We start from the raw sequence: 45,984 nt of genomic DNA, 5'->3' as shown, positions 1-45,984 counted from the left end.
TACATACCGAAATACTTCTTCACTCACGCGGCGTCGCTGCATCAGAGTTTCCTCCATTGTGCAATATCCCCCACTGCTGCCTCCCGTAGGAGTTTGGGCCGTGTCTCAGTCCCAATGTGGCCGTCCGCCCTCTCAGGCCGGCTACAGATCGTCGCTTTGGTGGGCCGTTACCCCGCCAACTGGCTAATCTGACGCGGGCCCATCTCATACCACCGGAGTTTTTCACACTGTGTCATGCGACACTGTGCGCTTATGCGGTATTAACAGTCGTTTCCAGCTGTTATCCCCCAGTATGAGGCAGGTTGCCCACGCGTTACTCACCCGTCCGCCACTAAGAATATACAATCATCTGCCGAAGCTTCTGAAGCGTATATTCTCCGTTCGACTTGCATGTGTTAGGCACGCCGCCAGCGTTCATCCTGAGCCAGGATCGAACTCTCACGTTTAAAAGTTTGATCAGGCTAGAACTAAGCTTGGCTTTTGTTCTGTCCGTTATTTACTAAATCTTTGTTCTGAATAAATTCTCTTGAAATTTTTCAGGGTTGCATTACTGTTTATTTGTCAAGGTGCAGGAACTTGAAATCCGCTCCAGTGCTGCATTTGCAGTGCCTTGTGTTTCGCGGCTGCATCAGCAACGAATATAAATATATCACTGAGGTCCATAAGTGTCAACAACAATTTTCAATTTTTTTCAAAAAATTTATATTCGTATATCAATGCACCAGAAAGCGTTTGTTATTTCAGAACATATCCATGTATCTCAATATATTCTATCTTGTCTGGAACGCCATAATCACCGGTTATTTTAATGCTTGTTATTATAAGCTCACCACCAGTATCAAGTGGAACATTATTGGAAATCAGCTCAGTTTTCTTACTATAGTCTGTGTTTCCGGCCTTATCAAGTTTTAAAAGCTTTGAAGTAAGATCGCTGATATCTGCAGTTCCTAACAGTTTTCCATCTTTACTTTTTATCTCTAATGCATCAACCTCATCATCATAGAATTCACTATCTATGACATTAATCTCTTTATATCCCTCCACAATAATCTCGTTTAGATCCCTGCTTGCGTAGATATAAATATAATCCGACTCAGAATCATCCTCTTCTCCACTAGTCAAATCAGCAATCTGTTCCTGGGTATAATTCTTACTAAGATACTTAAGTCCCATATATCCACTTTCACTGTTTATAGTCTTATATGCTTCATATGCAGCCTTTTTCCCTAATTGATCGCCATTTGCAGCAGCTGCAAAGTACTTTTCCATCCGGCTTTTTTGAGACATAAGAATTACACTCTTATAATTAGTAACCGGAAACACAAGAACCAGGTATGTCATTGCTATGATCAAAAATATAAGACTAAATGTAATTTCTTTTGCCACAATATAGCTGACAATATACATGGCAAAATAAATAACTTCAAAAATAATCATAGCAAGGCCAAAATACCTTGATCTTGTAAAGCCATAATCTGTCACTCTCATATACAGGCACATTATCTGTAAGATGATAAATGGTATGAACAAAAATGGCATGAGCTTAATTGGCTTTAACATTTTTTCCTGGCAACATCCAGCAGCCATGGTCCATATCATAAGTCCGCAGCAAAACAAGGCTGTGAGAATTGAAAAGACCTGATTTTTCGGGAACTGCCATGTAAATACAATTTTGAATATATATAGGTAGATGATCAAAAAAGCAATCGCAAGAAGTCCTGTAAATATATAGCTCAAGACCACCTTTGAAAACTTTGAAAAGTCACCCTCGGTTTTAGAAATACCCATAAGTGCGCACGGGTAAGCAACAAGGCCCATTATCATTATTTCGCATCTCATAATAAGGTCGATAGATGATGTATCAACAATAAGCGTATCAAAAATTAAAAGCACCATCAAAACGCCCAATGCTATGATTCCATATATTAAAAGAGCTTTCATGAGGCCACAGAATGCTTTTGCCACATAAGTTTCAAAACACTCACCAGTTTTTTTATAGATAAAATAAACAGCAAATCCCATTGTTGTTACCAGATAGCATACAAAAACCTCAAAGGCTATTTCAGAAAACACGGCAGAATTTTCCAGCTTTTCCTGCAATCCAGCTTCAAATATCGTATTGACAGAAGAATAAAAAAACGAGACTATAGTCGTCAAAACAATAATGACTGCATAAAGAATAGTTTTTTTCTTTTCGGAATAATCCGGATAATGATAAATCGTCTCGCACAAAAGAATTCCTGGTGTAATTCCGTAAAAAAGCGTTTCCAAAAAAGGAATAACTGTTTTTAAAATATACGAATGGTTTATTCCATCTCCACGTATAGTCCAGAATACAGTTGCTAACAAAAATACTGAAATTGAAAACAAGTATTCCTTTATTACATCCACAAACTTTGCCTTGATTTTCTCAACCCACAAAATATTCATACACTCTCCTCAAAAGCTCAAATACCTTCTCTTTTTTCTTTATCTATAGTAATTTCACAGTCCATAACACCTTTTATCAAAGAATATCTTTTTAAATAGTCAATTATAAACGTATCAGATAACGCATAATCATATGGAACAACCACATCAAACTTAAGCGTCTTTTTATCTCCTTCACAATGGGTAATCCTAAAATCATGAAAAGAAAGTTTGGGATCAAGCTGAGAAAGTGCCTGACTTATTTTTTTCTTAAGCTCATCCGTTTCAGCATCCCCTTCGACAACCGGGTCCATATGTATAACTGCTATGCAATGGTACTTCTGATGAAGTTCATTTTCTATTGAATCTATCATGTCATGTACTGATATCAGATCCCTGTCAGATGGAACTTCCACATGCAAAGACATAAATATTCTTGTTGGTCCATAATTATGAATAGTTATGTCGTGAACCCCCAGCACTCCATCATATGAATTAACCGTTTCAGACACATCTCTTAAAAACTCTTTACTAGGCGGTTCACCAAGAAGGGGATTTATAGTGTCTTTTGCTGCATCCCATCCTGATTTAATAATAAGAACTGCAACTAAAACACCTGCAAATCCATCAATATTAAATTTGAAAAAGAAATTGATCAAAGCAGAAATAAAAACTATAGAAGTAGTTACCACATCTGAAATACTGTCGACAGCAACAGATTTTAAAGTAGCACTTCCAATCAGCTTAGAAGCTGAAAGATTGCTCTGAAACATAATGAGCTTTATAAGAATTGAGATAATAAGAATTACAGCGATATAATAATTAAAATCAACTTCACCAGGATTAAGGATCCTGTTCAAAGATTGTTGAAAAAGTTCCACACCGGTAAGTATTATAAGCAAAGACACTATAAGTCCTGCAATATATTCAAGTCTGCCATGGCCAAAAGGATGCTCTGCGTCAGCTTCCTGCCCGGAAAGCTTAAAGCCAATCAAAGTCACTATGGAAGAAGCGGCATCAGAAAGATTATTAAATGCATCGCCCAGGATTGAAATCGATCCACTGATAATTCCTGCCATAAGCTTTATGATAAAAAGAAAAATATTAAAGGCAATGCCCATGGCACCACTAATGATGCCATAGCGTTGCCTTACGCCCGGATCCTGAACCTGATCATAATTTTCAATTAGTCTTTTTGCTAAAAAACAAATCATATCTCATCAGAGAAATACACTGTGATAAGTAGAGTCCCCTCTTCTACAGTTATCTCTGCCTCCTCATCGATGATAAATTCATTGCTTACTCCAAGAGGGAAGTCATTAGTAAGTGTCCCTCTCTCCAAATTATACATCAGTCCTTTGATTGTAACACCTTTTGAGATGTCAGAAAGCGAAAACACTGATATATAGCCGCTATTGCCCCTATGGAATTTTACTGTTTCATTATGCGCCACCAAAAGCATCTTATCATGTTCCATGATATAGCCCTTAGCGCCATGTTTTCTTATAAAGTTTAGTGTCTGTATATTTGCGATCGTATGATCAACTCTTTTTCCGCCCAGAGCACCATATAAAAAGAATTTGCGATAGCCCTTCTCAAGTCCTATCTTAACTGCCATTATAGTGTCAGTGTCGTCTTTTTTTACATTAAGGCGCACAATCCTGTCAGGGTCATTTTCTTCTATTTCCATGAGATCTCTGATCGCCATTTCCCCCTGCTCGGAAAGGGAATCAAAATCACCGACAATAAGGTCTGGTAAAACACCCACATTCCTTGCATGCAGAAATCCTGCATCACATGCAATACAAAAATCTCCTTCTTCAAGATCAACCTCAACGGGATAAAAGTCTCCTGCTGAAATGATCACACATTTTCCATCTTTTATCTCACTTTTCATGCTTTTATCCTGGATTCGATAGTGTCTATATCCATAACCCACTCATTGGCACCGCCCCAGTCACCTACAATAGTTTCATCGATAGTGCCGTCTTCATAGGTAATAGTAGTATCTAATCTGTAATTCATCTTGGCAACCTTAGTTGAATTGCCGGAAGTAATATAGCTGTACAAATAGGTGACTGAATACTGAGTATGTGGATACAGATTATCATCTATAGCTGCAGGCTCATAAGAGATTGAAGCCCTCTGCACTCCGTCATCTTCAAAAAAGTTAGCCCAAAGAGTTATAACTCCTGAAGTTGATGGGTTCTCATCAAAATTAAAGAAGTGATAGCTCCATTTATCTTCTTTACAATTAAGTACTATACCCTCTCTGCTGATAGGCACATACGTCGTATTTTCAAGTGGAGTTTCCTGCTTGTTAAGGAATACATCCCTGAGTGAAATGTACTCATCGGAAACAACAAAATTACGCAGTTCATCTACATTTCCAACATCAAGTTGCTCAAAAATCCCTGAAAATACAGAAAGCACCTCTTGAGAATTATCCAGGCACTCTGTAAAACTATCAATCTCATCTGATGTTCCAAGCACCGATGTGACATCAGATATAAGAGTTTTATATTTCAGAACATCTTCCAAATTCAGTGAAAAAGAGCTGATGTTAGGAGTCACAAAAGATAAAATAACCTTCTTAAGTTCATCACTTGGCGCATTCTGATACACAGAAAGCATAGCCCTTATCATCTCTTCGTACTCAGAATAGCTTGAATTATCAGATCTGAACAAAGAATCTGCATCTTCTCCATAGCTTGATTCAAAGCATCTTTCTGATGCGGCGTCAAGAATCTTAAGTGCCTCTTCACTATTATTGTCATCAACAAGCACTGATAAAATGGCTTTTACTGTACCAAGATCTGCTTTTTCCTCATTCATGGCTGTAACAGATTCATTAAGAATAATTATATGATAATTATCCAAAAGAGCTTCGTTATTAGTGTTTTCCCAGCCTGAATAAAGAGTATCCTTGGCACTTTGTGAATCATCTATACTAAGATAAGCGCCTGCAAGATTGGCATATGCCTTAACAGATTTTGAATCGATATCAATAGCCTTAGTGTAGGACTCAATTGCCGCTTCATAATCTGCATTTTCTGTATATTTATCCCCTGCTGCTATTGCCTTGTTTACCTTTACAAATGGGAGATGCAAGTAAATGAAATATCCTCCTACCAGCAAAAGAGCTGTAGAAGCCGCTACAATAGCGATTTTCTTCATGTCTAATCTTTTTCTGCGACGTTTTTTATATTTATAGCCGGACAGATTACCGGCTTTACTTCTCTTGTAACTCAATTTAGTTCCTTCTCTTTCAAAAATTAAAAATTTATAAACTAAAAACAAGCAATAGTATAACATGAAAAATAATATATCTAAAGACAGCATTTATAACAAAATACTTTGACTAAAATATTGCAAAAATAATACAAAGATTTGAAATTCATAGACGCAATTATTTAATGCATTTAAAATAGAAGTATCGGGCAATAAACAAATAGTAAAACTATTGAAATAAAGAAAGGAATAAAAAAATGAAAATTGCACTTATCAATGAAAACAGCCAGGCTGCAAAGAATGAAATGATCTACAATTCATTAAAAAAAGTTGCTGACAAGCATGGTTTTGAAGTATTCAACTACGGAATGTACTCAGCTGAAGACAAAGCACAGCTGACATATGTTCAGAATGGTATCCTTGCATGTGTACTCCTTAACTCAGGTGCCGTTGACTATGTAGTAACAGGATGTGGAACAGGTGAAGGCGCTATGCTTGCATGCAACAGCTTCCCGGGAGTTATATGCGGACATGTAACCGATCCACTTGATGCATACACATTCGCACAGATCAATGATGGAAATGCCATCTCAATTAACTTTGCACTTAAGTCAGGTTGGGGCGCTGAGCTTAACCTTGAATACATCTTTGAGAAGCTTTTCTGCGAAGAAAGCGGTCAGGGATATCCTAGAGAAAGAGCTGTTCCAGAGCAGCGCAACAAGAGAATTCTTGATGAAGTAAAGAAGGTTACTTATGTTCAGGATGTGCCTTCCATCCTCAAGAATCTTGACCAAGAACTTGTAAAGGGCGCTCTTTCAGGTGAGCACTTCCTTGAGTACTTCGATGCAAACGCAAAAGACGAAAGCATCAAAGCAGCTGTTCACGAAATCCTCGGAAAGTAATTAGGGAATGGCTACGCGGAAGGTTTTGGAGTAAGGACGCAAATTCAAGTAAATAAAAGCCCTGATGAGCGATTTATCTTTCGCTCATCAGGGCTTTTATCAACTAAATTTGCTGTTCATCGCGATAACATCTTTGTTTCATAATACAATAACTGCAATAGAATTGGACACAGACTCATAAATACTGTCTATAGAAACTTTATTTGAAACCAGTGCAACTTTCTGTGGCTGCTCGATGCTGTTGCAGTCATCAACATTGCCTTTCATGGTATATAGTTGCAATTCTGGAATCATTCCATTAACTAAAGGCTTTCCATCAACCAATATCTTTGAAAGATCAATATCAACATCTTTTGCTCCGGCGTTGATTATCTTTACATATACGTGTTTATCATCCTTTGATGCAGTCACATATACTCTATCCTTCTCGAGGTCGTCAAAGTCTACATCTATAAGCTCTGTTCCTGTGAAGTTTGAATATATTTTCTGAACATAATAGCTTGGTGTTCCATAGGATGCACTAGCATCAAACCATATAAGATCCGGCTGCCACTGGGTATATCCAAGTCTGGCAAAAAGAGGTGCATATGAAGCCATAAGTACTACATCAGCGTTCTTTTCAAGTCCAGTCATGAATGCTGCTTCTGCAAGAGCTGCTCCAAAGCTGTTTCTCTTTTCAGGAGCCCTGTCAGGATTTATATGGCATGCGTATTCTCCGGCAAATACCTTTCTGTGCCTGTCATAATAATCGTACATATGAACATTATCATAGAGCCAGTTATCTGACACATAATAGTGCTCATCAACAGCGTAGCTGTAATCTGACTTTGCTTTCATTTTAGGTGAGAAGTTATCCCATGCCTCTCTATAGTGGTCAGATGTAACATCAGGACCTGCACTTCCGCAGCACTTTATCTCAGGGTATTTCTCATGAATAGCCTTTTCAAAGACATCGTACCTGTGGAAGAAGTCTATTTTCTTAGTTTCCCACTGTTCATTACCAATTCCAATAAACTTAAGGTTAAAGCTCTCCTCATGTCCCATCTGCGCCCTTAAAGCGCCCCACTTTGTGGTGGTGTCACCGTTTGCAAACTCAATAAGATCAAGAGCATCATTAACATATTCCATAAATTCAGGAGCAGAGCTGTCAATCAGCTGATCTGACTGATACTGACAGGCAAGACCAACATTCATTACAGGAAGTGGCTCGCAGCCAAGGTATTCACATAAAAGAAAATACTCATAAAATCCAATTCCAAGAGTCTGGTTATAATATGGGAAGTCGCCAAGATCTCTGTTTCCCTTATCATCATCATTTCCATGTACTGCCCATCTATTCCAGTTGGCTTTTCTTTCTTCAGATGGACCAACAGTCAGCTTCCACTGATATCTGTTTGAGAGTTCATTGCCCTCTACTACGCAGCCGCCGGGGAATCGCATAAATCCGGGCTTTAAGTCTTTTAAAAGTTCACACAGGTCTTTCCTGAAAAGTCCGAGAACTGCATCTTCAGGATACATTCTGAACTGATCAAATAAAACTTCTCCTTTTTCCTTGATAAGAACAACAAAAAGACCTCTTTCAATATCCTTTTTAGCTGTTATCTTTGTTTCATATTTTTTCCAATTATCTCCGGAAATAGTAATCTCCTCTGAGTGACACAGCTTTTTTCCGCCCTGTGAAAAGATATTTACAGTCACTGTCTTATTTTCTTTTACTTTTGCATAAAAGCTTACATTAGCGGACTTACCTGCTTCAAGGTAAATTCCATCATATGCCTTGTTTGAAAAACCTGCATTTTCTTCATTTGTCTTAACTACAAGGTAATGTGGATTAACCTCATTAAGTGACTCATTATCTGATACACTTATCTCTGACTTTCCAACAAACGGATACGCATTCCATCCATAGAGATAAGCCCCTTTCTGATAATAATTGCATTTATGGCCATGAGCCTCCAAAAATTCAAAACTGCGGTTTTCAAGCATTTCTGCGTGAAGTCCCCCATCAAGGCCATAATTTATATCCTCAAAAAACAGCCCAAACATTCCCTTGCTAATTGTCTTTCCCATACAAGCATTCCTCTCTATATCTATTTATTATATTTTATGCATAAAAAACTACATCAAAATCTTATTTTCTTATTTTAGCCGATATCATAGCAATTCCGTACAGCATAGGTAAGGAATAAGCAAAAGATAAAGCATAACGCCATTGAAAAGCGATTGGTGTTGAAGCAAGCAATGTAATCCAGCACAAAACTGCAGGCAAGCCCACTATTCCTATTTTTCTTCCATGTATTCTCATTAATGCAGCAACAAGCACCAAAATAACCCACGCCATAACCCCAGCACCAAAAAAGTAGCTTGAAGAACTATATATGTTCTCTATAAAGCCTTGTAAATCCGAGGACAAAACAGATTTAGGCACTATTCTTTCAGACTCCATCCAGTCATAATACATTTTCTGATCTGCAAATGCGCCAATATATGTATAACGCATTTTCAAAGTATTATTTGAAAACGACCAAAACCCATATGTAGTTCTTAAATATGCATCAACATATATCCCAAAATTATTTAAAAGAAGTTCTCCCCACACCTTTATAAACTGCAATTTGTTAGCATTCAAAAACTCACTATCCAGCTCAATTTCACCGTACTTTATAGGGTCTACATTATAGGGATCATAATTCTTTTTTATTTCTTCAACAGGAAGCATTTTGTCAATAAACGCATACTGCTCTTCATTTATCCTGCCATCATTACATACAGTTGCTGCAATCTGCTGTATAGGTATTCCTACAGCCTCTCTGAATTTATATGGTGCATGCGAAACTGTTTGAACTGCTTTTGTCATAACAAGAAGCAAAGCAACGAACAAAGCATATATAGCCACTTTTTTCCAATAACTTTTGTAAGAAATCATCAAGTAAAGCACCATCATAACGCAGATGATTGATCCATTACTTCTAAAGAAAAACAAAATCGAACAAGCACACAATTTGGCTATAAAGTATTTTTCACACAGCTTTTGTCCTTTGCTTTCCCAAAGTTCATACATAATAGGAATTATAAGTAAAGAACCCAGAGCAAATGGCACATCCTTGATCAGGGTAACCATATAAAGATTCAATATTGGACATAGTGCAAAAAAAGCGCAGATAATTAACAGCGGAATTTTATGTAATCCTTTTCTTTTAAGCCAGGTAACACAAACACTATATGAAAAAGAAACTGCAACAACCTGAAAAACGGCCAATATAATAAAAACTTCATTGTCCGCTCCGCCAAAAAACTTTACAATTTTCTCAAGTCCTCGCAATAAAGCGATATACATCCAGGGATGTTGTCCTGAAACTCCCATTCCCCCACGGATCATTACAATAGTGTCATTTGATAGAGTGGCCGGAAAATAGATTATTTGCGTCAAAATGCCAATCACTATATAAATCAAAAAGCATCTGATGCAAAAAGCCTTATCATTGATTTTTAAAGCACTACCTCCACTTTGATTATTTATCAATTTACTATTAACTAAGACCAATGCAGCAAATATACATAATCCAATAAGCAACAGAATAAAATTAAAATCTGCTCCACCGTCAGGCTTAAAGACACTTGTCAAAGCAACAGCAACAGCAAATAAAAAACCCAATATCATCATTGGAACATTAAAAACTTCTTTCATCTGAACCCCTCTTTTGTTTGCATTTTACATATACTTATATAGCACCTTTATAATTTCTTTCCCATTTCATATATAGACTCAAAAATAGCATCAGGCTTAACATCAGAATTATCGACGTCCGAAAGCTGGCATTCCCCTGTAAGAACCAGTATTCCTTTGGCTCCGTTTTTTACTCCCGTGGCTACATCAGTATAGAGTCTGTCGCCTACAAAAGCTATTTTTTCTCTAGAAACACCTGTTGCATCAACTATCATATCAACAGTTTCTTTGAATGGCTTACCGACAAATCTTGGCTCACATCCTGTTGAAAGCTCAATAGCCTTACAGATGGCTCCGCAATCAGGAATAAAGCCATTTGGCATAGGACAATTGATATCCAAATGAGTAGCCAGAAAAAGAGCTCCCTCCCTAATATAAGTACAGGCATTAGAGAGTTTTCTGAAATCCAGTGTTTTATCAAAACCAACCACCACAATATCCGGTCTTTTATCAAGATTATCAGGTTCAAGAGCATCCTCATTGTCGCGATTAAAAAGCTCGATCCCTGCTTCTAAAAAGCTTTCTTCCAGTGGCTTTGTTCCAAGCAGATATATGCTCTTACCGTAATAGTTGCTTTTCAAGAATCTTATCATCACATCACCGGATGTCATGATCTGATCTTTTTTTATAAAGCAATTCATACCGGCAAGTTTCTCTATGTATTTGTCTGAATTTGTAGATGAATTATTGGTAAAAAACATATATCTTTTACCGGCATTCTTTACCGCTTCTAAAAAATCCAAAGCTCCATCTATAATATTATTCCCCAGGTAAAATGTCCCATCCATATCAAGGACAAAAAGCTCTATATCTTTTAATATATCAGTCTCGTTCATATTATTCTCTCAGTTTTCACGCTGTTACTGTTAAGTTTCAATCATATATAGCACTGCGCGTATTCTTTATTTAGACATTCTCATTATTAACGTGTTTCTCATATAAAAGAACTATATCCCCTGCTCTTATCACAAGGCTTCCCTTTGGGATGATGGCCCTGCCACGTCTGCGGATCATAAAGATATAGCTCTGTCTGGAAATATCTATGTCTCTTATAGCCATCCCATTCCATGAATGTCCTTCATTTATAGTTATTTCTTTTAGCTCAATTGGCTGAATATCCTTGCTCTTCTCGGCACACATAACAATAATGTCACCGGTTTTCAATACTGTAGAGCCACGTGGAATCAGCGTTTCCTTCCCTCTTTGAATAGCAACTATCATTGCATCTCTTGGGATTCCAATTTCCATGATCTTCTTACCAGACCATTTATCATTTTCAGAAAGTCTGACCCTTATAAAATGGATATTTTCCTCTTCTGCAAATTCTCCCACAGTCTTTAGTCTCTGGTACTGCTCGACAAATCCTGCAGAAATAATACCTGTAGGAATAGCAACCATTCCAACGCCAAGGAAACTGATTATTATTCCAAGAATCTTACCCATTATTGTAACCGGGTAAATATCACCATATCCTACAGTAAGAAGTGTTGACGCAGACCACCAGATACCTGAAAATGCATTTTGAAAAACATCCGGCTGCGCTTCATGTTCTACACTATACATGCAAAGGCTTGATGCCATCATCAATATCAAGATGATAAAAACAGATGCAAGAAGCTGCTGGCTCTTTGAAACGATGATCTCGGTAATTACATTGAGCTGATCATAATAAGAATTTATCCTGAAAAGTCTAAGTATCCTTGCAACTCTAAAGAGCCTGAACACTGTCCCTCCAGCAGGGAAAAACACCGGCAAATAATACGGAAGGAATGATAAAAGATCTATTATACCTGCCATTGAAAAAATGTATCTGAGTGCCGCCTTAGGCTCTGATAGTTTTGGGTATAGTTCAGCTGATGATATAAGACGCAGCAAATAATCTACTGCAAAGAAAAAAGTTGTAACTGCTTCAATAGCAAGGAGGAGCCCTTTATAGTGCTCCTCCATATAATCAAATGTTATTGCAAATGCAGCAAAAAGATTGAGAACAAGTGCTACGATACTTAAAAAATCGTAAAACCTGTTTATGGGTTCATCAATTACTCCAGTGCTGACCATATTAAAAATCTTAGCTCTAACACGGTTTACTTTCACCTTTGTAACCATTTCCCCAACCCCCTTTTACTTTCTGCGCTTACCAAAGCTCTCCATTACAAAATCGCTTACATCCTGTAAATAGTCAATACTTCTCTTCTTGTTTTCAGCTTTGATATGCTTCTTTTCAGACTTTGATACATTCATAGTATTGCTGTCTTCTCCAACATACCATGCTTTTGTAGACTCCTCACCTTTTATATTGAGACGTCCAACATTTTCAAACTCCGCATTTCCCCTGGCAGAGCGTTTTCTCTCAGGTCTTTCTGCTCTTGAAGCCTGAGCTTTATCAGAAGTCTTTTTTCTATCCTTTTTGATGCTCTCCACAAGAGCCTCATCTAAAGATGATTTAACAGTTGCTTCATCCTTGGACTTATTTCTTCTCTTCGGTTTTTCAAAAAGATAGTCATCCTTAGAGGAGGCTTTTTTCTTATCAAACTTTCTCTCTGATGACTGGGACTTTCTGCCCCTTCTATCATCTTTGCCGGACTTAAACTTGCGTCCGTCATGACTCTCTCGGCCATCACGGCTCATCCTGCCATCACGTCCATCACGCCTTCCACGACCGAAACCGCCTTTTCCTCTTTCCTTATCCCTGTCGCCGCGTCTGTGTCCAAAATCAAATACAAGGTCTTCAATATCTGCTCCCATCTTGAGCTTCATAAATCCTGCTGCAAGCTGCTCTGCAGTATACTCACCTTCCTCAACCTTCTGATTAACAAACTCAAGTGCAGATGAAATATCACCGTTTTCAATAATATCAATAACTTCAGCAAATACCTTCTGAGACTTAACTCTTGTAATCTCTTTTGCTGACGGTACTTTTCTTTCCTCAATCTTTGTATGACAAACCTTCTCGATTTCTCTGAGTTTGTACATCTCTCTTCCGCCGACAAGAGTAAATGACTGACCACTTCTTCCGGCACGACCTGTACGTCCGATTCTGTGTACGTAGTACTCTATATCTTCAGGAATATCAAAGTTAAATACAGCTTCTACACCGCTTACATCAATTCCTCTTGCCGCAACATCAGTTGCTATAAGGATATTGATTCTTCCACTTCTAAATAAGTTCATTACGGTGTCGCGCTGGTTCTGTGAAAGATCACCATGAAGTCCATCAGCCTGATATCCCTTACCCTTAAGGCTTTCAGCGAGCTGATCAACCATTCTTTTTGTGTTACAGAAAATAAGTGATCTTGATGGATTGTAATAATCCATAAGTCTTACAAGAACTTCTTCTTTTGACTTTTGAGGAACTCTGTAGTAGCTCTGTTCTATGGCTGCAACAGTGATCTCCTTTGGAGTCATTTTTATATACTCAGCATCTTCTTTCTGATACTTCTTAGTAATCTGAAGTATTGCCTCCGGCATAGTAGCAGAGAAAAGAGCTGTCTGTCTCTCTTCAGGCATACCCTGAAGGATAGTCTCGATATCATCCCTGAATCCCATATCAAGCATCTCATCAGCTTCATCAAGGACAAGAACCTTTACATCCTTCATTTTCATTGTATGTCTGCGCATGTGATCCATTACTCGTCCCGGAGTTCCAACTACTATCTGAACTCCTGCAGATAAAGCCTTTATCTGTCTTGAGATATCCTGTCCACCATAGACGGCAAGGACCTTTATGCCAAACATATACTTAGCAAAATCTCTTATATCATCAGCAGCCTGCATAGCAAGCTCTCTTGTAGGACACAGTACAACGGCCTGTAAATGCTTATTTGTAGGATCAACCTGCTGCAAAAGCGGAATACCAAATGCGGCAGTTTTACCGGTTCCTGTCTGTGCCTGTCCAATAATATCTTTTCCCTCAAGCATTACAGGTATTGCAGCCTTCTGGATTGGTGACATATACTCAAAACCCATTTCAGAAACTGCTCTCAATATTTTTTCATCAAGACCTGAATCCTCGTATCTTACCTTTTCCTCCTCGACATTAACAGTATTTTTTTCTAAATCTTTACTCATTAAAACTCCTATTTCTACAAATACAAAAACTAACTTAATATATCAAATTGTGAATGCATATACGGATTGCTCCGCTTCGCTCACGCAATCCTACAAATTCATATGACTTTGAATCCCTATATGCATTCACATCTCTCCGCTCATGACATCCTTGTTTTTTACAAGGTAATCAACGAGTGATATGATCGTAAGGGCCAAAGCCACCCACATAATAACTGTTGTAAGTACATGCATTACAGGATGATCAATATTGGCAATCATAAGTATTACCATTATCATCTGGAATGTTGTCTTAAATTTGCCCCAGTAGCTTGCAGCTATAACTCTTCCATTGTCAGCTGCAATGAGTCTGAAACCGCTGATAACAAACTCTCTGGCAATAATTATGATAACTATCCATGAAGGGATACGGCCAAGTTCAATAAGGCCTATCATTGCACTACAAACAAGAAGTTTGTCTGCAAGTGGATCCATGAACTTACCAAAATCTGTGATCAGATTGTATTTGCGGGCAATCTTACCATCAAGCATATCTGTAAGGCTTGCGATAATAAATATGGCAAGTGCTGTCCATTTAAAAGCGTCATTAGATGGATCAAACAATAAAAAGAATACAAAAAATGGAATCAATATAACTCTCGCAACGGTCAACTTATTCGGTAAATTCATATGTTTCTGCTTCCTCCCCAACTAAATCATATTCATTAGAACCTGTTATAAGAACCTTTAATATTGCTCCGGACATAAGATCTTTTTGAACACCGGAAACAAATACGTATCCGTCAATATCCGGTGCATCTTTATATGTCCTTCCCACATATGTAAATCCATCAAGGCTGCTGGCCTCTTCGTCAACGATTTTTCCTTCTATGATAACGTCAACAGTCTTACCAACCATGGAATCAGCGCCTTCAAAGGCTATCTTCTGCTGAAGCTTCATGAGCTTATTTCTGCGGGTTGTCTTAACTCTCTCTGAGACCTGATCAGGCATAGTAGCTGCAGGTGTATCCTCTTCCTGGGAGTATGTAAATACACCAAGTCTGTCAAATCTAAGATCTTCCACAAGCTTCATAGTCTCATTGTGGTCTTTTGCAGTTTCTCCAGGGAATCCGCTGATAAGAGTTGTTCTAAGACAAATATCAGGAATTTCTTCCCTCAGGTGCTTTACAAGTTCTCTTATCTCCGCATTATTTGTTCTTCTTCCCATTCTTTTAAGGATAGAATCAGAACCGGACTGAATTGGAAGATCGAGATAATGACATATCTTTGGTTCATTTTTGATAGTCTGGATCAGTTCTTCATTTATTTCCTCAGGATAGCAATAAAGAACTCTTACCCATTTAATACCGTCTATCTCACAAATCTTATGTAAAAGCTCAGGAAGTTTCTTCTCTCCATAGATATCTGTTCCGTACAGGGTAGTCTCCTGCGCAACTACCAAAAGCTCAGAGACGCCTGCCTCTGCCAGACTTCTGGCATCCTTGAGGATATCCTCCATCGGAATACTTCTGTAAGATCCTCTAATCGATGGAATAATACAGTAGGTGCAGCGCTTATCACAGCCTTCTGCAATTTTGAGGTAATTGTAAACACCTCCGGTGGTCATAACTCTCTTGTAACCACCTCTCTGAAGTTTGTTAACATCATCAAAATAATTTTTGTGAGAGAAAAGCTCATTTCTCTTTAGGGTTTCATCAAGAGCCTGAACAATCTTATCAATCGATGATATACCAAGTATCTCATCCACTTCAGGAATTTCTTTCTGAATTTCCTCCTTATACCTCTGTCCAAGACATCCGGTAACGATCAAAGCCTTATACTTTCCGCTTTTCCTATATTCAGCCATTTCAAGGATAGTGTTGATACTTTCCTCTTTCGCATCACCAATAAAGCAGCAGGTGTTAACAACTGCTGCTTCGGCTTCATCGGTGTCATCTGTAAAGTCATAACCATGACTTTCGAGCATACCGAGCATTACCTCGGTATCAACTCTGTTTTTGTCACAACCAAGTGACACAAATAATATCTTCATATCTTTTTAAAATTACTCTTCTGTGCTTTCTGTCTCTTCTGCTTCTTCAGCTGATTCCTCAAGCTTAGCCTTCTCTTCATCTGTAAGGATTCTGAGAGTATCCTGATTCATCTCCTCAACAGCGATAGAAAGAGGTTTCTGCTTGTCCTTTACCTTAACCATTGGCTCATCACCAGCAATGATCTGTCTTGCTCTTTTTGATGTTGCCATAACGATTGAATATCTTGAGCTGATAACTGGCTCTTCGCCTTCCTCAACTCCCTTGTTTACTACATTCATTAAATCTACATATGAAGGATGTATCATAATGTTCCTTTCTGCGTGGTACGCAACACATAATATTTGTTTATTTAACAAAGCTTTTTAAAGCTCTGATCTTAACTAATTAAAACTTATTCAGCTGATCTCTCATCTCATTGATAAAATCGGCATTCCTGTCAGGAGTGTTGTGAGCTGAACTGATGATCTCATGAACCTTTTCAACACATTCATCAAGGTCATCATTAACTACGATGTAGTCATATTTTTCAATTCCAACAGCTTCTTCTTTTGCTCTTGCAAGGCGTTTTGCTATAACTTCATCAGTTTCTGTTCCCCTTCCGCGAAGTCTCTTTTCAAGAACCTGCGCTGACGGTGGCATCACAAAAAGCAATACTGCATCTTTATACTGCTCTTTTATCTGAAGAGCTCCCTGTATCTCTATTTCAAGGATAACATCAATTCCCTGAGATAGCTTTTCTTCAACGTATTTCCTTGGAGTGCCATAATAGTTATTTACATATTTGGCGTGCTCAATAAGGCCGTCTTCAGCAATAAGCTTTTCAAACTCTTCAGTAGTAATGAAGAAATACTCTCTGCCATTTTCCTCACCCTCTCTTGGGTTTCTGGTTGTAGCTGAGATAGAAAGAGCATACTGATCATACCTTTTCGTCAGCTCTTTCATGATGGTTCCCTTTCCTGCTCCTGAGAACCCTGAAACAACAATAATAATTCCTTTACGTTTCATCCTGACTATTCTCACTCTCCGATATAGCTCTGTTACATATGGTTTCCGGCAAAAGAGCTGATAATACAAGCATACCATTTTCCATAACAAGTACTGCCTTGGTCTTACGCCCCTGGGTAGCATCAACGCTTTTTCCCTCTTCACGGGCTTTCTGAACCATGCGCTTAACCGGCGCAGCATCAGGACTAACAATGCTTATTATTTTGTCTGCATTAACAATATTGCCAAATCCAATGTGAATGAGTTTATTCAATGTTTTGTATCTGCTCCCTTACTTTTTCAATATCAGTCTTAAGAGCAATTCCTCTGTCTGAGATCTTAAGATCTGTAGACTTTGAAAGAATTGTATTGGCTTCCCTGTTCATCTCCTGTGCAAGGAAATCAAGCTTTCTGCCAATGCCATCCTTGTCATCACCCTTTAAAAGGGTATCTTTTGTAGCTCCGATATGGCTGCGAAGTCTTGTGATCTCTTCATCTACGCAAATCTTATCAGCGTAAATAGTAACTTCCATCGCAAGTCTGTTTTCATCAACCTGCTTGTCCTCAAGAAGATCCTGAATCTTCTCACGAAGCTTGTCCTTGTACTCCTTGATGATCTCTGGTGAACGCTCAGCAATATACTCCACATTCTCCATCATTCCATCAAGTTTCTCTGTGAGATCCTTACATAAGAACTCGCCTTCTCGAGCTCTTGACTCCATAAACTGCTTGCCGGCACCGGCAAGAGCTTTCATGAGGCCGCTTAATACTTCCTCTTCATTAAGCTCTTCCTCTTCCATTGTAAAAACTTCCGGGAATCTGGAAAGAACAGAGATCCTTACATCATTATCAAGGCCAAAATCACCTGCCATCTCATTCAGGTAGGAATAATACTCCTGTGCTATAGCCTTGTTGTATTTTACCTTTGTCTCTGACTCTGAAAAATCCTCATAACTAATGAAAACGTCAACTTTACCACGTTTCATATAGTTCTTAAGTTCGCTGCGGATTGCAGCCTCAAATGCATTAAACTTTTTTGGCATCTTGATATTAATATCAAGATAGCGGTTATTTACCGACTTAAGCTCTACAATGTACTTGCGATTTCCTTCTGTAATCTCACTTCTGCCAAAACCTGTCATGCTGCAGACCATTATCATATCCCCCTTATTTGGGCATAGTTATACAAAAGTTATTATAATATATCGCAAAATATCGGTCAATGTCAATCAGTTCTTAAAACTGTGAACCGGTGCCGGTATTCTGCCGCCTCTGTTTACAAAATTGTCACAAGAGAACTGGTTTACAGGCATTATAGGTGCATAACCCAAAAGTCCACCAAATTCTACTGTTTCACCAACGCCTTTTCCAATTACAGGAATAAGACGTACAGCTGTAGTCTTCTGATTAATCATTCCGATTGCCATTTCATCTGCAATGATTCCGGAGATTGTTGTATCCTTTGTATCTCCCGGAACCGCGATCATATCAAGACCTACTGAGCAGACACAGGTCATAGCTTCAAGCTTTTCAAGGGTAAGTGCTCCCGCTTCTACAGCATTTATCATACCCTGGTCTTCACTTACAGGGATAAATGCTCCGGAGAGGCCACCTACGTATGAAGATGCCATTACTCCGCCTTTTTTAACCTGGTCATTTAAAAGAGCAAGTGCTGCTGTTGTTCCCGGTGCCCCTGCGTGCTCAACGCCGATCTCATGAAGGATGTCGGCAACACTATCGCCAATAGCAGGTGTTGGTGCAAGAGAAAGGTCGATGATTCCAAATGGAACTCCAAGTCTCTTAGATGCTTCTTGAGCTACAAGCTGGCCTACTCTTGTTACTTTAAATGCAGTCTTTTTGATAGTCTCGCAGAGAACTTCAAAGTTCTCACCCCTAACTTTTTCAAGGGCTGTCTTTACAACGCCAGGTCCTGAAACGCCAACATTAATTATCTTGTCAGCTTCAGTAACCCCGTGGAATGCACCTGCCATAAATGGATTGTCATCAGGAGCATTACAGAAAATTACCAGCTTGGCACATCCAAGAGAATCCTTTTCCTTTGTAGCCTCAGCTGTCTTTTTTACTATTGTTCCCATAAGACGAACAGCATCCATATTGATACCTGTCTTTGTTGAACCAACATTTATAGATGAGCATACAACATCAGTTGAAGCAAGTGCCTCCGGTATCGACTCAATAAGAAGCCTGTCTGCTTCTGTCATTCCTTTACTTACAAGTGCAGAATAACCACCAATAAAGTTAACTCCTACGGTCTTTGCAACCTTATCAAGAGTCTTGGCAATCTTCACAAAGTCAGAAGGCTCTTTACATGCTGCTCCGCCAACCAGTGCTATAGGCGTTATTGATATTCTTTTGTTTACAATAGGGATTCCATATTCACGAGAAATCTGATCGCCGGTCTTAACAAGATCCTTGGCAGTCTCATAGATTTTGTTATAGATATTATCACAAAGCTTGTCCAAATCTGATGTAATGCAGTCCAAAAGACTGATACCAAGAGTAATGGTCCTCACATCAAGATTTTCTTTTTCTATCATTTCGTTGGTCTCAATGACCTCATTTACATTTATCATTTTGTCACCTTTCATCATAGGGAAGTTACACATCTAATTAAATAAGCAAGCGCTTAAATTCTGTGCATTGAGTCAAAAATTTCTTCTTTCTGACATTTGATAACTACACCTATTTCTTTTCCAAGGCTTTCAAGGTCATCAGCCACCTGATTAAATTCCTTATTTGTTGCTGACATATCAACTATCATCATCATGTTAAAGAATCCACTGACAATTGTCTGTGAAATATCCAGAATGTTGATACCTGACTCTGCAAGGTAAGTACAAACTTTAGCTATAATACCTACTGTATCCTTGCCAACTACTGTAATGATTGTTTTTTTCATGATCTCCTCCTTATTGTACACGGCACTGCCTGCGTTTATATCACGTCTTGCAGCACCGGTTAACATTCAAATCATCAAAACTCAAGAACTGTTGAAATAGCACTTCTATCCGCAACCATAATAGGAAAACCGTCATTAAATTTTAAACTGTCATTCATCTGAAGTTCCACCCGAACTGCTTCATAAGCAAGTTCCGGAAGATTATTCTCTTTTGAAAGGTGTCCAAGAAATACTCCCTGGAGTTTATTATTGATGAGCTTACTAAGAAGCTCACCGCTTTTTTCATTGCACAGATGTCCCTTGTCTCCAAGTATTCTTGCTTTCAACTGATAGGGGTAAGGTCCTGTCTGAAGCATTCTTATGTCGTGATTGGCTTCAAGTAAAAGTGAATCACAGTCAGACAAACGATCAACTGTATAGTCATCATAACATCCAAGGTCTGTGGCCACTCCGATCTTCTTATCTCCGATGACTATTGTATAGCCACAAGGTTCATTGGCATCATGGGATATCGTCATTGGATTGATCTTCATATCGCCCACAAGGACTTCTTTATCTGCCATTACCTGCACAAACCTTGAATTAATCATTTCAGCTTTTTTATCGCTTGCTTTAATTCCTTGTATTGTACCACCTGTAGCATAGATAGGTATATCAAATTTCTTTAAAATTGTGTGAAGTGCTGCGATGTGATCAGTGTGCTCATGTGTGACAAAAATGGCACTTATATCTGAAAGTGTAAGATCAAGTGATCTTAACCCCTCTTCAATTCTCTTTTTACTAACTCCTGCATCAATTAATATGTGAGTGTTATCAGAACCAATATATGTACAGTTTCCGCTACTCCCACTGGCAATACTTGTAAATCTCATAAAATCCCCGTTTCACTGCATAATCTCTCAATATATTATTCTATTTTTTCTTTTACGTAAAGATATAAAAAAGTCCTGACTCTTATCAGGACTCCTTAGTTGTTCACTTTTCCATTAAATGTCTGATGAACATATATAAATAAGAAAATGTAACAGAAAATAAAGTAACAAACCAAAAACGGCCGGGTTCTTTAAAATCAGTAAAGCTAAGAACAATAAAAACAAAATACATGTGATTATAGTAAATATATGAACTCAGCTTTCTAAGACGGAGCTTAGGAATTAAAACACCACCCTCCATATTTAAAAAAATAGAAAATGCAAAAAAAGTCAGAATAACGAGAGCTATTCTCCAAAAAAACTCACTCATAAAAACGCATATCAGAAAACAGATCAATAAAGCAAGTGCACATAAAGATTTTCGAGGAATCTTAAAATGATCAATCTCCATCCCGATCATAATATAAACAAGACCGCAAAACATGCGTCCCTCGCCCAACAGCATTTTATATATATGATAAAAAGAACCAATTCCCGGAATAATATCTTCCAAATCCGGCTTTACATTAAAAAACGTGCCTATAACATACAGTGTCAGCGCTATGATCCATATATTTTTCTTTTTTATTCCCCATTTATACAAAATATACAGAAAAGCTAAACTATACGAAACGCAGAGTAAATACCACAACTGCCATGACCAACCATGATTTCCAAAAACAACAAGCCCCCTTATAAAAAAAATAATACTCTTAACCAATCCCCTTCCTTCAATCACATATCTGTATATTGTAAGTGGAAGGTAACAAAGTGTCAGTAAAAGGTATATCTTGCAAAAAGAAATTGATTTTTTTATCAACAGCTCTATACCATCGTCTTTTAGTCGCTCACCAATAAAAAAGCCGGTGCATATAAAAAAGAATGGTACAGCCAAAGAACTCAGTATACTCCACACCTTATAAATATATGTTCCTTCATATGCAGCAAAAGGAACAGTATGAATGGAAATAACAAGTATAGCCGCAATTATTTTCCCAAGATCAAGTCCATAGTAATTCTTTTTCATCAAGTCAACCCATTATGCCTATGAGGTCCTATTTCCAATAGACCTCAATTTTGTCCCCTTCCTTTATACTCTGTAGATAATCAGGCGTTCCGCCATTTAAAATCGTGACTACAGATCTGCCCTGCGGTTTTGAAAGATCAAAATCAATTGCATCAAAAACATCTACAAATACATAGTCTGCTTTACCATGAAGTGTTACAGGGTCATTGTTAACTACAACATGAAGGTCATGAGCAAGGATATTCTTTACAGGTTCAGGCTCTTCTTTCTCATAAGCCTCGGTATCCGGAAAGGCATCAAATGAAAGCTGTCCGTTGGCGTCCTCGACAATCTTGGCCGCTTCCTCTTCGTTTTCGATAGCCTCTTCATTTTCCTGTCTGATAGCAACCTCTTCAGCAGTAGGATAGTCCTTGTAATAATCCATTATCATGTCGTCCTGGGACTTGAACTCCACCTTGAAGTTCTCATAGACAGGAGTGTCTTTGTCGCCCCTCTCATTGTTGACCATGATAACTGTATCTTCTGTCAATTCAATATCGAGAAGTTCAGCAATCTGCGCAGCTGTATTGTAATCAAGCACTTTTACTTCATCTCCGGGCTGAATAGAATAAAGCGGAGTCTGAAGCTGGCCATTAACAGTAGCATACCTTGATGCCTCAACATTTTTACCATCAACATTTACGTTGAATTTGGTCTTAAACTCAGGTATCCCTTCGATGACAGCCTTTCCGGGCGCACCGGCAGTTGAAGGCGTTACATCGATGATATCATTGGCATGGATCTTGGTATGGATATCTGCAGGCTTTCCGTTAAGAGTAATTACTGCAGCTTCTCCGGGTTCTCCACGAGAAGTTCTCTCTTTTCCATTAACAGTAAATTTCAGTTCTTCTCCTCTCTTCGGGAAAAGATCTTCATTAGGAAATGCAGCCTGCATGGCAGCATCAACTATCTGAAGTTTACCGTTGTCATATATCTTTGTCTGTGTTCCGTTAAATGAAACAAAGATAAAGTTATTGGCTTCTTCATAGTAACTGATACAGATTCCAAGAGGTGTAACCAAAAGAGAATCCTTTTCAATGCCATTATTGTTAAGGAACACGATTTCCTTCATAACCTCTTCACCACGAAGAGCAACTCTTTCTTCAGGAATATCCATTTCCTTGGCAATTGCTTTTACATAACCGGGAACACAGCCGCCACCGCCAACTACAAACACAGCACTGACAGGCCTGTCTCCATTGAGTTTTTTTATCTCCTCTACAGCCTTTTTAGCCATTTCATCGACTTTAGGCTTAATGACCTTTGTGATCTCCTTTGTGGTGATCGTCTTTGTAAGTCCCATGATATCGACATATTCAACCTTGTCAGAATGACTGGCCGCAATTTTTATCTCATCAGCTGAATTGAAATCCACAAGGCAGTGCTGAGCAATGATCTCTGTAATATCATCTCCTGCAAGAGGAAGCATTCCGTAAGCTGTGATAGAGCCGTCATCAGTTACGCAGATATCACTTGTTCCCGCACCAACATCAATAAGAGCAAGATTCAGCATTCTGAATCTGTCAGGGATTGCAACCATCATAGCTGCTATAGGCTCGAGTGTAAGATTGGCAACATTGAGCCCTGCTCTCTCACAAGCCTTATAAAGTCCATCAACACAATCATCGGGAAGAAATGTAGCAATAAGCTCAACGCTTACTTTTCCTGCATTATGCCCTTCAAGGTTGGCTATCTGATAACCATCAAGGTAATAGTGCATTACCGAATAACCTACAAGGTAAAACTTAATGCCTGAAGTATTTTTGCTAAGAAATTCCGCATACGCCTTTTCAACAGCAGCGGAATCAAGATTATAGATATCCTCATCAGTAATATCATGAGCATCCTGATACTCATAATCATAGGTTGTTCTTACTGTTTTGAGAACACGACCAGCCGCAGCAATACAGACATCTGTAAGATGAATGTCAGTCTGCTGCTCAAGGGACTCCTTGACCATCTTGATCGTCATTCCAACCTTACCAATATCGTGGATCTGTCCGTCAAGCATGGCTCTTGTCTGGTGTTTTTCAACTGCCTGGGCAATTACATTGAACTTTCCATCGTTCATGTAACCCACAGTACCAACAACACTTCTGGTTCCAATATCAAGTCCAAATACAACTTTCTGATCTTTTTGCTCTAAACTAGCCATTATGCCACCAAGCCCCCTCGCACAATTTTTCGAACAAAAACTAAATCTTCCAAAGTTTTAATCTATTGTCTATCTCAGAAAATGCCTTGCTGTCCTCGCCGCTATTATCAATTACAAATTCGCAATGCTCCCTAAAAGTCTCATCGCTTAACTGACTCTTAAAAATGTCTGTAACCTTTTGGTCAGAGTAACCTCTTGAAGCCTTCAGTCTTTTGCGGCGCGTATCCTCATCAGCGTAAACATACCACATTTCGTCTACGATTTTGTCATATCCATTCTCTATAAGAAGGGCCGCTTCTACAAAAACAAAATCATAAACTCCTCTTTTACGCTCATCATCTACTATATTAATAATATATTGATTTACTGCAGGATGCAAAATATTATTTACGGTTTTTAGCTTATTTTTATCATTGAATATAGCTTTCGCCATTAAAGCCTTATCAATTTCGCCATCATCAGAAAGGATTCCTCTGCCCAAAGCCTCTACCAAGGCATCGTAGGCAGGATATCCTTTTTTCTTTATATCATTGGCCACATCATCAGACAAAATAACAAGGCAGTTGTAATTGTCCCTGATATATGAAAGAAGCGTGCTCTTTCCGGCACCTACCCCGCCTGTTATTCCTATGATGTTTGTTTTTCCCTTTTGAAGCGCCATATAAATACAAATCCTTTTAATACATCTATTGCTGAATATATATTAATTACTTAGCCTCGTACCAGTCGTTTCCTGTGTGGCATTCTGCGCTAAGCGGAACAAGAAGATCAGCAGATCTTTCCATCTCTTTAGTCAAAAGATCTGTCACAACCAAAGCCTCATCATTATAGGTTTCAATAACCAGCTCGTCGTGAATCTGCAGGATCAGTCTCGATTTAAGCCCCATCTCTTTTATCTTGAAAAAGACATTTATCATGGCAATCTTCATGATATCAGCCGCGCTTCCCTGGATAGGCGCATTCATGGCCACTCTTTCGCCAAACTGTCTCATGTTAAAGTTACCAGACTTAAGTTCTGGCATAGGACGTCTTCTTCCATACATTGTCTCCGAATAACCCTTTGCCTTGGCACTTGCAATTACCGACTCCTGATACTCTTTTACACCCGGATAAGTTTCAAAATACTTATCCATATACTCCTTGGCCTCTTTTGCAGAAATCGAGAGGTCCTGTGAAAGGCCAAAAGCACTTATTCCATAGACAATACCAAAGTTAACTGCCTTGGCGCTCCTTCGCTGAAGTGGTGTTACTTCATCAAAAGGAACATGGAAAACCTTGGATGCCGTTATTGTATGAATATCATCACCATCATGGAATGCCTTGATAAGCTCTTCGTCCCCTGACATGTGAGCAAGTATTCTAAGCTCAACCTGAGAATAATCCGCATCTGCAAATACGCACCCATCCTTTGGAACAAAGACCTTTCTGATAAGCCTTCCAAGCTCTGTTCTCATAGGTATATTCTGAAGGTTAGGCTCTGTTGAACTGATCCTTCCTGTGGCAGTGATTGTCTGATTAAAGCTTGTATGTATCCTGTCATCAGCCTCAATAAAGGCTGCAAGGCCATCTGCATAGGTCGACTTTAATTTTGCAAGTCCTCTGTACTCAAGGATATCTGCTACGATCTTATGCTCAGGAGCAAGCTTTTCAAGAACCTCTGCTGCAGTAGAATATCCTGACTTTGTCTTTTTCTCTGCAGGAAGTCCTAGCTTTTCAAAAAGAATCTCACCAAGCTGCTTGGGTGAATTGATATTAAACTCGCACCCGGCCGCTTCATATATTGCCTTCTCAAGCTCTACTATGCGGACCTGAAGCTTATCTCCATAGGCCTTAAGCTCATCTCTTTTTGCTATGATTCCCTCTTTTTCCATTGAGAAAAGAATGTATGAAAGAGGCATCTCAATATTGTAGAAAAGCTTTATCATCTGCAGCTTTTCAAGCTTCTTTCTGATAAGAGGTGTCGCCCTGAATATAACTTCGCATGCCTTGGATGCATAATCACTTAATGCTTTTTCATCTGCATTCCGCAGGCTGTCTTTTCCAAATACATCTGCTTTTTTAGGAAGTCTGAGATCAAGGTATTCCCCCGCTACGTCCTCTATCTGATAATCATTTTTAAGCGGATTAACAAGGTACGCACCCAAAAGATCATCAAAGCATCTTTTATCGCTGTCATTTATTTCTTTATCCTCATAGCCGCTTGTTCTTCCTGCTATTTCAAAAGGCTCAAAAAAATAGAAGCTGCTCTTTATGTCAAAAGTAGCAAGACTGCATGTTTTGCTCAGTTCACTGAGTTTCTTGCCAAGATAATCAGCAGTTATAAAATTCTCTACCGGAATATAATAGACTTCTTTTCCGTCAAAACAAATTGAAAGTCCAAGAACATCTTTTTTCTTGCTTCCATCAGCAGATAAATTGTCGTATAAGAAAAAGAATGAGGCAAAATCAGCTTTTGTACCAAATAAAGCCTCTACCTCATTAAGATCTGAAGTAACTCTTACAGTGCTTTCAAATGATGCCGCCTTTACTGCCGTTCCTGTAGGTGATAAGTTTGAAAGCTCTGCTTCAAGGTGGGCTGAAAGCTCATCGTTTACAGTAATAGTGCTCTCTCCGTTCAAAGAAAGGATGCCTTCAAAACGATCAATCTGACCCTTAAGGGCAGGAATAAGGTCTTCCATTTCCTCCTCACTTTTGACGATTTCAATTTCACTATAATCGCCCGACTTTATAACGCCGGATAGCTTATATACAGCACCATAAACTCCATTTATATAATTACCGTCTGCATCATTAAATGCAGGCATGGCATAAAAAGCATTTTTTACAAGATCTACAATATCTAAAGATAATTTACTCAAAATTCTTCCCCAACCTGTATAAAATAATAGTTATAACGCAAAGGCAAGGACCGATACTGTCACCACAAGAACAACGACCGCCAGCTCCAAAAGTATGCTGAGTAAAAAGAGATTTCTTCTGAATTTCAGTCGTTTTTTGGCGTCCTTAATAAGGATAAGAAGTTCCTGTTTGAGGTTAAAGGTATTGCCGTCCTCAAGCCTCTGCATACCGGTCTTCACAAGAAACTGTATAGTAAGCTCCTCCTTACATTCAGGACAGTTGTCTATGTGCTCGATAAATTCAGCCAGGTCCTTATTATCAAGGTCATCGTCTAAAAATAATGGAATTAATTTTTCAGCCTCTTTGCATGTCATAATAATAAAATACAATAATTTGAAGCTTAATTCCACTTTAAATTTCTGTTGCATCTCCCAGTGCAACCCTATCGTAATCCCAGAACCTGACCTGTATCTCATTTTTGGAAAGTGGTGCAGACAAATATTTGCCCGACATATAATCACCACCCACCTGCATGATCTTATCAAAATATATCTTATTATCCACACCACCTATGAGGATTTTTTTACCAAGCTGCGTGAGCATATCTGTTCTGGCTTTCATAATGATATCGCCCTGTTTTACCATATCGGGATCCAAAAAACGCCATGCACTCATGATGACGCCATCAAATTTTTCCATGGCATCCAGAGTAATCCTTGATGAATCTTTTCCATAATTACCAAGGAAGAGCCTTATTCCGGTATCATAAAACTCATTTACAACATACCTTAAATTATCCTCCGACATCTCTGCCATGGTATCACTTATGTCAAAGGCAATGAGCCCCGGATCAACATTGTACTTAACAAGAAGCTCCTTTACAGTTGTGACCAGATTTTTATTTAGGACCTTAGCTGCCATGATGTGGATAATGACAAAATCAATACTCATATATCCCTTATTAACATCATTTCCAAGGAATTTGATTACAGATTCGATCATTCTTATTTCAAGTTCTTCCGCAAAACCAGTTCTCTCTGCAATTGGCATGAACTCTCTGAAATTCACTTCTCCAAGCTCATCATCCTCAAGCTTTAATAGTGCCTGGGCCGCTTTTATGCAGCCACATCTTTTGCCATAGATCGGCTGATAATATACATGAAACTTGTTCTCTGATATTCCCTGTGATATAGCCTTCTCAACTTCTATTGTCCTTAAAAGAAATTCCAGATTTCTGCCTTTAATAATTCTCCCATACTCATCAGCATCAAGAGGTGCCTCCGATAAAAGAACTATGTCATCGGCAAATTTAAACTCCTCAGGATAACCGGCAAGAAGAATTGTCGCGTTTACCTTTGTTTCACCTTTTTCAGTAAAAAAGCCTTCCTCAAATCTTCTACTGATAAGCTCTGCCAGATCATTTACTTTTTTATCATCAGCATCCGGAACTATAATAAAAAAGTTAGCATCTCCATTTCTATATACATTCAGGTAATTGTTGATACCATGTATTGTTGCAACTATTTCAGTAAGTATCCTGTCAAAGCTGTCTACGCCCATGATTCTTCTATAATTTTCCGCATTGTCTATCCTTATGCAGATTATCTTAAAGCTTCGTTTCATGCCTATGATATTTCCAAGGTCCTGCAAAAGAGCTATCCTGTTATAGGCTTTTGTTATAGAATCCAGTCTTTCATCTTCTTTTTCAATCATTACCATAAGGCCCATAAGACCGATAGCTTCGCATAATATTTCACACATAACCCATGGAAAGGCCAGCTGTATCATTATTCCCACAAATGTGAGCCCCAAAAAATATGCCATAGCCGCTATCTTGGTATAGTTCACAGTTTTCCAGAATTTAAACAACATGATCACGCAGTTTATGAAATATAAAAGAGTTATGAAATATGCGATATAGATACCAATTTCTTTTTTGACAACGTTATTTCCATCTATGGTAAACATAAAATTGGTAAGTGGATTAGTCAGTAATGCCAGTTCAACAAATAATAAAGGCAAAAGAATAACTCTTTTCCTGAGTTTTCCATACCTGAATAAGACATCGCAAACGAATGACATGTAATACAAAAAAATAACTACTGTGCTAAAGTGGGTGAAATAATAAAACAGATTAAGAAAATAGCAGATAACATATTTGATATTATGGGGAATAAATGCATTCTCAAAAACATAAGAAGACAGAAGTCCCGAAACAGAATCAGCAAACACAATGTATAAAAGTATCAAAAAAAGTCTTCTTCTGATACTTTTTTTAGTCTTCAGAACAGTCGTATAAAATATGCAGGTAATACTGATAATAGCCGCAGCAATCCTAAAGCTTGCAGCTCCAAGCAGATTCATTTCCATCATTTTTTCTTCCCGGAATCAAAGAAATCTTCAAGGGTCTTTAAAAGTTTCTCTTTGGTTATGGACTTCAAAAGGTAATCGACCGGTTTTAATGATATTACGCTGGTAACAGATTCTCTGTCATTTTTACCTGTAAGGAACATAACCGGGGTGGAGCTGGAAAAACTCTCACTTTTTAGCATTTCCATTACCTTAGGTCCGTCCAGTATTGGCATGTCATAATCAAGTAAGATGAGATCTGCATGGTTATTGGCAAGCCAAGCAACCGCCTGGGTTCCGGAATTAGCCATTCCAACCCTGTATGTATCCTTTAACACTTCCCTTGTCATCTGAAGGAATGTAAGATCATCATCTATGATAAGGATGCACTTTCTCCTCTGCTGTTCAAACTCATCATCCGTAGCGGTCATTACCTTGGACATGAGATCTGCCATATCAAGGGGTCTGTACACTTCGAAAGCTATGTCCTCTTTAGGAATAAATCTGTGCGCAAACTTAAATGCCTCATCTTCGCCAATAATAAGGACTACCTTATTCTCTTCCACACATAAGTCTTTCAGATAAATAAAAGCATCACGATGATCCTCCACATCTGAGTCTGTATAGAGGATGATCAGATTTACATCGCGTGCATTCTCACTTAGCTGTTTGATTGAATAATCTGAGTCTTTTACCTGAAAATGCGCCTGTAAAAGGTTATTTTTGATTGCATTGACCATAAAGGTCTCACTTTTTCTTACCAGCAGGATTTTTTTATTGAACATTACTTGTTCTCCCTGTTATCTAGCCTGTCTGTTACGATTTGTTTTATGCCATCCCAATCAAGCTTATAAGCCAGTTCACCTATTTTCTTAATTATATCATTATCAATGCCGCTTATACTATATTTATTAACTGTATCAAGTACATATGCTAACGTATCGTAGTCTAGAACAGCACAAACTTCCAGTATGGTACTGTATGCATCCATAAGCTGATTTTCAGAAATAGGCGGCTTATCGACATCATCTCCTTCAGAACCGGCTATTTCCTGTACTCCCATAAGCTCATGCTCAACGATATGATACAGATTTAAAAGCTCTGGCGTAAACTCATCTATAGTATTTATATCTTCACTGTTACCGGCATCCTCCAGCATTTTAGCCATATTTGACAGATTTGTTGCCCCTATAGTCCTGCTGGTACTCTTAAGTGAATGCACGTAGCTTGTATAATCCTTGATATTTCCCGACTCATAGGCACCATAAATATTGTCTCTTGTAAAGTTTATCGAATCGTAATATACCTTTAATATATTCAGATAACTCTCAAGACTTCCGCAGTTCTTAAGTCCCTCTTTGTAATCGATTTCCTTAAACACTCCCTCGAAAGGATTGTTGTCCCCAACGGATTTCTCTTCATAGTCATTGCTCTTTTTTTCGTTTTCTCCGGCTGTAACCTTGTCCTTGGGCAAAAACTTCATGATAAGTTCTTCAAGTTTTTCGCTTTCAATAGGCTTTGAAAGGTAGTCTTCAAAGCCTTCCTGCAGGAAGTTCTCCCTGGCACCTGATATGGCATTTGCCGTCAGAATGATAACCGGCGTGTCCTTATTCTTACTATCATCATCCTCTTTCATGGCCTTAAGTGTCTCTATACCATCCATCTGCGGCATACGGTAATCCATAAAGATAATGTCATACTTTTCAAGGCGCTGCTTTTCAAGGCATTCAGCACCGCTCCTTGCAGATTCAATCTGAATCCTAGTGTTTTTAAGAAGCTCTCTAATGACAACATGATTCATAGGAGTGTCATCTACCACAAGAATCCTTGCATTAGGTGCCACGAATTTTTCATGATATTCTTTATTCTTCATGGTCTTGGCTATTCGTGCCTTAAAATCTCCTATCTGAGAATTGCTTCTTATTCCCTGTGGAATTGTGATTATAAAGGTAGTTCCGACTCCATATTCACTCTCAACATCTATTGTTCCATCCATAAGTTCAATAAGTGAATGGGTAATAGCAAGTCCTAGCCCACTTCCTTCAATTGTCCTGTTTTTATCAACGTCCAGCCTTTTGAACTTATCAAAAAGTGAATCCATCTCCTCAGGTTTTATGCCTATACCGGTGTCTTTTACCTTAAGAACAAGAAGAATCCCCTTCTCCTGTTCTATTCCATTGAGTGAAAGCGTGATTTTGCCCTCTTGAGTGTATTTTACTGCGTTGTTTAAGATATTCACCATTACCTGGCGGATTCTCATCTCATCACCAAAGAGCTTGTCAGGAATTGTTTCGTCAATGTCAAACTGCAGTTTTAGAGCTTTTTGCTGTGCCTTAAGATTAACCATATTAAAGACATCATTAAGTACTGAAGACAGATCATACTCTGCTTCATTGATTTCCATACTCCCCGACTCTATCTTGGAAAAATCAAGAATATCATTTATAAGGGAAAGGAGAGTCCTTCCAGCACTTTCTATGTTTTGAGCATACTCGATGATCTTTTCATCTTTACACTCACGAAGAATGACTTCGTTCATGCCAAGAACTGCATTGATAGGAGTTCTGATCTCATGAGACATATTTGCAAGGAAATTACTTTTGGCTTCACTTGCCGCTTTTGCTCTTCTCTCCTCCATCTTTGCAAGCTCTGTTGCCCGCAGGATAGCAATAAACTCATTTCTTGAAGACGCCTGTGAAAAATACATTCCCTGGAAATAATCAACATCTATTCCGCTTGCAAATTCCATAAGATTTGCGTCATCAACATGGCTTATAAGTATGTCTTTTCCCATCTCTTTTACCATCTTGATACGGTTCTCCAAGATAATCCTGGTCTGCTCATTTGTAAATGCCGCATACATATGGGCAGCATTCATAACAACCCCTTCAAAAAGAGGTGACGCAGAACTCTGATTGGTAAAAAAGCCGCTGCCATAGTTCTCAATACCAAACCTTATACCCATATCCACAAGCTCTTTTATTACATTGCCCATTATATTTTCATCAGAAGTCACTGCGGATTCAGTAAGGTTAAAAATAACCCTCCTTGGATTTACTCCATATTTTGCTATCAGTGCTTTTACATTGTCTACAAAGTCAGTCCTTATAACCTGCACGGCAGAGAGGTTTATTATAATAAACTCAAGTCCCATCTCCTCAGTGATACCGCCTCCAAGGAAATAAAAAACCTCCTCAATATTGAGCCAGCCAAGCCTTTCAATTAGGCCTGTTTCCTCAGCTATTGGCATAAACTCCGACTTATCTATATATCCGAGCTCATCATCAGTAAACTCAAGCTCAGCCCTCGCACCGTAGATAATAAGGCCATCCTTGGAGTAGATAGGCATATAAGAGACTTTAAACTTGCCTTCTTCAATACCTCTTTTTACCGCAATCTCAACCTTGGCCCTTCTCAAAATAAAATCAAGGTCATTTTGTGAATAAATCCTGTCAGGCTCTTTTTCAAATGCAGAATCGGACAAAAGAAGGAGGTATCCGATATTTCCAAACTGATCGGGCGAATATGCGCGGATTATGCATGCCTTTAACAGGAAACTGCTGCTTTGCCTTAGCCACTCTCGCTGAAACCTGTCAAATACCTGCTTTGAGACTCTTCCCGCCTCAATTTCAGAGGTATCAGGACAGATCAAAAAGAAACAGTCGTTGCTAACTCTGTAAACTTCATATTTGGGACTGATACTGCTTAAGAATTTCACAACCATGAAAAGGACTTTTTCGTACTCTTCATAGCCTGCTATTTTCCTGTAAACATCGCCATTTTGGATTCGGACACATATGGTATAAAAATGTCTGTTGTATCTAAAATATATGCCAACATCATGCAAAAAAGCATTTCTGTTATAGCCCCAGGTAGAAATATCGATCCTGTCCTCATCATTTTCAAACATGATCATAAGGCCCAATAGCCCTATCGCCTCACACATAAGCTCACATCTGACATTGAAAAAGATCATCTGGATAAGCGTACCGGCTATAACTAGAATAAAGAAATACCCAATGGCAAATCTTTTCATCCTGTTAAAAACATTCCAGTACAAAACCATGGCAACTATAGAAAACATCACATAGAAGGCACTGACCAGATAGGCGATATATACTCCAATGCCTCTGTGAAAGACTATGTTTTCATCTACACTATAAACAAGGTTTGTGAATGGATTTACAGCCACCATAAGTTCCATGAGAGCAAAAGGAAATGCAAGTAAAAAGCGCGCTCTTCCAGAAAATCTAAAAGAGACTCCGCATGAAATAATGATGTATAAAGCAAGGATTGGGGCAATGGCAAAATGCGTAAAGAAATACAGATACTGAAAGACATGAAAACAAAAGAGCTTTACTCCATAAGAAAGCCCTGAATAAACAACCACTTCGCAAAGTATGCCTGTAAGAGAATCTATAATAACGATCAATATGAGAGACATGAAAAGCCTGTTACTGAACTTTATCCTTGTCCTCATCATCAATGTATATAGAACACAGGTCATACTTATGACTAGCGCAGCAAGATTAAAGGTTATGCTGCCAATGTTCTGGGCACTGATCATAGGATCTCCTAGTGTGCTTTTTCATACACTTTTTATCATTGTAACACACACCAAGGGATAGCTATAGTTAAAAAAGAATAAACAAAAAGACCAGACAAAAGCCTGGTCATATAGCAATCAATCATTATGAAGTGAATCCAGCCGGATCTGGAGTTGGAGTTGGATCCGGAGTTGGTGTAGGTGTTGGTGTTGGTGTTGGTGTTGGTGTTGGTGTTGGTTCTGAATTTCCTCCGCCCCATCCTGAGATTTTCCCGTCTCCTATATAGCCGCCATCCCATTGAAAATCAAGTACCCATTTATGTGCTGTTTCAGAAATATCAAGGCAATTTAGCTCTGCTGCTTCCCATTTTTTCATTTTTAATTCCTCCAAATAAGAACAATTACTATTTACATTGCTATATTATCAATACACTATGGCCATGTAAACAAATCTATCATAACTGTAACATTTTAAATCTTGCATATATATAGACAATAATCAAATAGAGATATTCAATCTCATTTTCTTTATTAAAGTCCCTTTTTTCCTTTAGAAATGGCTGTATCTCTTCCATGTTGATAGAGCCTTCCACATTAACATCCTTAAATGTATCCTCCAATATATCAAGGATTGAATCTTTACTATCAGATAATCTAAATATCCAATCAGCGCTCTGAATACCTGTTTTATCAATTGGGTACAAAATGCAGCGCGGTAGCAATCCTTCCATGAATCCTCTAATCAGATACCGAGGGATGCCATTATACGATAAATACTCAAAGGGAAAAGAAAGAACAAAATCAATAATATCACTGTCCCTTGTAGGATCTCTTATCACCATTCCGGTATATAGTCCGAGTTTTGTTTCCATAGCACCTATGTAAGAAAGAGCCGGTAGTGTATATACTTCATCCTTCATTTTATCTACAGTAATAATTGGCGGATCTTGAACAAGTAACATTCCAGAGTTATTTCTTTTTGCTAAACTATAGTCGTTAAGTAAGCTGGAATTAACAAAATGATTTAAATCATTTTTCTCAATTTCCGTTTGAAAATGAACCTTATTCTTTTGTGCCATAAGCCTGTTAATTTCAATACCAAAAGCCTTTTTTCTACTAAATCCAGACGCTTTACAAAAATTATTAAAATACTTAAACGCCGTCAGGTAGTGCTTTTTGCTGCAAAGATAGTTAATTGCAGCATCTATATCACCAAATGAAACTGTAGAATTACCGGTCTGACCATTTAAAAAGACCTTACATCCTTTTTCACTAGCTGATTTATATATTTCTAAAAGTAACGGCAGATTGGCAAATGCCTTGAATGGGATTTCCATAATATCAATAATTTCATCAATATAATCAAAACATCCTTCTCCACCATTATCAGTAAAAGTCGTCTCAATATTCGGATACATCTCTGATATTGCTTTTACAAAATAAGATTCATCGGTTATCTGTCTCTTGGGGTAATATGAAGAGACATTATAGTGAGGAACATAAGTATAAGAATATAGTTTTTTATTCTCTTTACCAAGTATAGGCGCCGACATTGCTGCTACAGATGAGGAATCAAAACCTCCGCTAAGAGCAATAGCAACATCTTTATTTGTTCTTACTGCTCTTTTGGTAGCATTATTATATGTAAATAAAAATATATCTTTTAACTTATTTATATCTTTGGAAAGGTTATTCTGTTTTGGACTATAGTATCTGTTAATACTTAAATGATCTCTTGTGATACTTACACTACAGCCTGCTTCCACCATATATATTCCATTCCAAGGGGTTTCATTGGAAGAAATATTCGGCATGATTCCCGGCAAAATCAGGAAGTCTTTCATATACATCTCATTTACTGAAATATCTTTAAAAAGCTTCCTGATGGGGGAAATGAGGGTAGAAAATGTGATACTGTTATCCTTTTTATAATAATACAGACACCTGCTTGATGTTCTATCAGTACATATAAAGAGCTTCTCTTCTGAAGCGTCATAAACTGCTATAGAGTAAATTCCCTTAATATACTTAACAAAATCATATCCCCATTTTTCATAAGCAGCACATATCATTTTGCCATCAGGAATCTTATCTATATCGTCCCCCAAAAAACCAGCCTGCGTTAATTCCAGATATAATTCCTCTCTGTTGTCAAGAACTACATCCGCAACAATTACAGTATCCCTGCCTTCAAGAGTATAAGGCATCTGCTCGTACTCATCTTCCGGATTTATATGTAAAAGTCCTGCTCCTATAATAGAGTTCTTATAATGTATTTCCCTTATTCTGTCTAACTTACATTTTCTGTTGTACTCATCTGCCATAGAGGATACTGATGAAGATTTCTTTCCAAACTCTATGTTTCCCCAAATTGCTGACATATTTCCCCCTATTCCAAAAACAAATTCTTTATACTCTCGCTCATGGATTCAACCGAATTTGTCCCGATTGGCCTTAAAATAACATACACCGGGCATTTACCTGCTGCTTTAAGACACAGATCAAGAAAATTTTTTTCTTTTTCCCACTCGCCAGTCATTTTATGCATAAAAATATTATTTTTAAAAGCTATAAACTGATCAAAACCTGATAGTTCGTGGACTTCTACATTATCTACCATGGCAGGAACAATGTAGATCATTCCCCTGAGTTTTTTAGGTTCGTTAACGAAGTGTTTTTTTACAGGGACAAGGAATTTATCTTTATTCTCATCAATATATAGCATCCCAGACTTGTCCAGATCATTAGCTTCAATTTCATTTCTGCACAGTTTTTGATAAGGGAATGTAGGATGAACATATATGTTCTCGTTAAAAGATATTGCTGCTATATCATCAGCCATAAATCCAAATCCTTCATCCAGCAATTTCCTTGTCAACGTGGATTTCCCTGCACCTGATTCACCGACAATAAGCAGAGCTTCTCCATCCCCGTAATCGTTAGGGACACACACCGCGCTGCAATGAATTGCAAGTATCCTTTTTTGAAGTAAAGCCATACTAAGACAATAGCCCAAAATAAATGGAATAATATCTTTTTCTCCGGCTCCATCCTTGATTTCATAAAAGATATCAGTTCCATACTTTACCAAAAAGTATCCCCATGGATTTCTAAAGCACGATACTTCAAATGAAACCAGATAGTTTACTCCTGTATTTTCAAGCCTTTCATTTACTTCATCCCCAATGACTTCTCTTTTTATCCTTATAATGTCTTTCTCATCATAAGAATGATCATCTGCGGGTATGAGATAGGAAAACTCCATGTCAGATTCAATAATCTGCCCGTAAATCCTGTACTTTCTCATTTTTCTTAACCTTTTTGCATAAATTTTGAATAAAACCGTATAGTTGAAAATTTAAACAGAACAAAGACAACCTGATTTTATTTTTTATGTCCACATACGAGATAAGTTTTTTGGCCACTTTACGATATTGGGTATAATGGCATTTTATTGCTTCTTTTATTTCACTGTTTTTAGCCATGCTCTTCCACAGTAAAAGCCATCTTGTTGCTACACCAAATCTAAAAAGTGCATACTCATAATAACCTTTATCAAGCAAATACCAGATCATCTCCAATACAGCTTCAGATGCATCCAATGTTTTGATTGAAATGTCATTCCTGACAATGCTGTTTTTAGTCAAAACCTGATGATATAAGCTCTCATCCAAAACATAAAACTTAGATGCTTTTTCAAGTATCAGTGGCATGATATATTCATCTTCAGAATTTTTGCCAACAGGAAATCTTATGTTATCAAAGACTTTTCTTTTATAAAGCTTCCCCCACGCAACACACCAAAGGTATGAATTTTCAATATACATCAAAGAGAGCAGTCCTTCTTTGGTTATCACTTTATTTTTTGCATAATCAGGCAAGTGATTTTCATATTCAAGGGCTCCGTCTTCAAAATATCTTGAATACTTGCAAATGCAAACATCAGAATCTGTTTCTTTAATAGCTCTGAGTAAATCGGCAAGAGCTTCCTTTTCAAGATAATCATCACTATCCAGAAAAAATATATAATCGCCTCTGCAAATATCCAATCCGGCATTCCTTGCCGCACTAAGTCCCAAGTTAGGCTGATGAATAACTATACAGTTAGAATGTTGCTTTCTATAATCATCGATTATGTATGAACTCCCATCCGTACTTCCATCATCAACAATTATTATCTCTGCTTGAACGCTCTGCTCATCTATACTTGAAAAACATCTTTGTAAACACTCTTTCCTGTTATAAACGGGAATAATGACAGAAATCAATTCATTCTTCATCATTTATTGTTGTCTCTCATCATCTTTTAATTTGAAAACTGTTATCTGTTAACAAGATAATAGAAATTCATTCCGTCTTCGTACAATAATTCATTATCGAAATCTGCTATAAGTTCCTCTCTTCCCTCATCGAGATTGACAACTAATATAAAATCTTCATTCTGCTCATTTATATATTTCTCTGCATTTTCCGGATCAATAAATTCATAGCTGTCCGTATTCATAAGAATCACAAAGTCATAAAGAATTTTCCAGTTAACATCGACACACACCAAAGTCTTTTTATCAGTCGCAATTTCAATCGCCTTCTGCTGATCCGAATCTATATAATCCATCGGTACTGTGAAATTCCTGCTTGCCAGATTGAATATACTTATAACACAGAAAACAGCTATAACAACATACTCTGAAATCATTCCTGTTCTTAACTTGTTTATAAAGAAGCGTATTACAATATATGAAGCTATAATAAATATCCAGCTTACTGGCATTATGTACCTTGTTGTTATCTTTGGACAGATTTTTCCAACTACAACTACATAAAAACAGCCACATAAAAACATAAAAAATGTAAAATCAGGCGCTATGTCCTTTTTTAAGATCTTGTAAATCAAAAATCCAAGCCCCAGTATTATAAAAAATATGCCAAGTCCGGCGAAAGCTTCAGAGTCAATTATAGAAAACATTCCCACCATTCCTGAGAGCAATCCGCCAAGATTTGTAGCCTTACTGATTGCTTCTTCGCCTCTGTAACCATTAAATATATGGGCAAGGATATGGTACCAGGCAAGTCCATAACAAATTCCTGCAATTCCAATACCTACGATATAATTTCTTACGCAATTTTTGTCTTTGGCCGCAAGAAGCTTGATTCCATAAATAAGGCACATAAAAAAAGCTATGAAAATAAAATAATACTGTGTAAACATACCCAAAAACAGGGTAATACCAAGCTTTATCAGAAATGGCTTATCAGGTTTTTTATCCCAGTTTTTCTCAAAAACATACATCAGTAAGACAACAAAAAAAGTAAATTGGGCATACATTCTTATCAAAAGCATAGTGTCAAAGAACACAACAGATGATGCATAGGCTAAAAGAGCTCCTGCTGCAGCAAGAGTATTTCCAAATATATCCTTTAACAGTTTATACAGAATTATCAAGGTCAGGATCATCCAGAAAATGTTAATGGCAACCCCATACCACTTACTGAATGTCCCGGAAAACAGAGAACATACAGTGTGGACAAGAATATAATAAAATGGTGGATGAACATCTTTTGCCTGATTATCCCAGGTATTTGCATAATTAAATCTATTATTCGCATCAACCGTCATAAAATCTTCAAACGGTCCCATTCCCTGATAAATTTTTCCAATTTCAAAAGAAGGATTGATACCACCAATGTTATTCGCAAGGCCATAAGTCCATATTTCATCACAGTGGTAATTCACTTTCTTTATTCCAAGCAAAATAACTACAACCCCTGCAAAAATAATGATAAGCATCAGCAATGCTTTTTCTATGTTTTTCATATTTCCCCCTTAATCAAGCTTATATAAAATAAGCTCTTCTGTTCCATTTGAATATTCTACCGGCTCTGTCATGACAACAGAATAGAAAGTATCCAAAATCTTCTGAATAACAACATCACCATTTTTTACAAGCACAATCCATTTAGGTTTATTTATTTCATACTCATGGAATAACAATTCAGTATAATTATCACTGTAGCTTGCCTGCCAGTCCTGCATAACAAAAAATCTGTTTGCAGGAGTAATGTCCATATCCAGATAGAACCAGGGATTGGTTCCATAGCCAATGACACTGTTTCTGTCTTCAGCCGGTATATTCTCAACAAATTCTATCAATTGATCATATTTTATAGTTTCTGCTGAAGTACCACTTGCAAACTTTTCATGATGTCTATAGAGCTTTATAAGTTCTTTAGAAGTAAAAACAACCGTTATAAGCAGAACAGCCAGCAGCACAAGACCAGTTACTCTTTTTTTAACACTTTGAAATCCCTGCCCCTTTTCGCTATGCATATGTAATTTTGTTAATTCATATACAGCTATCACAAGATAAGGATAAGTGATCATGGCATAATGACCGAAATTATTGATATTTGCAAGCAAAAACTCTGTTGCTGCTCCTATCGCTATATAAACACTTCCGTCAAAATATTTCTTATCACACATGAAAATGATTCCAAGCATGATCAACGCGTAGCTACCAATTTGCCTGCCTGCTCCTCTTATTATGGTCATAACACTTCCACTGGATGCTGATGCATAAGCAAAATTATAAAGTATTGTCCCGTACCAGTAATCATAGTTTGATCCCTTTATGGCAAAGTAAACAGTAAAAGGAAGTATCAATAATGCTGCGCCACAGATAAAGGCCAACGCATTAGCAATAAAATTGTTGAATTTCTTATTGGCTAATAAATAGATACAGATAAAGAAGACTATCACACATATCGCAATAGAATTGGTAAGTCTTGACATCATACTAAAGCCAAATGTAATACCATATATAAACGCATAGAGAGGCTTGTGTTCTTTATTCCCTTTATTTTTCTCTTCAAGCCATGTAACATAGCAGCACAGACTTAATAGAATCAATGGGTTAACATACTCTTCGCATAAGTTTCCAAATTCATAACAGCATATAAATGGCAACAATAAAGCGTTAGAAATAATTAATGAATTTCTTGGGGGAAAAATTTTAGAAAATAGTTCAAACACTACAAGTTCTGTAAAGAACATGAATAGTACCTGAATACAGAACACTCCATACTTATTTCCTGTAATTGCATATCCCAACATATCGATAAAAAATATAACAGGGCCTTTTTGATCAAAAAGCTCAGTATAAGGGATGTGACCACGTCCCCATTCCTTGCCTATCAGCTGAAATAAGCCGGAGTCCCACCCCTTATAATATGGGTACAACGGGCTCGTAGTTGCTGATGCAATAAGCACAATTAGAAAAGCTGCCACTAACATTACAAGTACATATAAACTCTTTTTTCCAATAGAAAACTCTTTCACAACAATTCCCCCTCAAATTATCTTGAAGCTATTATTTTCATACCAAACATAATATATTTACACTTTGCTCCCAGACTGTTCCCAGGTGTTATTACCATGTGTCGCAAAGCCTTATAGTACCTGCTTTTATAGTACCCTCGACACTCCCTGTCAAAAAACGCCCAGTCATTATATATGTAGTAGCAGAATGCCTTCTCTGCCAGTGCCAGGAGAACATTATTTTTAATTTCTCTGTAGAACTTCATATCCTCATCAAGCCAAAGCATTCTTAATTTCTGTTCATCTAATGTATAATGCCTTTTGGTAGTCATAACACTGTTGGGACGATCTCTATACATATAGAGAGCATCAGGAATATAAGCTATTTTTTCGCACCTGAATGCTATCTCTCGTATTACCATTGCATCTTCCGCTATTCTGATATTGGGAAACATATTATCAACTATGATTTTCCTCTTATATATCTTCATACATGGGCCACAATACACGCCAAAGTTATTGTATACCCGTACCATATAGTCCTGTGTATTTTCGCAGAACCTATAGGATTCATCCGGCCTTGGATATATATATCCCTCCCCGTCTGTTCTGTTTCTGAAGAATCTGCATCCGGACATATCCGCATCATTTTTAATAAGAGTGTCCATGAGCTTTTCAATATATGTCTTTTCTACCCAATCGTCACCATCAACAAAAGCAATATATTCTCCGTGTGAATGAGCAAAACCATAGTTTCTTGAGTCACCCTGCCCTCCATTTTTTTTATGAAGTGCAACTACTCTGGAATCTTTCCCGGCCCATTCATCTATTTTTTTTCCACTGCTGTCCTTAGACCCATCATCTACAAGAATTACTTCTAGATTTTTATATGTCTGATCTAAAATGCTTTCCACGCAAGCATCAATATATTCCTCAATGTTGTAAATCGGAATAATTATACTGACTAGCCCCTCTCCCATCATTTCCTCCAGTTTGATTCATCAAGTTTTTTCATAATTTTATAGAATATAATAATAAGCAGATCAGCGCGGTGCCTGATAAGACTTATAATGAGTTTTTTTCTGATTCCAAGTTCTGCCAGTTTGATCGCATTTTGTAATGATCTGTTATTACATATACTCCGTATTTTTCTTCTCTTAACTCCAATACTAAGTTCTTTCTTGCAACTGATCTGCTTAAGATTTGTAGTAACAAGTTTTACGTACAGACTGCTAAACCTTATCAGTTGAGATTTGTTGTTTTCATATTGCCTGCAGTACGAAATCGCACATTTGTAAAACTTTGTTACAGAGTCAAAATAGCCGTCAACATATTTCGAAATAAGGCTCCCTGAACTTCTGACATAATAGGTATAATAGCAATTGTTGTTAACAACTATTTTTTTTGCAACTTTCAGCATTCTGGCCGCAAAGATAATATCTTCATATATTGGGTACTCAGGTAAAAAACGAAGATCATTATCTCTTATAAATTTAAGTTTATATAGCTTATTCCAAGGCGCATTGAATACTTCATGGTCAATAGTCCTTATCAGAAAATTATTAAAAAATTGTACATTATCACCTGCAAAGCCTTCATCAATGCAGTTTTCTATCCTCTCACCTGTATCCAGATTGTCATATAGAAAACAATACATGACCACATCAGCATCATGCTCCAGAGCAAGTTTTATATTATCTTCAATAAGCAGAGGACTTATTTCATCATCCACATCAAAGTAAACTATATAATCACCTGTAGCTCTGTCAGTACCTGCATTTCTTGCTGCACTAAGCCCTCGATTTTCCTGATGTATTACAACAAATCTCTCGTCTTTTTGGGCATAGCTGTCACACATTTGAGGGGTTCTATCCACACTGCCATCATCCACCAGAATAAACTCAGTATTCTTGTATGTCTGGCTTAACAGGCTCTTGCAGCACCTGTCTATATATTTTTCACCATTATATATTGGAACTATTACGCTTACTTTTTTATCCATTTTTCATTTGGCTTATTGTTCCGGCAGGTAAACAATAAACTTACTTCCTTTTCCAAATGTGCTTTTACATTCAATTCTGCCACCATGCCCATTTACAATACTTTTTGCTATAGCAAGACCAAGTCCGTTACTTGACTCCCCTTTTGGAGATCTGTCTTTCGATACTCTAAAGGTCCTGTCAAATACATATGGGATTAGCTCTTCTGGAATACCACGTCCATTGTCCTGTACATAAAAGAATACTTCTCCGTCCTTTTTTCCTGCACCAAGTGCGATAACAGATCCTGCATCAGAGTACTTACGGGCGTTTGTAAACAGGTTATCAAGAACTCTTATCATTTTGGCCCCGTCGATCATAACAATTTCTTTCATATTCTCTGGTACTTCCATTACAAGCTTATAATCTTTGTATGTATCATCGATTTCCAGGGCAAAATAGTATTCTTCCAAAAACTGACCTATTGGAATCTCGCAAAAATCAAATTCATCTTTTTTACTGTCAAGACATGTAAGATAATATAAATCCCCGATCAATACTTCCAATGACTTTGTTCTGGAATCAAGAAGGTTTATCATATTTTTAAACTCATCCTTTGACATATCCTTCACGTCACAGTTTCTATTATCTTTAATAAAATCAATAGTATTTCTGATTGCTGTAAGAGGCGCCCTCAGATCATGCGAAATATTTTCCAGCATCATAGTACGTTCTTCTTCAACCCGCTTTAATTCATTATTAGCAGCAAGTAGTTTTTGTGATAATTCATCGACCAGATCAGCTGAAATCTTCGGCTGCTCAAATTTCTTTTTAACGTCCATATCTGATACCCTTTGGTTTTACAAGCTTATATCCTTTTGACCAGACTGTTTCTATGAGATTATCAACTCCTGTCTGATCTTCTATTTTTTTTCTAAGTCTTGAAACATTTACCATTACAATCCTTCTGTTACCTTCATCATAACTTCCCCAGATTTTTTTGCCGATCTCTTCAAATGTAATTTCACTTCCAGCATTCTGTGCCAAATAAAGAAAAATATCGTACTCCTTGTTCGATAACAGTATTTCAGTGTCTTCATAAGTAATCTTATGCTCTTCTAAATTGATCAGAAATGGACTTATATCAATATACATTTTAGGCATTGTCCTTTTAACAGAGGAATTTCGCCGAATGTGAACCTTTATTCTTAAATAAACTTCTTTAAGGCTGTAAGGTTTTTCAATATAGTCATCTGCACCGGCTTCAAAACCTGCCACTTTATCATTCTCTGATATTTTCCCTGATAGAAAAAGAATAGGTGCATTTGAAAAACTGCGGATCTGCTTACATACCTCAAGCCCATCCATATCGGGCATCATAACATCAAGAAGTATGCAATCCGGTTTGAACTTTTTAGCAAGATCTATAGCCTCTTGTGAATGGCTGCATATCTTTACTGAACATCCATTTTCCTCAAAATACTTTCGATTGATTTCAAGCACATCCTTATCATCATCAACCATTAAAATCTTTATCATATTGCTTCCCTCATCTTTTTGTCCGCAATCTGTATTTCTCTGTTACAGTATTTAAGAATTGACTTCCTGTGTGTAATAACAAGGCATGTGGGCGCCGGATCCCAATTTCTGATACCATCCAATACTCTTAGCTCAGTAGCTTCATCAAGTGACGATGTTGCTTCATCAAGGATAAGGAAAGGTGCGTTTCTTATAAGTGCCCTGGCTATCGAAAGTCTCTGAGCCTGTCCTTCGGATATTCCTACCCCCTTTTCACCTATGACTGTATCAATTCCATTCTGTAATTCATTTACAAAATCCAAAGCAGCAGCACTATCAAGCGCAGCTATTATTTCGTCTTCAGTTGCATCTTCTCTTCCAATGAGAATATTTTCTCTGATAGTTCCGCTAAAAAGCGTATTGCCTTGAGGAACATATGCTATAAAATGTCTCGCATCCGGAGAACTGTCTATTTCTTCACCGTACGAATTATAGAAGGCTATACTTCCTTTCATATTCTTCGTAAAAGCCATTATAAGACGGACTAAAGTAGTCTTCCCTATTCCTGACCTGCCGACAAGTGCCACAACTTCACCCGGTTTTATCTCTATTGATGCATCATCAAAAACAAGTTCATCACTGTATCCAAACGATACATGTGATATCTTTACACCCACATTTTCATTTCTTATCGTAAGTCCCTTATACTCTTCTTTTGGCAAATCCTGAATTTCTATGATTCTTCCTGCTGAAGCAAGCATTGATATCAGACGTGGTACAACCTGTGCCAGTCCTACTATGGGCGATTGTATTCTGTTAACAAGCTGAAGAAAAATAGTCATTGTTCCAAAAGTAATTGTCTTATTTGCAATGCAGATTGCTCCCCACGCAAATGCAACAATGTAACCAATTTGAAAAGACAGGCCCATGGCAGCAGAAGCATACATATTAGTTCTGTTTTTCTTAAAAACCCAATATATCCTCTCATCTCGAAGCTTAGTAAGCTTTTCCTCAGAATAATCTTCAAGACAAA

Annotated in this window: 38 protein-coding genes and 1 rRNA gene (1 of these 39 running past the window's edge); 1 reads left to right on the top strand and 38 read right to left on the bottom strand. The window is 37.7% G+C overall.

The window, feature by feature from the left end; genetic code table 11:
• From C4S54_RS11750 to C4S54_RS11730, 5 genes are all read right to left on the bottom strand, one after another.
• Positions 1-446 (bottom strand): 16S ribosomal RNA (locus C4S54_RS11750); the annotation flags it as partial.
• Between the two features lie 289 nt (positions 447-735).
• Positions 736-2,430 carry a DUF4153 domain-containing protein gene (locus C4S54_RS11745; protein WP_103869710.1) on the bottom strand — a complete coding sequence of 565 codons (1,695 nt, stop codon included), beginning with the start codon at positions 2,428-2,430 and terminating at the stop codon, positions 736-738.
• Between the two features lie 17 nt (positions 2,431-2,447).
• Positions 2,448-3,623: a cation diffusion facilitator family transporter gene (locus C4S54_RS11740; RefSeq protein WP_103869709.1), complete on the bottom strand. Its 1,176-nt coding sequence runs from the start codon at positions 3,621-3,623 to the stop codon at positions 2,448-2,450.
• Positions 3,620-4,306, bottom strand: coding sequence for a thiamine diphosphokinase (locus C4S54_RS11735; RefSeq protein ID WP_103869708.1), 687 nt, complete (start codon positions 4,304-4,306; stop codon positions 3,620-3,622). Before C4S54_RS11735 ends, C4S54_RS11740 begins: the two co-directional genes overlap by 4 nt.
• Entirely contained in the window at positions 4,303-5,661 is a 1,359-nt protein-coding gene (locus C4S54_RS11730; RefSeq protein WP_160110757.1) for a tetratricopeptide repeat protein, read from the bottom strand. Before C4S54_RS11730 ends, C4S54_RS11735 begins: the two co-directional genes overlap by 4 nt.
• A 236-nt stretch (positions 5,662-5,897) precedes the next feature.
• Between C4S54_RS11730 and C4S54_RS11725 the strand changes: the two genes are divergently transcribed.
• A complete protein-coding gene (locus C4S54_RS11725; protein WP_074887494.1) occupies positions 5,898-6,542 on the top strand; it encodes an RpiB/LacA/LacB family sugar-phosphate isomerase in 645 nt (214 codons plus the stop codon).
• 138 nt (positions 6,543-6,680) lie between these two features.
• On the opposite strand, the gene C4S54_RS11720 is transcribed toward C4S54_RS11725, so the two are convergent.
• The 33 genes from C4S54_RS11720 to C4S54_RS11565 all read right to left on the bottom strand — a co-directional run.
• A complete protein-coding gene (locus C4S54_RS11720; RefSeq protein ID WP_103869706.1) occupies positions 6,681-8,612 on the bottom strand; it encodes an alpha-L-arabinofuranosidase C-terminal domain-containing protein in 1,932 nt (643 codons plus the stop codon).
• 61 nt (positions 8,613-8,673) lie between these two features.
• Positions 8,674-10,230, bottom strand: coding sequence for a DUF6020 family protein (locus C4S54_RS11715; protein WP_103869705.1), 1,557 nt, complete (start codon positions 10,228-10,230; stop codon positions 8,674-8,676).
• A gap of 47 nt (positions 10,231-10,277) precedes the next feature.
• Positions 10,278-11,105: an HAD-IIA family hydrolase gene (locus tag C4S54_RS11710; protein WP_103869704.1), complete on the bottom strand. Its 828-nt coding sequence runs from the start codon at positions 11,103-11,105 to the stop codon at positions 10,278-10,280.
• A 70-nt stretch (positions 11,106-11,175) separates the two neighbouring features.
• Positions 11,176-12,375: an ion transporter gene (locus C4S54_RS16445; protein WP_103869703.1), complete on the bottom strand. Its 1,200-nt coding sequence runs from the start codon at positions 12,373-12,375 to the stop codon at positions 11,176-11,178.
• 15 nt (positions 12,376-12,390) lie between these two features.
• Positions 12,391-14,337, bottom strand: a complete 1,947-nt coding sequence (locus C4S54_RS11700; RefSeq protein ID WP_103869702.1) for a DEAD/DEAH box helicase — start codon at positions 14,335-14,337, stop codon at positions 12,391-12,393.
• A 126-nt stretch (positions 14,338-14,463) separates the two neighbouring features.
• Entirely contained in the window at positions 14,464-15,006 is a 543-nt protein-coding gene (gene pgsA, locus C4S54_RS11695) for a CDP-diacylglycerol--glycerol-3-phosphate 3-phosphatidyltransferase (RefSeq protein WP_103869701.1), read from the bottom strand.
• Entirely contained in the window at positions 14,990-16,369 is a 1,380-nt protein-coding gene (rimO, locus tag C4S54_RS11690) for a 30S ribosomal protein S12 methylthiotransferase RimO (RefSeq protein WP_103869700.1), read from the bottom strand. The genes pgsA and rimO overlap by 17 nt, the downstream gene beginning before the upstream one ends.
• A 12-nt stretch (positions 16,370-16,381) precedes the next feature.
• Positions 16,382-16,648 (bottom strand): DNA-directed RNA polymerase subunit omega, encoded by a 267-nt coding sequence (gene rpoZ / locus C4S54_RS11685; RefSeq protein WP_330405661.1) that lies wholly within the window; start codon positions 16,646-16,648, stop codon positions 16,382-16,384.
• Positions 16,649-16,754: 106 nt separating this feature from the next.
• Entirely contained in the window at positions 16,755-17,375 is a 621-nt protein-coding gene (gene gmk / locus C4S54_RS11680) for a guanylate kinase (RefSeq protein ID WP_103869698.1), read from the bottom strand.
• On the bottom strand, positions 17,365-17,628 hold the full coding sequence (locus tag C4S54_RS11675) for a DUF370 domain-containing protein (protein WP_022775502.1): 264 nt from the start codon (positions 17,626-17,628) through the stop codon (positions 17,365-17,367). The genes gmk and C4S54_RS11675 overlap by 11 nt, the downstream gene beginning before the upstream one ends.
• Positions 17,621-18,508, bottom strand: a complete 888-nt coding sequence (locus C4S54_RS11670) for a YicC/YloC family endoribonuclease (RefSeq protein ID WP_022775503.1) — start codon at positions 18,506-18,508, stop codon at positions 17,621-17,623. The genes C4S54_RS11675 and C4S54_RS11670 overlap by 8 nt, the downstream gene beginning before the upstream one ends.
• Positions 18,509-18,583: 75 nt before the next feature.
• Complete coding sequence (locus C4S54_RS11665; protein WP_103869697.1) at positions 18,584-19,948, bottom strand: PFL family protein; 1,365 nt, start codon at positions 19,946-19,948, stop codon at positions 18,584-18,586.
• Positions 19,949-20,001: 53 nt separating this feature from the next.
• Positions 20,002-20,274 (bottom strand): ACT domain-containing protein, encoded by a 273-nt coding sequence (locus C4S54_RS11660; protein WP_103869696.1) that lies wholly within the window; start codon positions 20,272-20,274, stop codon positions 20,002-20,004.
• 74 nt (positions 20,275-20,348) lie between these two features.
• Positions 20,349-21,146: an MBL fold metallo-hydrolase gene (locus C4S54_RS11655; RefSeq protein WP_103869695.1), complete on the bottom strand. Its 798-nt coding sequence runs from the start codon at positions 21,144-21,146 to the stop codon at positions 20,349-20,351.
• Between the two features lie 103 nt (positions 21,147-21,249).
• Positions 21,250-22,212, bottom strand: a complete 963-nt coding sequence (locus tag C4S54_RS11650; RefSeq protein WP_103869694.1) for an acyltransferase family protein — start codon at positions 22,210-22,212, stop codon at positions 21,250-21,252.
• A gap of 28 nt (positions 22,213-22,240) precedes the next feature.
• Positions 22,241-24,406 carry a cell division protein FtsA gene (locus C4S54_RS11645; protein WP_103869693.1) on the bottom strand — a complete coding sequence of 722 codons (2,166 nt, stop codon included), beginning with the start codon at positions 24,404-24,406 and terminating at the stop codon, positions 22,241-22,243.
• A 40-nt stretch (positions 24,407-24,446) separates the two neighbouring features.
• Entirely contained in the window at positions 24,447-25,067 is a 621-nt protein-coding gene (gene coaE, locus C4S54_RS11640) for a dephospho-CoA kinase (RefSeq protein ID WP_103869692.1), read from the bottom strand.
• A gap of 46 nt (positions 25,068-25,113) precedes the next feature.
• On the bottom strand, positions 25,114-27,264 hold the full coding sequence (gene polA, locus C4S54_RS11635) for a DNA polymerase I (protein WP_242973797.1): 2,151 nt from the start codon (positions 27,262-27,264) through the stop codon (positions 25,114-25,116).
• Positions 27,265-27,294: 30 nt separating this feature from the next.
• Positions 27,295-27,618, bottom strand: coding sequence for a zf-HC2 domain-containing protein (locus C4S54_RS11630; protein ID WP_160110756.1), 324 nt, complete (start codon positions 27,616-27,618; stop codon positions 27,295-27,297).
• A 37-nt stretch (positions 27,619-27,655) separates the two neighbouring features.
• The gene (locus C4S54_RS11625; RefSeq protein ID WP_103869690.1) at positions 27,656-29,617 is read right to left on the bottom strand and encodes a bifunctional diguanylate cyclase/phosphodiesterase; all 1,962 of its coding nucleotides are present in this window, start codon (positions 29,615-29,617) and stop codon (positions 27,656-27,658) included.
• On the bottom strand, positions 29,614-30,378 hold the full coding sequence (locus C4S54_RS11620) for a response regulator (protein ID WP_022775514.1): 765 nt from the start codon (positions 30,376-30,378) through the stop codon (positions 29,614-29,616). Before C4S54_RS11620 ends, C4S54_RS11625 begins: the two co-directional genes overlap by 4 nt.
• Positions 30,378-34,160 (bottom strand): EAL domain-containing protein, encoded by a 3,783-nt coding sequence (locus tag C4S54_RS11615; protein WP_103869689.1) that lies wholly within the window; start codon positions 34,158-34,160, stop codon positions 30,378-30,380. Before C4S54_RS11615 ends, C4S54_RS11620 begins: the two co-directional genes overlap by 1 nt.
• A gap of 124 nt (positions 34,161-34,284) precedes the next feature.
• Complete coding sequence (locus C4S54_RS15875) at positions 34,285-34,515, bottom strand: hypothetical protein (protein WP_146059993.1); 231 nt, start codon at positions 34,513-34,515, stop codon at positions 34,285-34,287.
• A gap of 79 nt (positions 34,516-34,594) precedes the next feature.
• On the bottom strand, positions 34,595-36,520 hold the full coding sequence (locus C4S54_RS11610) for an asparagine synthase-related protein (RefSeq protein ID WP_103869688.1): 1,926 nt from the start codon (positions 36,518-36,520) through the stop codon (positions 34,595-34,597).
• A gap of 8 nt (positions 36,521-36,528) precedes the next feature.
• Positions 36,529-37,446 carry a hypothetical protein gene (locus tag C4S54_RS11605; RefSeq protein ID WP_103869687.1) on the bottom strand — a complete coding sequence of 306 codons (918 nt, stop codon included), beginning with the start codon at positions 37,444-37,446 and terminating at the stop codon, positions 36,529-36,531.
• Entirely contained in the window at positions 37,412-38,422 is a 1,011-nt protein-coding gene (locus C4S54_RS11600; protein ID WP_103869686.1) for a glycosyltransferase family 2 protein, read from the bottom strand. The genes C4S54_RS11605 and C4S54_RS11600 overlap by 35 nt, the downstream gene beginning before the upstream one ends.
• A gap of 38 nt (positions 38,423-38,460) precedes the next feature.
• The gene (locus C4S54_RS11595) at positions 38,461-39,954 is read right to left on the bottom strand and encodes a glycosyltransferase family 39 protein (RefSeq protein ID WP_103869685.1); all 1,494 of its coding nucleotides are present in this window, start codon (positions 39,952-39,954) and stop codon (positions 38,461-38,463) included.
• Between the two features lie 9 nt (positions 39,955-39,963).
• Positions 39,964-41,475 carry a glycosyltransferase family 39 protein gene (locus C4S54_RS11590; RefSeq protein ID WP_103869684.1) on the bottom strand — a complete coding sequence of 504 codons (1,512 nt, stop codon included), beginning with the start codon at positions 41,473-41,475 and terminating at the stop codon, positions 39,964-39,966.
• Between the two features lie 17 nt (positions 41,476-41,492).
• Positions 41,493-42,434, bottom strand: a complete 942-nt coding sequence (locus C4S54_RS11585; RefSeq protein ID WP_160110755.1) for a glycosyltransferase family 2 protein — start codon at positions 42,432-42,434, stop codon at positions 41,493-41,495.
• A complete protein-coding gene (locus C4S54_RS11580) occupies positions 42,434-43,456 on the bottom strand; it encodes a glycosyltransferase family 2 protein (RefSeq protein WP_103869682.1) in 1,023 nt (340 codons plus the stop codon). The genes C4S54_RS11585 and C4S54_RS11580 overlap by 1 nt, the downstream gene beginning before the upstream one ends.
• Before the next feature lie 12 nt (positions 43,457-43,468).
• On the bottom strand, positions 43,469-44,275 hold the full coding sequence (locus tag C4S54_RS11575) for a sensor histidine kinase (RefSeq protein WP_103869681.1): 807 nt from the start codon (positions 44,273-44,275) through the stop codon (positions 43,469-43,471).
• On the bottom strand, positions 44,265-44,972 hold the full coding sequence (locus C4S54_RS11570) for a response regulator transcription factor (RefSeq protein ID WP_103869680.1): 708 nt from the start codon (positions 44,970-44,972) through the stop codon (positions 44,265-44,267). Before C4S54_RS11570 ends, C4S54_RS11575 begins: the two co-directional genes overlap by 11 nt.
• On the bottom strand, positions 44,969-45,984 hold the 3' portion of the coding sequence (locus C4S54_RS11565) for an ABC transporter ATP-binding protein (protein ID WP_103869679.1). Its footprint extends 679 nt past the window's final position; only the last 1,016 of its 1,695 coding nucleotides appear in the window; the start codon falls outside the window, past its right edge — the gene reads right to left on this strand; the stop codon is at positions 44,969-44,971. Before C4S54_RS11565 ends, C4S54_RS11570 begins: the two co-directional genes overlap by 4 nt.

This window comes from Butyrivibrio sp. Su6 (assembly GCF_900108105.1).
Taxonomy (GTDB): Bacteria; Bacillota; Clostridia; order Lachnospirales; family Lachnospiraceae; genus Butyrivibrio.
The sequence above is the reverse complement of the archived record's forward strand: the minus strand, read 5'-3'. Positions and strand labels throughout refer to the sequence as shown.

Bases quoted from the DNA above. Each gene is read 5' to 3' on its own strand.
- C4S54_RS11745 (WP_103869710.1), bottom strand. From the start codon at position 2,430: ATGAATATTTTGTGGGTTGAGAAAATCAAGGCAAAGTTTGTGGATGTA.
- C4S54_RS11740 (WP_103869709.1), bottom strand. From the start codon at position 3,623: ATGATTTGTTTTTTAGCAAAAAGACTAATTGAAAATTATGATCAGGTT.
- C4S54_RS11735 (WP_103869708.1), bottom strand. From the start codon at position 4,306: ATGAAAAGTGAGATAAAAGATGGAAAATGTGTGATCATTTCAGCAGGA.
- C4S54_RS11725 (WP_074887494.1), top strand. From the start codon at position 5,898: ATGAAAATTGCACTTATCAATGAAAACAGCCAGGCTGCAAAGAATGAA.
- C4S54_RS11720 (WP_103869706.1), bottom strand. From the start codon at position 8,612: ATGGGAAAGACAATTAGCAAGGGAATGTTTGGGCTGTTTTTTGAGGAT.
- C4S54_RS11715 (WP_103869705.1), bottom strand. From the start codon at position 10,230: ATGAAAGAAGTTTTTAATGTTCCAATGATGATATTGGGTTTTTTATTT.
- C4S54_RS11710 (WP_103869704.1), bottom strand. From the start codon at position 11,105: ATGAACGAGACTGATATATTAAAAGATATAGAGCTTTTTGTCCTTGAT.
- C4S54_RS16445 (WP_103869703.1), bottom strand. From the start codon at position 12,375: ATGGTTACAAAGGTGAAAGTAAACCGTGTTAGAGCTAAGATTTTTAAT.
- C4S54_RS11700 (WP_103869702.1), bottom strand. From the start codon at position 14,337: ATGAGTAAAGATTTAGAAAAAAATACTGTTAATGTCGAGGAGGAAAAG.
- pgsA (WP_103869701.1), bottom strand. From the start codon at position 15,006: ATGAATTTACCGAATAAGTTGACCGTTGCGAGAGTTATATTGATTCCA.
- rimO (WP_103869700.1), bottom strand. From the start codon at position 16,369: ATGAAGATATTATTTGTGTCACTTGGTTGTGACAAAAACAGAGTTGAT.
- rpoZ (WP_330405661.1), bottom strand. From the start codon at position 16,648: ATGAATGTAGTAAACAAGGGAGTTGAGGAAGGCGAAGAGCCAGTTATC.
- gmk (WP_103869698.1), bottom strand. From the start codon at position 17,375: ATGAAACGTAAAGGAATTATTATTGTTGTTTCAGGGTTCTCAGGAGCA.
- C4S54_RS11670 (WP_022775503.1), bottom strand. From the start codon at position 18,508: ATGGTCTGCAGCATGACAGGTTTTGGCAGAAGTGAGATTACAGAAGGA.
- C4S54_RS11665 (WP_103869697.1), bottom strand. From the start codon at position 19,948: ATGATAAATGTAAATGAGGTCATTGAGACCAACGAAATGATAGAAAAA.
- C4S54_RS11660 (WP_103869696.1), bottom strand. From the start codon at position 20,274: ATGAAAAAAACAATCATTACAGTAGTTGGCAAGGATACAGTAGGTATT.
- C4S54_RS11655 (WP_103869695.1), bottom strand. From the start codon at position 21,146: ATGAGATTTACAAGTATTGCCAGTGGGAGTAGCGGAAACTGTACATAT.
- C4S54_RS11650 (WP_103869694.1), bottom strand. From the start codon at position 22,212: ATGAAAAAGAATTACTATGGACTTGATCTTGGGAAAATAATTGCGGCT.
- C4S54_RS11645 (WP_103869693.1), bottom strand. From the start codon at position 24,406: ATGGCTAGTTTAGAGCAAAAAGATCAGAAAGTTGTATTTGGACTTGAT.
- coaE (WP_103869692.1), bottom strand. From the start codon at position 25,067: ATGGCGCTTCAAAAGGGAAAAACAAACATCATAGGAATAACAGGCGGG.
- C4S54_RS11630 (WP_160110756.1), bottom strand. From the start codon at position 27,618: ATGACATGCAAAGAGGCTGAAAAATTAATTCCATTATTTTTAGACGAT.
- C4S54_RS11625 (WP_103869690.1), bottom strand. From the start codon at position 29,617: ATGATGGAAATGAATCTGCTTGGAGCTGCAAGCTTTAGGATTGCTGCG.
- C4S54_RS11620 (WP_022775514.1), bottom strand. From the start codon at position 30,378: ATGTTCAATAAAAAAATCCTGCTGGTAAGAAAAAGTGAGACCTTTATG.
- C4S54_RS11615 (WP_103869689.1), bottom strand. From the start codon at position 34,160: ATGATCAGTGCCCAGAACATTGGCAGCATAACCTTTAATCTTGCTGCG.
- C4S54_RS15875 (WP_146059993.1), bottom strand. From the start codon at position 34,515: ATGAAAAAATGGGAAGCAGCAGAGCTAAATTGCCTTGATATTTCTGAA.
- C4S54_RS11610 (WP_103869688.1), bottom strand. From the start codon at position 36,520: ATGTCAGCAATTTGGGGAAACATAGAGTTTGGAAAGAAATCTTCATCA.
- C4S54_RS11605 (WP_103869687.1), bottom strand. From the start codon at position 37,446: ATGAGAAAGTACAGGATTTACGGGCAGATTATTGAATCTGACATGGAG.
- C4S54_RS11600 (WP_103869686.1), bottom strand. From the start codon at position 38,422: ATGATGAAGAATGAATTGATTTCTGTCATTATTCCCGTTTATAACAGG.
- C4S54_RS11595 (WP_103869685.1), bottom strand. From the start codon at position 39,954: ATGAAAAACATAGAAAAAGCATTGCTGATGCTTATCATTATTTTTGCA.
- C4S54_RS11585 (WP_160110755.1), bottom strand. From the start codon at position 42,434: ATGGGAGAGGGGCTAGTCAGTATAATTATTCCGATTTACAACATTGAG.
- C4S54_RS11580 (WP_103869682.1), bottom strand. From the start codon at position 43,456: ATGGATAAAAAAGTAAGCGTAATAGTTCCAATATATAATGGTGAAAAA.
- C4S54_RS11575 (WP_103869681.1), bottom strand. From the start codon at position 44,275: ATGGACGTTAAAAAGAAATTTGAGCAGCCGAAGATTTCAGCTGATCTG.
- C4S54_RS11570 (WP_103869680.1), bottom strand. From the start codon at position 44,972: ATGATAAAGATTTTAATGGTTGATGATGATAAGGATGTGCTTGAAATC.